50 protein-coding genes (1 of these 50 running past the window's edge) are annotated in these 57,671 nt (G+C 36.3%); 24 read left to right on the top strand and 26 right to left on the bottom strand.

The annotated features are described in order from the left end of the window. Positions 1-185: 185 nt before the first annotated feature. The 7 genes from MR062_RS11630 to MR062_RS11660 form a co-directional block, all read right to left on the bottom strand. A complete protein-coding gene (locus tag MR062_RS11630; RefSeq protein WP_242204424.1) occupies positions 186-1,484 on the bottom strand; it encodes an NRAMP family divalent metal transporter in 1,299 nt (432 codons plus the stop codon). 199 nt (positions 1,485-1,683) lie between these two features. Next, positions 1,684-3,234, bottom strand: a complete 1,551-nt coding sequence (locus tag MR062_RS11635) for an acyl-CoA carboxylase subunit beta (protein WP_242204426.1) — start codon at positions 3,232-3,234, stop codon at positions 1,684-1,686. 2 nt (positions 3,235-3,236) lie between these two features. Beyond that, the gene (gene accC / locus MR062_RS11640; RefSeq protein ID WP_242204428.1) at positions 3,237-4,679 is read right to left on the bottom strand and encodes an acetyl-CoA carboxylase biotin carboxylase subunit; all 1,443 of its coding nucleotides are present in this window, start codon (positions 4,677-4,679) and stop codon (positions 3,237-3,239) included. A 24-nt stretch (positions 4,680-4,703) separates the two neighbouring features. After that, positions 4,704-5,183 carry a biotin/lipoyl-containing protein gene (locus MR062_RS11645; RefSeq protein WP_242204430.1) on the bottom strand — a complete coding sequence of 160 codons (480 nt, stop codon included), beginning with the start codon at positions 5,181-5,183 and terminating at the stop codon, positions 4,704-4,706. A 75-nt stretch (positions 5,184-5,258) separates the two neighbouring features. Then, positions 5,259-5,936 (bottom strand): PrsW family intramembrane metalloprotease, encoded by a 678-nt coding sequence (locus MR062_RS11650; protein ID WP_242204432.1) that lies wholly within the window; start codon positions 5,934-5,936, stop codon positions 5,259-5,261. Further along, a complete protein-coding gene (locus tag MR062_RS11655) occupies positions 5,937-6,488 on the bottom strand; it encodes an NUDIX hydrolase (RefSeq protein WP_242204434.1) in 552 nt (183 codons plus the stop codon). 139 nt (positions 6,489-6,627) lie between these two features. Then, positions 6,628-7,716, bottom strand: coding sequence for a M42 family metallopeptidase (locus MR062_RS11660; RefSeq protein ID WP_242204436.1), 1,089 nt, complete (start codon positions 7,714-7,716; stop codon positions 6,628-6,630). Positions 7,717-8,087: 371 nt separating this feature from the next. Here MR062_RS11660 and MR062_RS11665 point away from each other — a divergent pair, with 371 nt between their 5' ends. Then, positions 8,088-8,774, top strand: coding sequence for a DUF4294 domain-containing protein (locus MR062_RS11665; RefSeq protein ID WP_242204438.1), 687 nt, complete (start codon positions 8,088-8,090; stop codon positions 8,772-8,774). A gap of 6 nt (positions 8,775-8,780) precedes the next feature. After that, positions 8,781-9,272: a GNAT family N-acetyltransferase gene (locus MR062_RS11670; RefSeq protein WP_242204439.1), complete on the top strand. Its 492-nt coding sequence runs from the start codon at positions 8,781-8,783 to the stop codon at positions 9,270-9,272. Between the two features lie 5 nt (positions 9,273-9,277). Here MR062_RS11670 and MR062_RS11675 read toward each other — a convergent pair whose 3' ends face one another. The 6 genes from MR062_RS11675 to tsaD all read right to left on the bottom strand — a co-directional run bounded on the left by MR062_RS11675 (position 9,278) and on the right by tsaD (position 13,151). Continuing rightward, positions 9,278-9,649: a type II toxin-antitoxin system VapC family toxin gene (locus tag MR062_RS11675; RefSeq protein ID WP_242204441.1), complete on the bottom strand. Its 372-nt coding sequence runs from the start codon at positions 9,647-9,649 to the stop codon at positions 9,278-9,280. After that, on the bottom strand, positions 9,636-9,803 hold the full coding sequence (locus MR062_RS11680) for a hypothetical protein (protein ID WP_242204443.1): 168 nt from the start codon (positions 9,801-9,803) through the stop codon (positions 9,636-9,638). Before MR062_RS11680 ends, MR062_RS11675 begins: the two co-directional genes overlap by 14 nt. Positions 9,804-9,915: 112 nt before the next feature. Then, positions 9,916-10,422: a TrmH family RNA methyltransferase gene (locus MR062_RS11685; protein ID WP_242204445.1), complete on the bottom strand. Its 507-nt coding sequence runs from the start codon at positions 10,420-10,422 to the stop codon at positions 9,916-9,918. A gap of 262 nt (positions 10,423-10,684) precedes the next feature. Continuing rightward, positions 10,685-11,329: a DUF4159 domain-containing protein gene (locus tag MR062_RS11690; protein WP_242204446.1), complete on the bottom strand. Its 645-nt coding sequence runs from the start codon at positions 11,327-11,329 to the stop codon at positions 10,685-10,687. Positions 11,330-11,338: 9 nt separating this feature from the next. Further along, on the bottom strand, positions 11,339-12,043 hold the full coding sequence (locus tag MR062_RS11695) for a 16S rRNA (uracil(1498)-N(3))-methyltransferase (protein ID WP_242204448.1): 705 nt from the start codon (positions 12,041-12,043) through the stop codon (positions 11,339-11,341). A gap of 85 nt (positions 12,044-12,128) precedes the next feature. Then, the gene (tsaD, locus tag MR062_RS11700; protein WP_242204450.1) at positions 12,129-13,151 is read right to left on the bottom strand and encodes a tRNA (adenosine(37)-N6)-threonylcarbamoyltransferase complex transferase subunit TsaD; all 1,023 of its coding nucleotides are present in this window, start codon (positions 13,149-13,151) and stop codon (positions 12,129-12,131) included. A 229-nt stretch (positions 13,152-13,380) separates the two neighbouring features. On the opposite strand from tsaD, the gene MR062_RS11705 reads away from it, so the two are divergent. From MR062_RS11705 to MR062_RS11730, 6 genes are all read left to right on the top strand, one after another. Continuing rightward, positions 13,381-17,790, top strand: coding sequence for a translocation/assembly module TamB domain-containing protein (locus tag MR062_RS11705; protein WP_242204452.1), 4,410 nt, complete (start codon positions 13,381-13,383; stop codon positions 17,788-17,790). Positions 17,791-17,936: 146 nt separating this feature from the next. Next, a complete protein-coding gene (gene pfkA / locus MR062_RS11710) occupies positions 17,937-18,923 on the top strand; it encodes a 6-phosphofructokinase (protein ID WP_242204454.1) in 987 nt (328 codons plus the stop codon). An 18-nt stretch (positions 18,924-18,941) separates the two neighbouring features. Continuing rightward, positions 18,942-19,943: a type I glyceraldehyde-3-phosphate dehydrogenase gene (gap, locus tag MR062_RS11715; protein ID WP_242204456.1), complete on the top strand. Its 1,002-nt coding sequence runs from the start codon at positions 18,942-18,944 to the stop codon at positions 19,941-19,943. 154 nt (positions 19,944-20,097) lie between these two features. Beyond that, entirely contained in the window at positions 20,098-20,967 is an 870-nt protein-coding gene (locus MR062_RS11720) for an N-acetylglucosamine kinase (protein WP_242204458.1), read from the top strand. A gap of 8 nt (positions 20,968-20,975) precedes the next feature. After that, positions 20,976-22,199, top strand: coding sequence for an ATP-binding cassette domain-containing protein (locus tag MR062_RS11725; protein WP_242204460.1), 1,224 nt, complete (start codon positions 20,976-20,978; stop codon positions 22,197-22,199). 252 nt (positions 22,200-22,451) lie between these two features. Beyond that, positions 22,452-23,543, top strand: coding sequence for a DUF2911 domain-containing protein (locus MR062_RS11730; protein WP_242204462.1), 1,092 nt, complete (start codon positions 22,452-22,454; stop codon positions 23,541-23,543). Between the two features lie 71 nt (positions 23,544-23,614). Here the strand turns inward: MR062_RS11730 and MR062_RS11735 are convergent, their stop codons facing one another. Continuing rightward, on the bottom strand, positions 23,615-26,161 hold the full coding sequence (locus MR062_RS11735; protein ID WP_242204464.1) for a DUF559 domain-containing protein: 2,547 nt from the start codon (positions 26,159-26,161) through the stop codon (positions 23,615-23,617). A 70-nt stretch (positions 26,162-26,231) separates the two neighbouring features. On the opposite strand from MR062_RS11735, the gene MR062_RS11740 reads away from it, so the two are divergent. Further along, positions 26,232-28,271 (top strand): M1 family metallopeptidase, encoded by a 2,040-nt coding sequence (locus tag MR062_RS11740; protein WP_242204467.1) that lies wholly within the window; start codon positions 26,232-26,234, stop codon positions 28,269-28,271. Positions 28,272-28,274: 3 nt separating this feature from the next. Beyond that, positions 28,275-29,186 (top strand): patatin-like phospholipase family protein, encoded by a 912-nt coding sequence (locus MR062_RS11745; RefSeq protein ID WP_242204469.1) that lies wholly within the window; start codon positions 28,275-28,277, stop codon positions 29,184-29,186. On the opposite strand, the gene MR062_RS11750 is transcribed toward MR062_RS11745, so the two are convergent. The 3 genes from MR062_RS11750 to MR062_RS11760 form a co-directional block, all read right to left on the bottom strand. After that, entirely contained in the window at positions 29,183-29,704 is a 522-nt protein-coding gene (locus MR062_RS11750; RefSeq protein WP_242204471.1) for a DUF7935 family protein, read from the bottom strand. The genes MR062_RS11745 and MR062_RS11750 overlap by 4 nt on opposite strands. 129 nt (positions 29,705-29,833) lie before the next feature. After that, positions 29,834-31,381, bottom strand: a complete 1,548-nt coding sequence (locus MR062_RS11755; protein WP_242204473.1) for an FMN-binding glutamate synthase family protein — start codon at positions 31,379-31,381, stop codon at positions 29,834-29,836. 10 nt (positions 31,382-31,391) lie between these two features. Continuing rightward, a complete protein-coding gene (locus tag MR062_RS11760; protein ID WP_242204475.1) occupies positions 31,392-32,663 on the bottom strand; it encodes an amidohydrolase in 1,272 nt (423 codons plus the stop codon). A gap of 139 nt (positions 32,664-32,802) precedes the next feature. Between MR062_RS11760 and MR062_RS17795 the strand changes: the two genes are divergently transcribed. Continuing rightward, positions 32,803-35,172: an ATP-dependent helicase gene (locus MR062_RS17795; RefSeq protein ID WP_242204477.1), complete on the top strand. Its 2,370-nt coding sequence runs from the start codon at positions 32,803-32,805 to the stop codon at positions 35,170-35,172. Between the two features lie 45 nt (positions 35,173-35,217). Here the strand turns inward: MR062_RS17795 and MR062_RS11770 are convergent, their stop codons facing one another. From MR062_RS11770 to MR062_RS11780, 3 genes are all read right to left on the bottom strand, one after another. Next, a complete protein-coding gene (locus MR062_RS11770) occupies positions 35,218-36,258 on the bottom strand; it encodes a Fic family protein (protein WP_242204479.1) in 1,041 nt (346 codons plus the stop codon). A 113-nt stretch (positions 36,259-36,371) separates the two neighbouring features. Then, complete coding sequence (locus tag MR062_RS17690; RefSeq protein WP_242204481.1) at positions 36,372-37,283, bottom strand: hypothetical protein; 912 nt, start codon at positions 37,281-37,283, stop codon at positions 36,372-36,374. Positions 37,284-37,336: 53 nt separating this feature from the next. Continuing rightward, positions 37,337-38,302, bottom strand: coding sequence for a retropepsin-like aspartic protease (locus MR062_RS11780; protein ID WP_242204484.1), 966 nt, complete (start codon positions 38,300-38,302; stop codon positions 37,337-37,339). Between the two features lie 109 nt (positions 38,303-38,411). On the opposite strand from MR062_RS11780, the gene MR062_RS11785 reads away from it, so the two are divergent. Further along, entirely contained in the window at positions 38,412-39,032 is a 621-nt protein-coding gene (locus MR062_RS11785; RefSeq protein WP_242204486.1) for an L-threonylcarbamoyladenylate synthase, read from the top strand. Between the two features lie 56 nt (positions 39,033-39,088). Here the strand turns inward: MR062_RS11785 and MR062_RS11790 are convergent, their stop codons facing one another. The 3 genes from MR062_RS11790 to MR062_RS11800 form a co-directional block, all read right to left on the bottom strand. Further along, the gene (locus tag MR062_RS11790; protein WP_242204488.1) at positions 39,089-39,928 is read right to left on the bottom strand and encodes an OmpA/MotB family protein; all 840 of its coding nucleotides are present in this window, start codon (positions 39,926-39,928) and stop codon (positions 39,089-39,091) included. A 96-nt stretch (positions 39,929-40,024) separates the two neighbouring features. Then, entirely contained in the window at positions 40,025-41,014 is a 990-nt protein-coding gene (locus tag MR062_RS11795; protein ID WP_242204489.1) for a glycosyltransferase family 2 protein, read from the bottom strand. Then, entirely contained in the window at positions 41,011-41,457 is a 447-nt protein-coding gene (locus tag MR062_RS11800) for a type I restriction enzyme HsdR N-terminal domain-containing protein (RefSeq protein WP_242204743.1), read from the bottom strand. The genes MR062_RS11795 and MR062_RS11800 overlap by 4 nt, the downstream gene beginning before the upstream one ends. 127 nt (positions 41,458-41,584) lie before the next feature. Here MR062_RS11800 and holA point away from each other — a divergent pair, with 127 nt between their 5' ends. Continuing rightward, complete coding sequence (holA, locus tag MR062_RS11805) at positions 41,585-42,586, top strand: DNA polymerase III subunit delta (protein ID WP_242204745.1); 1,002 nt, start codon at positions 41,585-41,587, stop codon at positions 42,584-42,586. 216 nt (positions 42,587-42,802) lie between these two features. Further along, positions 42,803-43,471: a uracil-DNA glycosylase gene (ung, locus tag MR062_RS11810; protein ID WP_242204491.1), complete on the top strand. Its 669-nt coding sequence runs from the start codon at positions 42,803-42,805 to the stop codon at positions 43,469-43,471. 289 nt (positions 43,472-43,760) lie between these two features. On the opposite strand, the gene MR062_RS11815 is transcribed toward ung, so the two are convergent. After that, positions 43,761-44,885: a C1 family peptidase gene (locus MR062_RS11815; RefSeq protein ID WP_242204493.1), complete on the bottom strand. Its 1,125-nt coding sequence runs from the start codon at positions 44,883-44,885 to the stop codon at positions 43,761-43,763. A gap of 55 nt (positions 44,886-44,940) precedes the next feature. Here MR062_RS11815 and MR062_RS11820 point away from each other — a divergent pair, with 55 nt between their 5' ends. The 3 genes from MR062_RS11820 to MR062_RS11830 all read left to right on the top strand — a co-directional run bounded on the left by MR062_RS11820 (position 44,941) and on the right by MR062_RS11830 (position 47,445). Then, positions 44,941-45,780, top strand: a complete 840-nt coding sequence (locus tag MR062_RS11820) for a 1,4-dihydroxy-2-naphthoyl-CoA synthase (protein ID WP_242204494.1) — start codon at positions 44,941-44,943, stop codon at positions 45,778-45,780. A gap of 1 nt (position 45,781) precedes the next feature. Continuing rightward, positions 45,782-46,684, top strand: a complete 903-nt coding sequence (menA, locus tag MR062_RS11825) for a 1,4-dihydroxy-2-naphthoate octaprenyltransferase (RefSeq protein ID WP_242204496.1) — start codon at positions 45,782-45,784, stop codon at positions 46,682-46,684. A gap of 83 nt (positions 46,685-46,767) precedes the next feature. Further along, positions 46,768-47,445: a metal-dependent hydrolase gene (locus MR062_RS11830; protein WP_242204498.1), complete on the top strand. Its 678-nt coding sequence runs from the start codon at positions 46,768-46,770 to the stop codon at positions 47,443-47,445. 1 nt (position 47,446) lies between these two features. Here the strand turns inward: MR062_RS11830 and MR062_RS11835 are convergent, their stop codons facing one another. After that, complete coding sequence (locus tag MR062_RS11835) at positions 47,447-48,343, bottom strand: sterol desaturase family protein (protein WP_242204500.1); 897 nt, start codon at positions 48,341-48,343, stop codon at positions 47,447-47,449. Positions 48,344-48,454: 111 nt separating this feature from the next. Here MR062_RS11835 and MR062_RS11840 point away from each other — a divergent pair, with 111 nt between their 5' ends. From MR062_RS11840 to MR062_RS11850, 3 genes are all read left to right on the top strand, one after another. After that, positions 48,455-49,495 (top strand): o-succinylbenzoate synthase, encoded by a 1,041-nt coding sequence (locus tag MR062_RS11840; protein ID WP_242204748.1) that lies wholly within the window; start codon positions 48,455-48,457, stop codon positions 49,493-49,495. Between the two features lie 67 nt (positions 49,496-49,562). After that, positions 49,563-50,519 (top strand): CPBP family intramembrane glutamic endopeptidase, encoded by a 957-nt coding sequence (locus tag MR062_RS11845; RefSeq protein ID WP_242204502.1) that lies wholly within the window; start codon positions 49,563-49,565, stop codon positions 50,517-50,519. A 12-nt stretch (positions 50,520-50,531) separates the two neighbouring features. Beyond that, positions 50,532-50,777, top strand: coding sequence for a CBU_0592 family membrane protein (locus MR062_RS11850; protein ID WP_242204504.1), 246 nt, complete (start codon positions 50,532-50,534; stop codon positions 50,775-50,777). Here MR062_RS11850 and MR062_RS11855 read toward each other — a convergent pair. Then, positions 50,751-51,374, bottom strand: coding sequence for a TetR family transcriptional regulator (locus tag MR062_RS11855; RefSeq protein ID WP_242204507.1), 624 nt, complete (start codon positions 51,372-51,374; stop codon positions 50,751-50,753). The two genes, MR062_RS11850 and MR062_RS11855, sit on opposite strands and share 27 nt — an antisense overlap. Positions 51,375-51,501: 127 nt before the next feature. Here MR062_RS11855 and MR062_RS11860 point away from each other — a divergent pair, with 127 nt between their 5' ends. The 4 genes from MR062_RS11860 to MR062_RS11875 form a co-directional block, all read left to right on the top strand. Continuing rightward, positions 51,502-54,756: a SusC/RagA family TonB-linked outer membrane protein gene (locus tag MR062_RS11860; RefSeq protein WP_242204510.1), complete on the top strand. Its 3,255-nt coding sequence runs from the start codon at positions 51,502-51,504 to the stop codon at positions 54,754-54,756. A gap of 20 nt (positions 54,757-54,776) precedes the next feature. Then, positions 54,777-56,549, top strand: a complete 1,773-nt coding sequence (locus MR062_RS11865; protein ID WP_242204511.1) for a RagB/SusD family nutrient uptake outer membrane protein — start codon at positions 54,777-54,779, stop codon at positions 56,547-56,549. A gap of 33 nt (positions 56,550-56,582) precedes the next feature. Beyond that, the gene (locus tag MR062_RS11870) at positions 56,583-57,413 is read left to right on the top strand and encodes a Calx-beta domain-containing protein (protein ID WP_242204513.1); all 831 of its coding nucleotides are present in this window, start codon (positions 56,583-56,585) and stop codon (positions 57,411-57,413) included. Between the two features lie 82 nt (positions 57,414-57,495). Next, on the top strand, positions 57,496-57,671 hold the start of the coding sequence (locus MR062_RS11875) for an endonuclease/exonuclease/phosphatase family protein (protein ID WP_242204515.1). Its footprint extends 922 nt past the window's final position; the window shows 176 of its 1,098 coding nt (coding positions 1-176); it begins with the start codon at positions 57,496-57,498; its stop codon lies beyond the right edge, outside the window.

A 57,671-nucleotide genomic window follows, 5' to 3' on the forward strand; every position in this document is an offset into this window, starting at 1 on the left:
CTCAACTCCACTGCCTTTTGTTTAAATTCTAAAGTGTAATGTTTGGGTTTACTTCTCATAATTGCTAAGTTAATAACTAGCAAGCATATTCTCTCATCTTTATGTCCAGTCTAATATAGGAAGTCCATGTAATAAAATTCTATAGTTTTATAACGAAATAATGGTGGTAAATTAAGCGTTAATACTTACTTTATAAACTTCACATAAACATAAAAAAGCGCAAAACCCGTTAAGAAAACAATACCGAGATAGCTTATAAGTTTCATGAGTTTGCCCGGTAAGAAGGCTTTATCTATATACTTACTGCTTACCAATCTAAAATTGGCGATGGCTACCAGAGGCGCTATTAAAAAGGAAATGGTCGTGGCCAAATCGATAAGGATTTTAAATTGCCCTGAAAAGAAGGCATTGATAGCAAATGAGCCTACAGCTAAGATAACTAGCGACCAAATATAAACTTTACGGGAATCGATTGTTTTATCCTCTCTTTTGGCAAACAATAGGGTAGTGGTGCGTTGCAAGGTTCTGGCATATCCATCAAAAAGTCCGATACAGGTACCAAACATGATGGAAAATGCCGCTGTACCAATAATTATATAGCTCCAGTTGCCCATGGTTGTGGTGTACAGCTTTATTACGCCATCGGCAAAACCGACACTTCCAGCGGGTAGGGATTGCCCTGTACCGTAAATTAAATAGGCCCCAATAGTAACAAAACAAATGGACAAAAACGCAGATACCCAATATCCGAAATTAAAATCGAAAAGGGTTTCTTTTAATGTTGGGTGGTAACTCGTGGATTTTATCTTTTCAACAATCCAAAGGCTTGTCCATGTCGATAAATCCATTGCCGTTGGCATCCAACCCATTACGGCAATAATGAATAAAATACTGGTGTCATCAAAAATATTGGGTGGGATAAAGTTTGGGACATGCTCGGCAGGGCCTTTTAATAAGGTAAGCACAAACACAATAAGGGTAGAAATTAAAAGGGTAATGCCAACCACTTTTATAAAATGGTCTAAAAAAGTAAACCTTCCAGACATAAGGAGCCCTACGGTAACCAAAAAAACCAAAGCCACAGGAAATAGCTTAAACGTGCTCCAAAGTCCAGATAAGCCAAAGAGATTGTCCATAAAGCCTGCGGTAACCAAAACCACGGCGGCACTAACAAAAAACATGGAGCAAATGGTAACGATAAAATAAGTCCAAATGGCAAACTTGCCTAGCCTTTTATAGCCATCAATCAGGGATTTTCCAGTGGCACTGGCATAGCGTGCAGCAAATTCAAAAAACGGAAACTTAAGCACATTGGCCGCTACAATAAATAGTAAAAGCGCAAAACCATAATTGGCACCAGCACGGGTGCTTTGTACCAGATGTGATACACCTATAGCCGTACTGGCAAACAAGATTCCCGGTCCCAGTGTTTTTTTTAGTTTTTTCCAGTTCATAAAAGTATAATTGGTTGGTTTATGGTACATAAAGGTACCCTTTGTGTATTTTGACAAAATTCTGTCAACCAGCCTATCGGCAGGCGGGTTAGAATTTTAGTCTTTAAAATAGTTCTCGATACGTCCCGACGTTTACTGTCGGGACACTCGAACAGACATATTATTACTCTTTTTATTCAAAATGCAAAACGGTTAATGATGTAAAAATAAACCGTAAACTTAAATCAATTTATAAAGGAATGTTACCATGTTTACGATTTGGTCTGATTTCTTTTTTTGTTTCAAGAACAGAAAAGGCTTTCAATAATTTGCGTCTTGTATTTTTTGGGAGTATCACTTCATCGATAAAACCACGTTTGGCAGCTTCATAAGGGTTAGCAAATTTTTCGGCATATTCTTTTTCTTTCTCCTTTATTTTTTCTTCCGGATTTTTTGCTTGGGCTATTTCATTTTTAAAAATGATTTCACTGGCTCCTTTGGCACCCATAACGGCAATTTCGGCCCCTGGCCATGCAAAATTAAAATCGGCTCCTATGTGTTTGGAGTTCATTACATCGTAAGCACCGCCATAAGCTTTTCTAGTAATGACCGTTACCCTTGGTACGGTGGCTTCGCTTAGGGCATATAGCAGTTTGGCACCATGAACAATAATGCCGTTCCATTCTTGGTCTGTGCCTGGTAGGAATCCCGGTACATCCACTAACACTAAAAGCGGCATATTAAAACAGTCGCAAAACCGCGTAAAGCGTGCCGCTTTTTTGGAACTCTTAACACCTAAAACACCTGCAAATGCCATGGGCTGATTGGCAATAATGCCAATACTTCTGCCTCCTAAACGTGCAAACCCCACAATAATGCTTTCGCCGTAACTTTTGTGGATTTCATAAAAAGAATCCTTATCAATAATACCCGCTATAACTTCATGCATATCGTAAGGTTTGTTGGGGCTGTCTGGAACAATGGTTGATAATTCATCTCTTATCTCATCCTGTAATTCAAAATCAATTGTTTTAGCAGTCTCGGTATTGTTTTGAGGGATATAGCTCAATAGTTTTTTGATGTCTTCGAGGCATTCCACATCATTTGCTGAAGTCACATGGGCCACACCAGATTTTGTAGCATGGGTTTCTGCTCCTCCTAGGGCTTCGCTTGTAACTTCTTCATTGGTAACTGTTTTTACCACATTGGGCCCCGTAACAAACATGTAACTGGTATTTTCAACCATAATAATAAAGTCGGTTATAGCTGGAGAGTAAACGGCACCACCGGCACAGGGGCCCATAATGGCCGAAATTTGAGGAACAACACCCGAAGCCTGTACGTTTCTGTAAAATATATCGGCATAGCCACCAAGCGACCGTACACCTTCTTGAATGCGAGCACCTCCAGAATCGTTTAAGCCAATGATGGGAGCTCCAACTTTAACAGCCATATCCATTATTTTGCAAATCTTTTCGGCATGGGTTTCTGATAACGATCCTCCAAAAACCGTAAAATCCTGTGCATAAACATAGACTAAGCGACCATTAATTGTGCCGTAGCCAGTAATGACCCCATCCCCATAATAAACTTGGTTTTCCATTCCAAAATCCGTTGTTCTATGGGTCACCAATAGGCCAATTTCTTCAAAGGAATTTTCGTCCAGCAAATAGGCTATGCGTTCCCTTGCGGTAAGCTTTTTATTGGCATGTTGTTTATCAATGCGCTTTTGTCCACCACCAAGTTTGGCTTGGGTTTCAAGCGATTTGAGTTTTGATATTTTGTCGTCTTTCGAATCCATAATTAGGTATTAGGTAAACGTAACATATTTTGGTCTTCCAGATATAGTTTAACTGCTATTAAAGCTGCAATTTTCGCTTCGTTTTCAATGCCTTGCTGTATGGCCTCTGGTGTGTAGTGCTGCTTTACAAAGTGGGTGTCGAAATTCCCTGATTTAAAAGCCTCATGTTCGCATACAAACTTGCCAAAAGGCAGGGTGGTTGCTACACCTTCAATATGGTAATTTTCTATGGCCTTGATCATGGTATGAATGGCTTCTTCGCGGGTCTTTCCGTAGGTGATTAATTTTGAAAGCATGGGGTCGTAATAGATGGGAACATCCATACCTTGCTCAAAACCATTATCTACTCTAATATTTTTGCCTATAGGAAGTTTATAGGTTTTTAAATGGCCTACACTGGGAAGGAAATCATGTAGCGGGTCTTCGGCATAAACACGAAGTTCCAGGGCATGGCCCTTAATTTTTAAATCATCTTGTGTTATGGGGAGTTTTTCTCCTCTGGCGATCCTTATTTGTAGTTCCACCAAGTCCACCCCAGTGATAAGCTCTGTAACGGGGTGCTCTACTTGCAGGCGCGTGTTCATTTCCAGAAAATAAAAGTTATGATCGGCATCCAGAAGGAACTCAACCGTTCCAGCTCCCAAATAATCACAGGATTTGGCCACCTTAATGGCGGCGTCTCCCATCTTTTGTCTTAGTTCAGGACTCAAAACAGATGAAGGGGCTTCCTCGACTACCTTTTGATGGCGGCGTTGAATGCTACATTCCCGTTCGAAGAAATGTAAAATGGTGCCGTGGCTGTCGGCCATAATTTGAATTTCTATATGGCGCGGTGAACCCACATATTTTTCAATAAATACAGAACCATCACCAAAAGCCGATGTAGCTTCACTTATGGCTCGATTCATTTGGAATTCCAAATCTCTTTCCTTGTCTACAATACGCATGCCTTTGCCACCACCACCGGCCGATGCTTTAATAAGTATGGGAAAGCCAATGGGTTTGGCTATGTCTTTCGCCTTAGAGACCTCTGTGATAGCTTCATCTATACCCGGAACCATTGGGATGTTATACTGTTTAACAGCTTCTTTAGCGGCAAGTTTACTTCCCATAATCTTTATGGCCTTGGATTTAGGGCCTATAAAAATGATATTATTGGTTTCGCAAAGCTCAGCAAAAGTGGCATTTTCACTTAAAAAACCATAACCCGGGTGTATGGCATCTACATTAAGGTTTTTGGCCACTTCAATAATCTTATCAGCTTTAAGGTAGGATTGGTTGGAAGGAGGGGCGCCTATACACACAGCTTGGTCGGCAAATTTTACGTGGGGCGCATTTCTATCTGCAGTTGAGTAAACAGCCACCGTTTTAATCCCCATTTTTTGCGCGGTTTTCATCACCCTTATGGCTATCTCACCTCTATTTGCTACTAATATTTTATTCATTTTGTTGCTTTGCACTAGCGATTATTATTCGAACTCAATTAACAATTGATTCTTTTCAACAGAATCACCATTAGTGGCATTTATGGATTTTATAACACCCTCTATGGGAGAAGTAATACTATTTTCCATTTTCATGGCTTCCAGTATCAGCAATAGGTCGCCTTCTTTTACCCGTTGTCCAACTTGAACGGCCATATCTAAAATCAATCCGGGCATGGGTGCTTTGATTTCACTTACCAGCTTTTTTGAGCCAATAGCAAAGCCCATTTCATCTATTAAGGCATCTAACTGATTTTTTATCTCAACGGTATACCTTGTATTGTTAATGGCAACGGTATAGGTTTTTGAATTGAAATCCCGTTTTATGATATCTGCAAAATAAGATTTGTTATTATGGATAATATGGTATTTGTTCGGAGAGCTATTTACGGCGTCAAGACCCATGACAGCATTTTTGGTTAATTCAAATGTAATACTGTGGTTCACTTTAACTTTATAATCCATAAGTTGTTGCTTTTATAGAGCTATAAATATAAGATTAAAAACCTAACCCTTTTAGGCTTTATGTCTTGCAAAAATTTATAAGGGTTTGAAATGGCTATTGTTTTGATGGTGCCTAATAGCCTTTCTAGATAGTACTATACCAATAACTAAAGAGGCCAAAGCACCAGACCAAATACCGGGCACAAAATCTATAAACAAGAAAAAGTCATAGGCCCCATGAAATAGCATGGCGGCTAGTAGGCCCAAAAGATTTAAAATGGTTTTGTGCTTTGAAAATTTCGCCTTACCCATAAAGTAGCCCATTAAAATACCAAAAGTAGCATGGGCCGGTACAGCCGTAAAAGCCCTAATCAATGCAATTTGGTAGCCCCCTTCAAACACATAAAGAATATTTTCGGTCGCTGCAAATCCCATCGATACAGTAAGTGCATACACAATGCCATCAAAAGGCTCGTTAAAGGATTTGTTATTTTGGGCGACATAACGAACGATGACATATTTACTGAATTCTTCCGTGAGTGCTACAACAAAGAACGCTTTTACAAATTGCTGAAAAACACTCATTCTATTGGCTAAAGGCAATACAATATTAAAGGCATAGTACAATATGGTAGTAATGATAATACTGACTATGGCCCCTAAAAAGAAATTCAGTAAAATTAAGCGTTTAGGTTCCCTTTCATATCTATCCTTTCTATAGATATAAAAGATAATAATTAATGAAGGAACAATAGCCGCTAAAAGTAAGTACATTTATGTGATGTGTTGCTTAATGGCATGCAATATAATATTATAATAAGCTTTATTTGAAGGCACAAAATGATTGTTGGTGCCACTGTTAGCAAGGAGGCCTTCAAATTCTGAAAAACTGACTAATTTAAGAGCTTCCACTTCATTGGGTTGGGGAACGAGTTGAGATAAGGATGTTTTTAATTCACAAATGAAAGTATTGTGCAACTCGTAATCCTTGATGCCGTTGGGGTAATCCTGAAAGCATTCAAAAACACCGATCTTTGATAGTTCTTTTTCTGAAATATCCAGGCTTAACTCTTCTTTCGTTTCACGAATGGCTGCTTGTTCTATGGTTTCGCCAGCATCGACATGTCCGGCGACAGACACATCCCATAGTAATGGGCAAATGGTCTTTTTAGCCGATCGTTGTGCTAATAAAATGGCCCCATCTAATGTATATAACCATACATGTGCCGTATTATGATACAAGCCCTTTTGGTGTATAACAGACTTTAATTCCGATTCTCCAGTAGGCTTTCCCGCTTTGGTTACTATGTCTATGTATTCGTCCATGAAACTAAGATCATATTAAAATGCCATCCCGAGCAGACGTTGTGTTGTCACACTGAGCGCAGTCGAAGTGCTCTCAAAGCCTGATTCGGGATATTAGCAAGTTTATAATGAGAAGCTGAAACAAGATCAGCAAAATAATCTATTTAAAGTAGCTAAACGTTTCTCCGTCTTCAATACTTAGTAATGTTTGATAAATTAAACGGATAACGTTTTCAACATCATCGCGATGTACCATTTCTACTGTGGTATGCATATAGCGTAGAGGCAATGAAATCAATGCCGATGCCACCCCACCGTTGCTATAGGCAAAGGCATCGGTATCTGTTCCGGTAGCACGCGATAGTGCCGAACGCTGGAATGGAATCTTGTTTGTTTCTGCGGTATCGGTAATTAAATCCCGTAATTTTTGTTGTACGGCAGGTGCATAGGCGACTACAGGCCCTTTACCCAGCTCTAAGTGTCCTTCTTTTTTCTTCTCTATCATAGGAGTTGTGGTGTCGTGGGTAACATCGGTCACGATAGCAACATTAGGTTTAATGGTTTGGGTGATCATTTCGGCACCACGCAAACCTATTTCCTCCTGTACGGCATTGGTTATATAAAGTCCAAAAGGCAGTTCTTTGTTGTTTTCTTTTAATAAGCGCGCTACTTCGGCAATCATAAATCCGCCCATACGATTGTCCAATGCACGACATACAAACTTGTCTTTGTTCAATATATGGAACTCGTCTGGATAGGTGATGACACAGCCTACATGAACGCCTAGTTTTTCAACCTCTTCCTTGGTGGCACAACCACAATCGATAAAAATATTATCTGGTTTAGGCGTTTCTTCTTTGGCTCTGTCCCTTGTATGTATTGCGGGCCAGCCAAACACACCTTTTACAATCCCTTTTTTGGTATGGATGTTAACCACCTTACTCGGGGCAATCTGGTGGTCGCTACCGCCATTTCTAATCACATAAATAAGGCCATTGTCTGAAATATAATTCACATACCAGGAAATCTCATCGGCATGTCCTTCAATAACCACTTTATATTTTGCTTTGGGGTTTATGACGCCAACAGCTGTGCCGTAGGTATCTGTAATGAATTCATCGACATAAGGTTTAAGGTAATCCATCCAAATTTTTTGTCCGGTCCACTCGTAGCCCGTAGGTGCAGCATTGTTTAAATAGTTTTCTAAAAATGCTAACGATTTTTTATTGAGAATGCTCTTCTTTGCCATGTTTAAAAGTTTTGCACTAAAATAATAATATTAACGATAAACATATTGGATTTTATAAGCGAAAAAGGTTGTGTCTGAAAAAAAAATTAAAGCGTATTAATTCATCTGTAGTAATCAGTTTGTATTTCTAAGTACATGACGAAAATTACTTTTCATGCCGTAATCACTTGAGAGCCGAGACCTGCCAGGTTTTTAAAACCTGGCAGGTCTAAAAATAACCTGTTGTTGGTCAGTGCTTTAAATCTACTAAGCATTTTTATTTGTATTTAGAAAAAATAAAGGGTTACAGGACACCCAATAATCCGTTAAAAATCATGTTTGCATATTGTAAATTGTTAATTTTGCCAAGACAATTGCTCCAGATCATATTTATGAAGGACCTCTTAAAATATATAATCTTACTTTCTCCTTTTGTAGTGTTTTCACAAATAAGTGAAAAAGAGCAGGATACTACAGCATATGAGTATTTAATTATAAAAGGCGATTCGGTGCCTAGAACAGCTATTGATTTAGAAGAGGTGATGCTATTGCATAAACTTAAATTTGATAGCAGAAAAGACCGTATCAGGTATTTAATTTTAAGACGAAAAACGGTAAAAGTATACCCTTATGCGAAATTAGCAGCCGATAGGTTGGATTCCTTAAACAGGCGCTTGGAAACATTAACTAAAAAACGGGATAAAAAAAGGTATACTAAAATGATCCAGAAATATATTGAAGGTGAGTTTTCAGATGAATTGAAAAAATTAACACGTACAGAGGGACAGATTTTGGTGAAATTGATCCATAGGCAAACCGGTCGTACAACCTTCGATTTGGTTAAGGAGCTACGAAGTGGGTGGCGAGCTTTTTGGTATAATACAACAGCAAGTATGTTTGATATTTCGCTTAAAAAAGAGTTCGATCCTTATAATGATAAAGAGGACTACCTAATAGAGGATATTTTACAGCGTAATTTTCAAAGCGGCGTTTTGGAGCGACAAAAATCGACCATAAAATACGATTTTTATGAATTGACCGATAAATGGTTGCATTCTGAAGTGTCTAATAACAATTAAGTTCCGATGATTAAAATTAGTAAAGCTGAAACAGAATCAGATTATCAGGCTATTGAACAACTAGCTTATGTGATTTGGAGAGCACATTATATTTCTATTGTAGGGAAGCCTCAAATAGATTATATGCTGGATAAATTTCAATCGGCTAAGGCTATAAAAGAACAAATAGCTGATGGCTTTGAATATTTTATGTTGGCTTATAATGATAAACCTGTGGGCTATATCGCTATTATAAACGATGGTGACACATTGTTTTTAAGTAAGATATATGTGTTGAGTGCATATCGAGGTAAAAAAATAGGTAAGGCTGCGTTACAGTTTGTTGAAGAAAAAGCTAAAGCGGCTAACTTAAAAAGCATTACGCTAACGGTAAACAAAAACAATCAGAATTCTATAAAAGCTTATGAAAAACTAGGCTTTGAAAATGTAGGGCCAACAGTAAAGGATATTGGTAATGGCTTTATTATGGATGATTATAAAATGGTTAAAGTGCTTTAAGTAACCTAAGTTTCATAGTATAACAAGGTAAGCTCTTCTACTTTTTTAAAGTCTATATCTGCTGTAATTAGTGGTAAATCTAAATATAATGCTGTAGCGATAATAATACTGTCCGGAAGTTTTGTCTTATATGTTTTTCTAACACGTATGGTTTCCTGTTTTATAGCATTGTTAATTGTTATTGTTTTACATTGAGATACAAACTCTTTAATGATTTTTTCTTCTTTTGCAGTAATACCTCCGTATGCCAATAATTCCAGTTCAGTAATCACAGAAATATAGAGTTGTTTCTCGTTTAATAATTCAGCTAATGTTTCATCTCCATTTAAGAGGTAAAGTATGATGTTAGTATCAATAAAAAGCTTATTCCCAATCATTTCGAAGTTCTTTCTGAATGTTAACAGCGTCCTTTTTTAGGTTGATTTTCCCAACATACTTATAAACATCAACCCCTTTAGGTTTTAGTTCCTTACCTAAATTTTTTAGTATGTCTTTAATGCTTTTTTTTGTAGCTCCCTGTTTTATTGTCATTACCATAACCTGTTTGTTTATTTAATACAAAGATAATTTAATGTTTTAAAGATAAACAAAAACGAGCAGCTATGCTTTTCGTAAAGCAATAGTTGTGGGTATCTAAAAAAAATTAAAGAGATCTAAGCTGTTTTGTAATTTCGTATAGTGCTATATTGGTAGCCTGTACTACATTCATACTACTATTATTGCCAAACATATCGATATGGATAATAGCATCGGATAATTTTAAAACGTCTTCTGAAACACCAAAATTTTCATCACCCACAACCAAAGTTATTGGGGATTCATCTGAAAACGTAATATTGTGAATGGGGGTACTGTTTTCAGTAATTTCCAAAGCAATAATTTGGTGTCCTTTGCTTTTTAATTGTTCAATGACTTCTACTGTCGAGGTTTCAATTTTATAATGGACCACCTTTTCTGTTGCCCTAGACGTTTTGGTCATTTTTCTGCCAAAAGGAATGACTTCACCACAAAGGATCAAGGTTTCAATGCCAAAGGCATCGGCGGTTCTGAACAAGCTTCCTATGTTTGGGGCGTTGGTAACGTTATCACAAACTAATGAAATAGGGAAGGTATGTCGCTTAAATTTTGTGTTGTAATGGGTTAGTTGCATCTTTTTTTAGTCGGTAGTCGGTTGTTTGTAGTTGGTGGCTGTTTGTTGAGTTGTATTAAGTTATTAAGTTATTGAGTTATTGAGTTAATGAGTTATTGTGTTATTAAGTTATTGGGTTAATGAGTTATTGTGTTATTGTGTTAATGAGTTATTAAGTTATTAAGTTATTGGGTTAATGTGTTATTGAGTTATTGTGTTAATGAGTTATTGTGTTAATGAGTTATTCTGTTATTAAGTTTGGTTTAAGTTCATAACAAATAACTCAATTCTCAAACGCATATTTTACAATATTAGCTCCCATTTTAAGGGCTTTCTCCCTAACATCCTCGGGGTCGTTATGAACTTCGGGGTCTTCCCATCCATCTCCTAAATCGCTTTCATAAGTAAACAGAAGCACCAACCTGCCTTCATAAAAAATACCAAGCGCTTGTGGTCGTTTTCCATCATGTTCATGGATTTTAGGTAGGCCATCTTTGAATAAAAAAGCATTGTTGAAAATAGGGTGGTTGGCAGGAAGTTCAATTAAATCTGTATTTGGAAATACCTTTTTTAATTCTTTGGTAATAAAAGGTTCCATGCCATAGTTGTCATCAATATGTAAAAAGCCTCCCGATACCAAATAGTTGCGTAGGTTCTCGGCATCACCATCGCTGAAAAATACATTGCCGTGCCCTGTCATGTGTATAAAAGGGTATTGAAAAATATCAGTGCTGCCAACTTCTACCGTTTGTGGTTTTCCATCTATTTTAGTATTTATCCTTTCGTTACAGAAGGTAATTAAATTGGATAGTGCTGTTGGGTTACTGTACCAATCGCCACCGCCTTTATACTTTAAAACTGCAATTTCTTGAGCGTTTATAGTACTAAGTACAAAGTATAAAGTACAAAGAAGGAGCGTTTTCTTCATTGGTTTTATCTATTCATTTATAAAAGCAACAGCATGACAGGCTACTATCGCAGCCGTTTCTGTGCGCAATCTGGTTGCTCCCAAAGTTACAGGAATAAAATTATTTTTTAGGGCCATTTCAATTTCCTTAACACTAAAGTCGCCTTCGGGACCAATTAAAATTGTGGTAGGGGTGTTGGGGTGAAGTTCCTGTTTCAAACTTTTTCGATCGGTTTCTTCGCAATGGGCTACAAAACGATCACCTTTAAGCTCTTGTTTTATAAATTCCTTGAAGGTAATGGCAGCATTTAGTTTAGGCAAGTAACAATGAAGCGATTGCTTCATGGCCGATTGCAATATCTTTTCATAACGTTCTGGTTTAATCACTTTGCGTTCGCTACGGTCACAAATAATAGGGGTTATGGTGTCGATACCAATTTCGGTGGCCTTTTCTAAAAACCATTCGTAGCGATCGTTCATTTTTGTAGGCGCCACGGCTAAGTGTATGTTGTATGAACGTTTTTCTTGTAATGTTTTATGCGTAACTTTAGCGACACATTTCTTGATGTCGGCTATTAAAATTTCCGCTGTAAATAGCCAACCATTACCATTGGTAATATGCAATGTGTCTCCAGTGTTTTTGCGTAAGACCTTGGTGATATGCCTGCTTTCTTCTTTAGAGAAGGCAAACTCAATGGTTTGTTCGTTAATGTCTGGATTATAGAATAGTTGCATAAAGGTTTAGGTTGTTTTTAGCCACGAATTCACGAATGTTTTTTCTTGTGTTTCATTTATAAAATGATTCGTGAATTTGTGCCAATCAAATTTTCAATCGTGCCGAAGCTGTAACGTCTTGTGCTGTAAAATTGCCTTCAAGATATTTTAAATAACCCACAATGGCTATCATGGCGGCATTATCTGTTGTAAATTCAAATTTAGGCACGTAAGTGGTCCATCCAAACTTTTGTTCGCCATCCTTTAGGGCCTGTCGTATTCCTGAATTTGCAGATACGCCTCCACCAATTGCAATATGCTTTATACCGGTTTGTTTTGAAGCCAGTTTTAACTTGTCGATTAAAATACCAATAATGGTATATTGTATGGAAGCACAAATATCGTTAATGTGTTCTTCAATAAAATTGGGGTTGTTCTTGGTTTCCTTTTGAATAAAATAGAGAATGGCCGTTTTCAAACCAGAAAAACTAAAATTTAACCCATCTACCTTAGGTTTTGTAAACTTAAAGGCTTTTGGGTTGCCTTGTTTGGCACGTTTATCAATTTCGGGACCGGCAGGATAGCCTAAACCTAAAATCTTACCACTTTTATCAAAGGCTTCACCTACGGCATCATCGATGGTTTCTCCTATCACCGTCATATTAAAATAGCTGTCAACCCGTACAATTTGCGTATGGCCGCCAGAAATGGTCATGGCTAAAAATGGGAAGGGAGGCTTACTGTAGCCTTCTTCATCGATATAATGAGCTAAAATATGGGCCTGCATGTGGTTAACGTCAATTAGCGGGATATTTAAACCATAGGCTAAAGATTTTGCGAATGATGTTCCAACCAAAAGTGATCCCATTAAGCCTGGGCCGCGGGTAAATGCAATTGCGTTAAGTTGTTCTTTAGAAACATTGGCTTGGTTTAAGGCTTGGTCTACTACAGGAACAATGTTTTGCTGATGTGCTCTTGAAGCCAATTCTGGTACAACACCGCCATAGGCTTCGTGTATTTTTTGGTTGGCAATAACATTGCTTAAGATTTTTCCGTTATGTATAACGGAGGCAGCTGTATCGTCGCAAGAAGACTCAATTCCTAGGATGTAAATATTTTGTTCAGCCATTACTAAATTTTAGGCACAATAATTGTTAATTTTGAAATCAAATAAAGCGAGTGCTTTTATTTATAAGTCAGTACAAAACTAGTCTTTTTTATTTTTTAATAATAGATTTAGTGAGTAATATGTCCAATATAGGTTGCTATGCATCATACGGGCTTTGTTAATTAAAATTTTAACTTTGTAACATATCAAGAAAGTACTTAAAATAGCATCAAAAATAGCGGTAATACTATTGCTGCTCTTCATCATTTTGGTGCTCATTTTGTCTATTCCTTCCGTTCAAACCAATCTAGGGAATTATGTAACCAATAAATTAAACGAGGACTTCAAAACCAATATCAATATTGAGCGTGTGAGTTTACAGTTTAATGGCGATATTGAGCTTAAGGATATTTATATTGAAGACTACAAGAAAGATACTTTAATAAGTATTTCAGAATTAAACACCTCCATTATAAGTATACCGAACTTAATTAAAGGTAATTTGGTTTTTGGAGACATAGACATAGAAGGCTTAATATTCAATATAAAAACCTATAAGGATGCCAAAGATACTAATCTGGATGTTTTTGTTAAGAAGTTGGAAAGCGATAATCCACGAAAAGAAAAAGGTAACTTTTTATTGTCTTCCAGTGATGTCTCTATCTACGATGGTGTTTTTAAACTAACCAATGAGAACAATGCCAATGAAAGAGGGCTTGATTTTAGCCACTTAAACATTAACGCCACTAATTTTTTAATAAGTGGTAGCGACGTAAGTGCTAGAATAAATACCTTAAGCCTTAAGGATAGTAGGGGAGTTACCATAAAAAACCTAATGACTAATTTTAAGTACACTCTTACCGATATGACCTTTGAGGCGTTGGAGGTAAAAACAGAAAATTCTGTTTTAAAGGGTGATCTAAAATTTTTGTATAACCGGGAAGATTTACAGTTTTTTACCGATAAGGTAACTATTAACGCATCTTTTAGGAACTCTAATGTGCTATTGGATGAGCTTAATACCTTTTATAATGAATTCGGCACGAAACAACGGGCAAGGTTTGATGTTGATCTATCTGGAACTTTAAATGATTTGAAGGCCAATAAGTTAAGACTGAACTCCAGTCGAAATACAAAAGTTTATGGCGACATAAATTTTAAAAACCTATTTAACAAAGAGTCCAATAACTTTTATATGTTAGGTAGGTTTAGCAATTTATCTTCAACTTATGCCGATTTAAAAAGCATGTTGCCCAATGTGTTGGGGGCTTCTATACCTTCATCGTTTGAACGGCTCGGGTATTTTACAATTATTGGTACTTCGGAAGTTACAGCTTCAAAAGTTAAGGCCGATATTGAAATTGATACCGATTTAGGTATCATTAAATCAAATTTAGATATATCTAAAATAAAGAGTATCGACGACGCAACTTACAAAGGAAAAATTAGTCTTGAAGCATTTGATGTAGGGACTTTTATTGAATCACCTACAATAGGGGTAGTGTCTTTAGATTTTGATGTAGATGGTAAGGGGTTTTTAAGTGAAACGGTTAATACCCAAGTGAAAGGGGATATTTTTAATGCGGTTTATAATGGATACGATTATAAAAACACTAAAGTTGCCGGTACCATAAGGAACAAAATTTTTGATGGAAACCTCGTTACAAATGATAGAAACTTTATTTTCAATTTTAGCGGTATTGTAGATTTTTCTGAAAATGTACGCAAATACGATTTTCAAGCCCAAGTAGATTATGCTAATTTAAAAGCATTGAATTTTGTTAAAAAAGATAGTATTTCGCTATTTGAAAGTACGGTTAAAATGAATGTTAATGGCAGTAGTTTTGATGATGCTTATGGAAACATCGTGTTTACCAACACCACCTATAAAAATGAATATAACACGTATTATTTTAAGCGATTTGAGACCAGTTCAAGATTCGATAATGGTGTAAGGTATATTCGTGTGAATTCTCCAGATATTATAAGTGGTAGTATGGACGGGGAGTTTCAGTTTAATGACCTAAAAAGGCTTTTTGAGAACTCATTAGGGAATATCTACACCAATTATATACCTCATGAAGTAAAAGACAATCAGTACATCGATTTTAATTTCACCATTTACAATAAAATACTGGAAGTCTTTTTACCAGACATCCAGGTGGGAAAAAACACCTTTATAAAAGGTACTGTTGAAAGTGATGCTAAAGCGTTCAGATTATTGTTTAAATCGCCCGAAATAAAACTTGCCGAAAATCTGGTCCGGAATATAGAACTTCAGGTAGATAACAAAAACCCATTGTTTAATACCTATGTAGAGTTAGATAGCCTAAGTACAAAATATTATAGTGTATCCGATTTTCGTTTGATTAATGCGACTGTTAACGATACGCTGTTTATGCGTTCTGAGTTTAATGGTGGTAAGCGTAATAATGATGTTTACAACTTAAGTTTTTATCATACTATAAATGAAGAAAACGAATCGGTTATAGGGTTTAAAAAGTCTGATGTTACTATAAAAAACAATAAATGGTTTATTAACGAAGCCAAAGACCGCTTTAATAAAGTATCCTTTAATAAAGCGTTGACAAAATTCAATATCGATCAGTTTAAAATAAATCACAATTCTGAAGAAATAAAACTGTCCGGTTTTATAAAGGATTCTACCCAAAAAGATATCAAACTTAATTTTAAAGATGTAGACTTAGCTAAAATTACACCAGATATTGATAGTTTATCCTTAGCGGGAAACGTTAATGGTAAACTGGATATTTTGCAACAAAATGGGAGCTACCTGCCAAACTCCACAATTATTATAGACAACTTTAAACTCAATAATTTTTTATTGGGCTCTTTCGATGCTAATATCAAAGGAAATGAAACGTTAACCAATTACACTATAAATGCCGCTATTAAAGACGATATAACCAAATCGTTTAGTGCTAAAGGGCATATTAATGTTGTTGGAAAGCGTTCGGACATTGATTTGAACCTTAATTTTGATGCACTTAATTTACAGCCATTAAACCCATTACTGCATGGAGTATTGTCCAATATACGTGGCCAAGTTTCTGGAACAGCTAGGATTAATGGAGATCTTAAAAAACCAGGCATTAATGGTAAGCTATTGCTTAATAGAGGGGGCCTAGGTGTTCCTTACCTTAATGTAGATTATGCGTTTAACGATAACGCCCAAGTTATATTAATAGATCAAAGTTTTAATTTTAAAGACTTACAGCTTACCGATACCAAATACAATTCAAAAGGAGAATTAAGAGGTTCATTAAGCCATACAAACCTATCAGATTGGCGATTGAATTTAGATATTTCTACACCACGATTATTAGTTCTGGATACCAAAGAATCTGAAGAGTCTTTGTATTACGGGACAGGATTTATTGGTGGGTCTGCGAGTATTTATGGGCCAGCCGATCAGTTAACTATTAGCGTTACGGGAGAAACCAAAACGGGCACCGAGTTTAAAATACCTATCCGTGATACCGAATCATTTGGAGATAATACTTATATACGATTTGTAACCAGAGAAGAAAAAGCAGCAAGAAAAAAAGGAGAAGAAATAACCTTTAAGGATATAAAAGGCTTGGAGTTGGATTTTGATTTGGATGTCACAGAAGATGCCGAAGTAGAAATTATAATAGATAAAAATACAGGGCATTCGTTAAAAGGAAGCGGAGCCGGTGGCCTATTGGTAGAGATTAATACCAATGGAAAATTTAAAATGTGGGGAGATATATCGGTCTTTAAAGGGGTTTATAATTTTGCTTATGGCGGGCTCGTGCAAAAACAATTTATTGTACAGCCAGGTGGAACAATAGCATGGGAAGGCGAACCCTTAGGAGCAGTTATAGATATGGAAGCCATATATAAAACGCAAGCGAACCCATCACCATTACTGGACAATCCCATAAACAGAAGTATTCCTGTTGAATTAAAAATCCACTTGGAAGACGATTTAATGCAACCCAACCCCGACTTTACCTTCGATTTTCCAAATGTTAACTCAACTGTAAAGTCTGAGTTACAGTACCGATTGGAGTCCCAAGACGATAGGCAGAACCAAGCATTGTATCTGTTATCGACAGGGTCGTTTTCCAGGGGGCTTAATGAATTGGATTTTTCGGGTACTATTGCAGAACGTCTTAATGGTATTATTAATGGCATATTTTCTAGTGGTGACGGAAAGTTTAATCTAGGTATTAATTATGAAGCAGGGCAAAATAGACCAGACTACCAAACCAATGATAGAGTTGGCGTTACCTTGCAAACACAAATAAGTGATCGGGTTTTAATTAATGGAAAAGTTGGTGTACCCATAGGGGGAGCAAGTGCAACAGAAACCGTTGTAGCAGGTGATGTGGAGATCGATTTCTTGTTAAATGAAGAAGGTACGTTAACAGCAAAAGTATTCAACAGGGAAAATAGCATTCAAAACTTTGGAGAGGCCATAGGTTATACTCAAGGGATCGGTGTTTCATATAATGTAGATTTCAATACCTTTAAAGAATTGATACAAAGTTTGTTTAAAAGGAAGAAAAAGACAGAGAAAAAAGAGACTTTGGAAAAAGTACCCAATAAAGGCAATAATTCCCCACTACCAGAATTTGTAAAACTAAAACCTGCCGAAAAGACTGAAAATTAGTTTCTTTTAGGTGTGTTTAATTTCCCTGTAGAAGTACAGATTTAACTAAAACGTTATAGTTCTAAATAGTATTAAAATACTGTAAATGCTATATATATATGATATTTGTTTATTAATTTTACCTTCCAAAAATCAAGAAAAGTTTAATGCCAAAGAAAATAAAAAAATTAGCTGTTTTAACTTCAGGAGGTGATTCACCAGGAATGAATGCTGCTATTCGTTCAGTAGTTAGAACTTGTGCTTACCATGACGTTGAATGCGTTGGCGTGTATAGGGGTTATGAAGGCTTGATAGAAGGAGACTTCAAATCAATGGGAGCAAGAAGCGTTAGAGGAATAATAAATAAAGGCGGAACCATATTAAAATCGGCGCGTTCTCAAACCTTTAGGACTCCAGAAGGACGAAAAATTGCATACCAAAATTTGGTTGACAATAATATTGAAGGATTGGTTGTAATTGGAGGTGATGGTTCATTTACCGGAGCGCTTGTTTTTAATCAGGAGTTCGGCTTTCCAGTGATGGGAATTCCAGGTACAATTGATAACGATATTTTTGGAACATCCCACACCTTAGGTTTTGATACAGCACTCAATACAGTGGTAGATGCCATTGATAAGATACGAGATACTGCAAGTTCACATAATCGCTTATTTTTTATAGAGGTTATGGGGCGCGATGTAGGGCACATAGCATTAAATACAGGTATAGCCGGAGGCGCAGAAGAGATATTGATTCCAGAAGAAGACTTAGGGTTAGATAGACTAGTAGAGTCCTTAAACAGAAGTAGAAAATCAGGTAAGACTTCAAGTATTGTAATTGTTGCAGAAGGTGATAAAATAGGTAAAAATATTTTTGAGCTTAAAGAATATGTAGACGACAATATGGAAGGCTATGATGTTCGTGTATCTGTATTAGGACATATGCAACGTGGTGGTGCGCCATCCTGTTTCGATCGTGTTTTAGCCAGTAGAATGGGGGTTAAGGCTGTAGAGACCTTATTAGAAGGGAAAACAAACTATATGGTAGGGCTTATAGCCAATAAAATGGAATTAACACCGTTGGATAATGCCATTAAAGGGAAAACAAAAATAAATTTAGAATTACTGCGTGTCTCAGATATAATGAGCATATAAAAATTAATAATTAAGAACATGTCAAAATTAAAAATTGGAATTAACGGATTTGGTAGAATAGGTAGAATTGCTTTTAGAGTAGCAGCTTCTAGACCAGATATTGAAGTAGTAGGAATTAACGATTTGTTGGACGTAGAACATCTTGCATACCTACTTAAGTACGATTCTGTACACGGTAGATTTAATGGTACAGTAGATATCAATAACGGTAACTTAGTAGTTAACGGTAACGAAATTAGAATCACTGCAGAGCGTAACCCAGAAGATTTAAAGTGGGATGCTGTAGGAGCAGAAGTTGTATTGGACTGTACAGGTATTTTCACAACATTAGACAAAGCACAAGCTCATATCAAAGCAGGAGCAAGAAAGGTTGCTATTTCGGCACCATCAGCAGATGCCCCTATGTTTGTAATGGGAGTAAACCATGATAAGATTACTGCAGAAGATACTATAGTGTCTAACGCATCATGTACAACTAACTGTTTAGCGCCTTTAGCTAAAGTTATTAATGATAACTTTGGTATTGTAGAAGGTTTAATGACTACGGTTCACGCAACAACAGCTACACAAATGACTGTTGATGGCCCTTCAAGAAAAGATTGGAGAGGTGGTAGAAGTGCATTAGCAAATATTATCCCATCATCTACTGGAGCAGCAAAAGCTGTTGGAAAAGTGATTCCAGAACTAAACGGAAAATTAACAGGTATGGCTTTTAGAGTACCAACTCCAGATGTTTCTGTTGTAGATTTAACAGTAAGAACTGAAAAGTCTGCATCTTGGGATGAAGTTAAGGCGGTATTGAAAGAAGCTTCAGAAAATGAGTTAAATGGCGTTTTAGGTTATACTGAAGAAGCTGTGGTTTCTCAAGATTTTGTTGCAGAAACCCAAACCAGCGTATTTGATGCAGGAGCAAGTATTGCTTTAAATGATAATTTCTTTAAATTAGTATCTTGGTATGACAATGAGTTTGGTTATTCAACAAAATTGGTTGATTTAGCACAACACATTGCCTCTATTTAATTAAAAGAATTTCCTATCGCAGTTAATTAATATTAGAAGCTAATTTATTAGCTTGCAGCGAAAAGGAAACTAAATATTTTAATATAATAATAACTCCACAGAGTTATTGTGTAAACCACACAGTATTCTGTGGAGTTTTTTTAACTCTTGACTTATGATTTTAATTGTTGATAGCGGTTCTACAAAATCAGATTGGATTGCTGTAGATAAAGATGGTAACCAATTACTGGAAAAGGTGCGTACAAAAGGTTTAAATCCGGCAATCTTACCAGAAAAAAAGCTAAAAAAAATAATTAAAAAAAATGAAGATCTTAAGAATAATCGCGACAAAGTAACACATGTGTTCTTTTATGGAGCTGGTTGCGGTACTCAAAAGCCAGTAGAAACACTGCGTGGGGTATTGCAAGACTTTTTTAAGAATGCCCATGTAGAAGTTAACGAAGATACTATGGCGGCAGTATACGCATGTATCAACACGCCAGATGAAGCAGCGGTTGTATGTATTTTAGGTACAGGATCTAATTGTAGTTACTACGATGGAGAAAACCTTCATCAAGATGTTGTTTCGTTAGGGTATACCCTTATGGATGATGCTTCCGGAAACTATTATGGCAAACAACTTATTAGAGACTACTACTTTAATAATATGCCAGAAAATGTTAAGGTAGCTTTTGGTAGTAAATATAATATGGATGCAGATTATATAAAGTATAATTTATATAAGCAACCTAACCCTAATGCTTATTTAGCGAATTTTGCAGAGTTTATGTTTTTGCATAAAGATTCAGATTATACCATTAATTTGATAAAAGAAGGCATAAGACTTTTTGCTAAGAACATGATCTTTCAATATAAAGACCATTTAGATAAAGTCCCAGTACATTTCGCTGGATCCATTGCTTTTTTTGCACAAAATGAAATTAAAGAAGTGGCAGAAGAAATGGGCTTTACTGTTGGGAATTTTGAACGTAGACCTATTGAAGGTTTAGTTGGTTATCATACAAAAAACTTAAAAGTAGATTAAATAGCTTTTTGAACAACCACGTAGCCGTTTATATCTCCAATAAAGATAGTAAGCAAAAGCTTATTGAACGTCTTCAGTATGAAGCTGAGTTTGTAGGTGAGCTTTCAAACTTAAAAGGCGCCCTTTTTTCAGAGATAACCATAAATAAGATTATTAAAGAAGAACGGATTCATGGTCGTTTTGATGTTGAGACCAAAACAAAGAAAGGTTTAGAATACGCTTCACAGGGCGAACGCAAAAAAGCCTTACTTCATCATATCATAGCTAAAAATCCCGAATATATTATTGTAGATAATGTATTCGGGAATTTAGATATTAAAGCTCAAAAAGACATAAAATCTACTTTAGCTGCTTTAAGCCGTAAAACACAAATTATACAAATATCAAAAAGGAGGGAAGATATCCTTCCTTTTATAGATAAAGTCTTCCGTTTAGAGGATAACCGCTTGGTTGAATTTAAGCCAGAACCCAATAAAAATCCCATTTCGAAGGAAATATTTCTTGGGGATTTACCAAAAGCATACTGGTCAATTTCAGAAAAAGTAAACCCTATCGTAAAGTTTACCGATGTTTCGGTAGCATATCGGGAACGTCCAATTTTAAATGCTATTAATTGGGAAATAAAAAAGGGAGAGTTTTGGCAGCTTACTGGGCCTAATGGTTCGGGTAAAAGCACCATTTTAAGTATGATTTTTGGTGATAACCCAAAAGCCTTTGGTCAGGAAATTGTCTTGTTTGGTGTTAAAAAAGGAAGTGGGGAAAGTGTTTGGGAGATCAAGCAAAAGATAGGTTATTTTTCATCAGATATGCTTCGTGGTTTTACACGGCTCGATTCTATTGGAAATATGATTGTTTCCGGTTTTTTTGATACTATTGGCTTATACAAAACACCAACCAATGCACAGATTAAGATAGCACAACATTGGTTGCAGGTTTTAGGGCTATTTGATATTAGAAAATCCGATTTTTTATCCCTGTCCAGGGGGTATCAAAGTTTAGTGATGATTGCCCGGGCCATGATAAAACACCCGCCATTACTTATTTTGGACGAGCCCACTAATGGTCTGGACGATACTGACGTAAAACTTTTTACAGCCTTGATTAACAAAATAGCTTTAGAAACCGAAACGGCTATTTTGTATGTGTCGCATCGAAAAGAAAAAGGACTCGATCCGAGTTTTGTGTATCGCTTAATACCTCACGATACTGGTTCTACAGGAGTAATAGTCTAATAAGTTGTGTGGTAGTGTTATTGTAAGGCACGAAGCAATCTCTTGAACGCACAGGACTGTAACTAAACAGATTGTCTTTTACTAGTATAGAACAAACCTAGTGCTATAGAGCTCATTTCTACATGTTCTATATGATTTGCCTTTTCTTAAAGGAAAGTTAATTAACAATGTAAGCGCTAGCTTTAACATAACCATAACATCCGTTAGTGTCTTTTCTACATACTTTTAGATAAATCAAAAAACTACAGCCAAATGAAAACTAACTCCATTACCAAATTACTTTTTTGTTTTGCCCTGATTTTCAATTTCAATGCTTTTGCTCAATTAAACCTTCCTCGTGGCAGTCAACTAGCTAAAGTATCACAGCGTGTAGGTATAACCGATATTACTATTGCGTACTCCAGACCCAGTGTTAAGGGCCGCGAAGTTTGGGGAAAACTTGTGCCTTATGGTATGAATAACCTCGGGTTTGGTACAGCTAAAGAATCGCCTTGGCGTGCCGGTGCCAATGAAAATACGATTATTAAATTTTCAGACGATGTAAAAATTGAAGGGCAACCTTTAAAGGCGGGTAAATATGGTTTTCATATTATTGTAAATCCAGACGATACAGCCACTCTTATTTTTTCCAAAAACCATATTGCTTGGGGTAGTTACTTTTATAAACCAGAGGAAGACGCCCTGCGTGTATCAATCAATACTGAAACAATACCACATACCGAATTGTTAACCTATACTTTTGACAGTGTGGAGCCAAATGCAGTGGTTGCTTCCTTGAAGTGGGAGAAAAAAGCGTTCCCTTTTAAAATAGAGGTCGATGTTCCAACGGTAGTGTTAAACGATATTAGGTCTAAATTCGATGGGCAAGATGGATTTTTACGTCAAAATTGGGAGCAAGCAGCAAACTATGCTTTAAATAATGGCGGTGATTTAAAAGAAGCCCTAGGTTGGATAAACAATGCTATTTCTGGTCAATTTTATAGTCAAAAAACGTTTAACAATTTAGCCATAAAAGGACAAATCCTAAATAAAATGGGGAATACAGACGAGTATACTGCTCTAATGGATGAGGCTTCCGCAATAGCCAATAAAAGTCAGTTAAATGCGTTAGGATATCAAATGCTTGCAGTAAAAGATTATACTAGAGCATTAAAATATTTTAAACAGAACGTAGCTAACCACCCAGATGATGCTAATGGTTATGATAGTCTAGGGGAGTGTTACAAGACTATGGGAGATAAAAAGAATGCTATTAAATATTTAAAAAAATCATTATCAATGAATCCTCCAGCTAATGTGAAAGCCAACTCTGAAAAGTTATTGGCTGAGCTGGATGCTATATAAGAACTGTCATCAATCAAACTACAACAGTTTTCTTTTAGCAGACCTGCTAGGTTTTAAAAACCTGGCAGGTCTTAGCTTATATAATTCCAAATATTTTTGTATTTCCCCATAGATCTATAGGTGTTCAAGATCATTGCGTGGTCTGGCTTAGAGAGTGAAGGATCGTCATTAAGAATTTTTTTGGCAAAGAAACGTGCCGCATTCAAAATATCCTTGTCTTTAACAATATCGGCTATCCTAAGGTTTAGCACACCACTTTGTTGCGTCCCCATAATATCCCCTGGCCCACGAAGTTTTAAGTCTACTTCGGCAATTTCAAATCCGTCATTGGTCTTGACCATCGTTTCTAAACGAACCTTGCTGTCGTTACTTAATTTATGGCCTGTCATGAGGATGCAGTAGCTCTGTTCTGCGCCCCGGCCTACACGGCCACGTAACTGATGTAATTGCGATAAACCAAAACGCTCGGCACTTTCAATAATCATTACCGAAGCATTGGGAACATTAACCCCGACTTCAATAACGGTTGTAGAAACCATTATTTGGGTTTCCCCTTTAATAAACCGCTGCATTTCGTAATCCTTGTCGGCAGGCTTCATTTTACCATGAACAATGGATATTTGATAATCGGGGAGCGGAAAATCCCTGGCAATACTTTCGTAACCGTCCATCAAATCCTTATAATCCAATGCTTCGCTTTCCTGTATTAAAGGGTATACAATGTACACTTGCCTGCCTTTGGCAATTTCATCTTTAATGAACCGAAACACATTTAGTCTATTTTTATCGTAACGATGTACCGTTTTAACAGGCTTTCTTCCAGGGGGTAATTCGTCAATAACCGAAATGTCCAAATCCCCATAAACCGACATGGCTAATGTACGTGGAATAGGAGTGGCAGACATCACTAAGATGTGGGGAGGGGTAGCCCCTCCAACCTCCCCAGAGGGGAGGCTTTCCAATTGCTTCAAAATAAAATTTATAACATTGTCAATATCACCAATAACCTGTTGGTTAGTAAAACGAATAACTTTAAATCCTATTTCGGATAGTATTTTAGTGCGTAATTCATCCGCTTCCTTTTGCTCAATAGTATTATGATAGCCTCCATCAATCTCAATGATTAAACTCTTTTCCAGGCAAACAAAGTCGGCGATAAATTCATCAATTATATGCTGTCTTCTAAATTTATGGTCTAGCTTTTTATTTCTTAGGCATTCCCATAAAACCCGTTCAGCTTCAGTAGAATTTTTTTTGTTTTCTTTCTGTAGTTCTTTGATCAAATTATAAGTTGATGGACGAGCAGTCATATACTTTGTACGTACAGCTTGAGCTTCCTCCCTTTGGGAGGATTGAGGAGGGCTTGCTGGCCCTTTTTTCCAAAGTTTACTTCGTTGTGCCACACCAAAACGATGTTGCTCATCGATAACGGCAAGTCCTAAATTTTTAAATTTTACTTTGTCTTCAAGCAAGGCATGAGTGCCAATTAAGATGTGCAAACCGCCATTTTCAAGTGATTCAAAAATTTCTTTTCTTTCTGAAGTATTAGTTGAACCCGTTAATAGTTTTGTATTGATATTCAGTAAATTGCAGTATTCAATCAATCCGTTATAGTGTTGAACTGACAAAATTTCAGTTGGAGCCATTAAACAGGCTTGATAACCGTTGTCAAGTGCCATGAGCATTGACATGAAGGCCACTACGGTCTTTCCAGAACCTACATCGCCTTGCAAAAGACGGTTCATTTGTGCATTGCTTCCTAAATCGGAACGGATTTCCTTTAATACACGCTTTTGTGCTTGGGTTAAATCAAAAGCCAAATGCGACTCATAAAACGTTTTAAAATAATATCCAACATGCTCAAACGGTAAGCCTTTGATTTTGGTTTTATGGATTAAGTTCTTTAAAATAAGCTGTAGCTGGATATAGAAGAACTCTTCAAATTTTAATCGGTATTGTGCCTTTGCTAATAGCTCCTGACTTTTGGGAAAATGAATATTAAAAAGCGCTTCACTTTTGCTTATTAATTTTAGTTCGGATAACAGGTTGTTTGGTAAGGTTTCAACAAAACGTCCTTTGGTTTCAAGAAATAATTCTTGCATAATTCTATTGATCGCCTTATTTGTAATGCTCTTTGCGGCTAATTTTTCGGTAGAAGGGTAAATAGGTTGCATGGCAGAGCGCAGGTTTTTTTCGTGCTCTTCCAACGGCTCCATTTCAGGGTGAACCATATTAAATCGGCTATTAAACCAATTTGTTTTACCAAAAGCAACATAAGGTTTATTGAGCTTTAAGCTGTCTCGAATCCATTTGTGTCCTCGAAACCAGACCAGTTCCATTACACCTGTGTCATCTCGAAAGGTGGCCACTAAACGTTTGCCTCGCTTTTGCGCTACTTCTTTAAATTCTATGATCTTACCAATAACCTGTACCTCTGCCGTATTGCGCTGCAACTGGGAGATTTTGTAATACTTAGTGCGATCTAAATAACGATTAGGAAATAAGTTGATTAAATCCTGATAGGTATGAATACCCAGTTCCTTGCGAAGTAAATCGGCGCGATTAGGGCCAACGCCTTTAAGGTAATCGATAGGGGTCTGAAGATTGGTGGTATTCATAAAACTAAAATAATTCTTTTGAATATATTAACAAGTGGTATTTTGGACTAAAGTTTGTTATATTCGAATTATGAAGTTATTGCTCCAATACTTTTTCTTTTTTATTTCCTTGGTTTGCTTGTCGCAACAAACCGATTATGTTGACTTTAAGACCGCTAAAGCAGATTTGGTGGTAAAGCCTAATGAAGGACAGATAGGAGGGCATATAGTTTACACTTTTGAAGTTTTAAAAGATGTGGACTCTATATTCTTGGACGCACAAAATTTCACACATATCGAAGCTTTGTACGATGAAAAGGTATATCATGATTATAATGGCAAATATATTGTGGTAAAACACCCTTTTAAAAAAGGAGAAAAGAACCAAATAGATATTGGATTTACAACCAATCCTAAAAAAGCCCTGTATTTTATTGGCTGGGATAGTAATGGAGGTTTCGAGAGTGCTTCAGCAAGCTCAGTACATAGCCTCAATCATCAAAATGGGCAAGTCTGGACCCAAGGTCAAGGTAAATACACCAGTAATTGGTTACCTTCCATAGACGACATGAACGATAAGATTGAATTTGATATATCCGTAGTTTTCGATAAAGGATATGAAGTTATTGCCAATGGGAAGTTAACCAAAACGGAAGATTATTATGGCAAAACTAAGTGGCATTACGATATGCAACAGCCTATGTCGAGCTATCTGGTGGCTTTAGCGATAGGTAAGTATGATAAAAAAGTTGAATATTCCAAAAGTGGAATTCCATTGGAAATGTACTATTATCCTGAAGATTCCTTGAAATTTGAGCCAACCTATCGATATACCAAACGTATGTTTGATTTTCTGGAAGAAGAAATTGGCGTACCTTATCCTTGGCAGAACTACAAGCAGGTGCCAGTTAAGGATTTTTTATATGCTGGAATGGAAAATACCGGTACCACCATTTTTTCTGATAGTTTTGTGATAGACTCTATTGCCTTTGTCGATAAAAACTATGTAAACGTAAATGCCCACGAATTGGCGCATCAGTGGTTTGGAGATTTGGTTACTGAGACCTCCGGTACACACCATTGGCTGCAGGAGGGGTTTGCGACCTATTATGCACTTTTGGCTGAAAAAGATATTTTTGGTGACGATTACTATTACTGGCGTTTATATGAATACGCCCAGGAACTCTTTGAGCAGGATAAAGCAGGGCAAAGTACGTCGCTTTTAGATCCTAAATCGAGTAGTGTTACCTTTTATAAAAAAGGAGCTTGGGTGTTGCATTTGTTGCGGGAACAAGTAGGCTATAAAGCTTTTAGAAAAGGCGTTAAGAAGTATCTGTTGAAGTATCAGTTTAAAAATGTAAAAACCGATGATTTTATTAAAGAAATTGAAAAATCAAGTGGGCAGGATTTGCGGAATTTTGTTGAAAAGTGGTTGAAATCTTCGGAATTGCATTATGAAGAACTAGAAAAAAGGTTTTTTCCTAATAAAGTTTTTATTCAAGATATGCATGGTCAGTTGAATCCATTAGGGTTAACTAGATACTTTCCCTTGGACTGTGATAATCAACCAGAAGCTTGTAAAATAATTTTCCTTCAATCGGATGATTCATTTTTAAACGAAAAAATTGTCGAGCAGTTAGGTAATAATATTTCTAAAGCAACTTTTTCAAAAGGCGATGTTAAAGTTCGACGGGCTATTGCTAAGGCAATGACTGAAATCCCAAAAGAATTAAAAGAAGATTACGAATCGCTTTTAACCGACAAATCGTATCTCACTATAGAAGCTGCTTTGTATAATTTGTGGACTAATTTCCCTGAAGACAGAATAAGGTATCTAAACCAAATCAAGGGCATTGTAGGCTTTAATGATAAAAATATAAGAACGCTTTGGTTGGCCTTAGCGTTGGTTACTTCGGATTTTGAACCCGAAAATAAACAGCGCTATTTTGAAGAATTAAGGGGGTATACCAATCCAAAATATCATTTTGAGGTGCGGCAAAATGCATTTCAGTATCTTAATAGCATCAAGGCTTGTGATAGGGTTTGCAAAGAAAATTTAGAACAAGCGGCAAAACATCATGTATGGCAGTTTTCAAAGTTTGCCAAACAATTATTAAAGGAAATCGATTAAAAAATGAAAGCATTAGTAATATCCGGAGGTGGTAGTAAAGGAGCCTATGCTGGTGGGGTAGCGCAGTACCTTATTCAGGAAATGGGATATGATTACGATATTTTTATAGGTACGTCTACAGGTAGTTTGTTGGTACCACATTTAGCCGCGGGAAAAATTGATAAGCTATACGATATCTATACGAATGTGCAGCAACACAATATTTTTAGCGTGAACCCCTTTATTCTACGCAAGAAGGGGAATCGCGAATTTGTATCCATAGATTTTATTAATACGCTTTGGCAATTCATTAAAATGAAACGGACCTTTGGTGAAAGTAAATCGCTGAGACGTCATATAAAAAAACATTTCACAATTGAAGAATACAATTTTATCAAGACCACTAAAGATGATGTTGTGGTTACCGTTTCTAATTTATCTAAAAACAGGGTAGAGTATAAGTCTATTAAGGATTGTAGCTATGAAGAGTTTTGTGATTGGATTTGGATTTCGTGCAACTACATTCCGTTTATGTCCTTGGTAAAGAAAAATGGATTTGAGTACGCCGATGGAGGCTTAGGTTGTGTGGTACCTATTCGTGAAGCGATTTTAAGAGGTGCTACCGAAGTGGATGCCATTGTGTTGGAGTCGGAGTCTATGGAGTATAATAAGGTGTTGGGTAAAAACCCATTTTCGCTTTTAATAAACTTGTTTGGGCATTTATCCGATCAAATAGAGCGCAACGACATTACCATAGGGAAGTTGGCGGCTAAAAACAGGGATGTTCAACTTAATTTATATTATACACCTTCAAAACTAACTGAAAACGCATTGATTTTTAATAAAAAACTAATGACATCTTGGTGGCAGCAAGGCTTTGATTATGCAAAAGAAAAATTATCGCAAGCCAAGTATAACGAATTACGGATCGATTAGAACAGTTCGCTAAGCTCTTCTTTAATAAATGATAATGCGGCATCACTAGGTGCTCTGCGATCCATCATTTCGGTTAAAATCACCTCGCGTAGCTTTTCGGCGGTCTCAGACTTTTTTAATAAACTGGCCTTTCTAATAAGCTGTATGGTTGCGTTTTTTGCAGCAGAAATGATGTTCCAACATTTATCGCTAATATAGATTTGCTGGGATAAATTGTGCTCTAATTCCTGTTCAATGGTTTGTATAAGTAACGATTCATAATCTTCTTTGTTTGAAGAGATTGGAGGTACTCTTATAAGTAGTTTGTTAGGAGAAATGCGTTCTAAATACAAGGCCATTCTTTCATAGGCCTGCAGGCGTAGGGGAAGCGCTGTAACTTCTAAGTCTTTTTTTAGTAAAAAGCGTCTGCGCCCATCTTCGTTTTTAGTATGTTCCTTAAAGAAATAATAAGCTAAAATCCCAACCACAAGAGAAGGAATCATATACATGAATAGGTCAACAATACGAGTAGCGTCCATAAGCTTTTAATATAAGTTAATAGGTTAATAGATTATTGGTTTATAGGTTTTTTGACCATTATCTGATTTTAGAAACCCGACTTAGCAAGTGTTAATTACTAAATCTACGGATTATTAATCCGTGAAGGTTTAGTTTTTTCCTCCCAAATATACACAATCTTTTAAGCTTTGCATTCCTAAAAAAGGAACAGGAGCTTTTTCGTAAGCATAGGTTCTGTTTAATTCTTTGGAGAGATTATGGTCGTCTACATTCATTTCAATATCCGACATTTTAAATTGGCAAGGGTGTTCGTAGCCGGCGGCATGGGTTATTTCAACAAGTTCTTTTCTAAAGGTCTTAAAATATTGTGCTAATCGTACCGACTTTAAGGTAGGGTCTATGCCATTTTGCAGCCACTTACTTTGGGTAGCTACGCCGCTAGGGCAACGATTGGTATGGCATACCTGGGCCTGTATGCAACCTATGCTCATCATAGCTTCACGGGCTACATTTATGCAATCTACTCCCATTGCAAAAGCCATAGCGGCTTTTGCAGGAAAGCCTAATTTACCACTTCCAATAAAAACAATACGCTCTGTTAGGCCTTTGCTTAAAAACAACTTGTATAGATCGCTAAATCCATATACCCATGGTAAGGATACATGGTCTGCGAAACTTGGTGGTGCGGCACCTGTTCCGCCTTCACCACCATCAACGGTAATAAAATCGGGGCCTTTACCCGTTTCTTTCATTATATCTGCCAGCTCTTCCCATTGATCCAATTTGCCTATGGCTGCTTTAATACCCACTGGTAACCCAGTTTTTTTAGCAATGTCTTCTATAAAATTGACCATCTCCGGTATGTTAGAAAAAGCCTTATGGTTTGGAGGGGACAGCACGTCTTTACCAATTTCAACACCTCGTATTCTTGCTATTTCCCTAGAGATTTTTGCTCCAGGCAATACACCGCCCTTACCAGGCTTAGCGCCCTGTGATAACTTGATTTCTATAGCGCGTATGAACGGATTGTCGTCAACGAGTTGCACAAGCTTTTCCATGGAAAATCCACCATCTTTTGAGCGACACCCGAAGTAGCCTGTCCCAAAGTGAAAAATAACATCTCCGCCATTACTGTGATAGGGCGACAAACCGCCTTCCCCTGTATTATGGTATGCCCCAGCTATTTTTGCGCCCTTGTTAAGAGATTCAATGGCTTTAGCCGATAAAGACCCAAAACTCATGGCCGAGATATTGATAACTGAAGCTGGCCGATAAGGTCTTTTTCGCTTGTTGAACTCACCCATGACTTTGGCACTAGGCAAAAACGTTTTGTCAATACTATTTGGGTGCGAAGCATCTATAGTAAATGGAATCATTGCGTTGTTAATGAATATATGCTGGTGTGCATAAATATCCCTATCGGTGCCAAAACCTTCGTAATTGTTTTCTTTTTTTGCAGAGGCATAAATCCAACTCCGTTCAATACGGTTAAAAGGCAATTCCTCTCTATTGTTGGCAACAAGATACTGCCTTAGTTCTGGGCCAATTTTTTCCAGTAGATATCTTAAATGACCAATAACGGGGTAGTTATGGGTAATGGTGTGGTTTCTTTGTAAAAACACATCCCTAATAGCAATGACAACCAAAATAAAAAGGGCCCATTGCCACCAAGAAATATGGGATAGAAAATCTAACATGGTAAGAGGTTTACTGGTTTAAATAATCAAAAGTAATTTGGGTTAAGGCTTTAACTCCTAGGAGCAATCCGCTTTCATCAATAAAAAAATCTGGTGTGTGGTGCGGAAAGGCTTCGGTTGTGCCTTTGGTCATGCCGCCCAAAAAGAAATAAAATCCGGGAACCTGTTCTTGAAAATAGGAAAAGTCCTCGCCGCCAGTAATTGCTTTGCTCAAAATAACATGTTCCGTACCGGCAACTTTTTGTAATGAAGGCAACATTTGTTTTACCAATTCGGGATCGTTATAGGTAATGGTTGTATTTTCTTGAAACTCTATTGTAGCGCTGCCACCATAAGCTTTTGCGATGGTCTCGGTCATTTCGGTCATGCGCGTGATAATGTGTGTTCTCATTTTTGGGTCTAAAGTCCTAACGGTTCCTATCATCTCGGCACTTTCTGGTATAATATTAAATCGTACGCCACTGGTTATTTTTCCAACGGTGATAACGGCTGGCTCAACAAGTAGATTCGATTCCCTACTAATGATACTTTGAAACCCATCAATTATTTTAGCTGAAATATAAATGGGATCGACACCATTCCATGGAGCAGAACCATGGGTTTGCTTCCCTTTTACGTTAACTACAAAGCGCTCAACGGAAGCCATAAAACCTTCAGGTTTGTACTTAATTTGACCAACTGGAATGTTAGACCGAATATGTAACCCAAAGATGGCATCCACTTTAGGGTTTTCCAATACTCCTTCTTTAATCATAAGGGGAGCTCCGCCTTCTTCACCTGGTGGCGGGCCTTCTTCTGCTGGTTGAAAAATAAATTTAACCGTACCTTTAATTTTATCTTTGTTTTGGGACAGTATCTCAGCTACACCCATTAAAATAGCCGTATGGGTATCGTGCCCACAAGCATGCATCACACCGGTTTCAGTGTTTAAAAATGTGGTTTTCACTTCAGATTTAAATGGTAAATCATTGCGTTCGGTTACTGGTAGGGCATCAATATCGGCACGTAAGGCTATAACTTTTCCGGACTGTTCTCCTTGTAGTATGCCCACAACCCCGGTATGGGCTACCCCTGTTTGCACTTCCAATCCCAGAGCTTTTAAGTGCTCGGCAATGGTCTCGGCAGTATTAAATTCCCTATTGGACAGCTCTGGGTTTTGGTGAAAATGCCGCCGCCATTCAACAACCTTAGGTTCAATATCTTTAAATTGTTGGTCCAGGCTCGTTTGCCCAAAAGCAAGAACGGTTCCGAAGAAGGTAAAAAAGAGAAAAGTATATTTCATAACGCACTGTGTTTTCAAGTCTAAAGATATTCAAAATTTTATAATGCACAGGGAGGGGACAATTGTTTATAATTATTAATAAAATGGCTTATTTAAAAGCATAACATTGGTTATTTTCACGGTTTAAAATGAATTTGATTTGGAGAAGTATTTAAGTCAGTTAAATGAAGCACAGTTAGCTCCTACATTACAGATAGATGGCCCTATGATTGTTATAGCTGGAGCGGGGTCTGGGAAAACCCGGGTGTTAACTTATCGCATAGCCTATATGATGAGTAAGGGTATTGATGCCTTTAATATTTTGGCATTGACCTTTACCAATAAGGCGGCGCGTGAAATGAAAGAACGTATTGCTACTATTGTAGGCGATAGCGAAGCCAAAAATTTATGGATGGGAACCTTCCACTCGGTATTTTCCAAAATATTGCGTATTGAAGCCGATAAATTGGGTTACCCGAGTAATTTTACAATTTATGATACCCAGGATTCAGATAGATTGATAGCATCTATCATCAAGGAAATGAATCTGGATAAGGATATTTATAAGTACAAACAAATACGATCCCGTATTTCATCATATAAAAACAGTTTGATTACGGTTCGTGCGTATTTTCAAAATCAAGAACTTATTGAAGCCGATACCATGGCACGCCGCCCTAGAATGGGGGATGTTTATAAGGAATATGTGGATCGCTGTTTTAAAGCAGGGGCGATGGATTTTGATGATTTGCTTTTAAAAACCAATGAGTTGTTAACGCGTTTTCCGGAGGTTTTGGCTAAATATCAAAATCGTTTTAAATACATTTTGGTGGATGAGTATCAAGATACCAACCATTCCCAGTATTTGATTGTTAGGGCGCTTTCCGATAAGTTTCAAAACATTTGTGTTGTAGGTGATGATGCGCAGAGTATTTATGCGTTTCGTGGTGCGAATATTAATAACATCCTTAATTTCCAAAAGGACTATGACGATGTTAATCTTTACCGATTGGAACAGAACTATCGTTCCACTAAAAATATTGTCAATGCAGCGAATTCCATTATAGATAAAAACCAAACCAAGTTGGATAAAGTGGTTTGGACTGCGAATGAAGAAGGACCAAAAATAAAGGTAAACCGTTCGTTGACCGATAGTGATGAAGGGCGTTATGTCGCCAGTACTATTTTTGAAAACAAAATGGAGCATCAACTAAAAAACAGTGATTTTGCTGTATTGTACAGAACCAATGCACAATCCCGTTCTATAGAAGATGCTTTGCGAAAGCGTGATATTAAGTATCGAATTTATGGAGGTTTGTCGTTTTATCAACGTAAAGAGATTAAGGATGTCCTGTCGTATTTGCGATTAATTATTAACCCTGCCGATGAAGAAGCCTTAAAGCGCGTGATTAACTTTCCGCCACGTGGTATTGGCCAAACAACGGTTGATAGGTTAATCGTTGCAGCAAATGGCTATAATAAGTCCATTTTCGATGTCATGAAAAACATTGATGCTGTTGATATTAAGATCAATAGTGGAACTAAAGCCAAGTTACAAGATTTTGTAACGCTTCTTGAAAGCTATCAGGTGATGAACCAAACGGCCGATGTGTTTGAATTGGCAGAGCATGTTACCCGAACCAGTGGATTGATTAGGGAGTTCAATAAAGATGGAACGCCAGAAGGGGTAACCCGAATGGAAAACATTGAAGAGCTTTTAAACGGTATGAAAGATTTTGTGGAAGGACAAAAAGAATTGGTAGACTCCACAGGATCGTTGGCCGAATTTTTAGAAGACGTAGCTCTGGCAACCGATTTGGATAATGATAAAGACGATCAAGACAGTGTTGCTTTAATGACCATTCACTTGGCTAAAGGTTTGGAATTTCCGTATGTTTACATTGTTGGCTTAGAAGAAGACTTGTTTCCTAGTGCTATGAGTATGAACACGCGTAGCGAACTGGAGGAAGAACGGCGTTTGTTTTATGTAGCATTAACGCGGGCCGAAAAGCAGGCTTATCTAACTTATGCCTTGTCGAGATACCGTTGGGGGAAATTGGTCGATTCAGACCCTAGTCGTTTTATTGAAGAAATTGACGAAGCGTACTTAGATGTTGTTACACCTATTGAAGAACGTCGTTTTAACCCAATGCTGGATGCCGATATTTTTGGTGATGCCATCCCAGAGCAAAGTCGGAGGGTAGAGCCTAATAAATTAAGATTTAAACCAGCAAAACAACCAGCCTTTAATAAAGGGGCTAAAAAAACACAACCCGAGAAGTTTCAGGTTAGCACCCCTAAAAACCTGAAGCCGGTTTCAAAAACTTCTAACAGCTCCCAAGATGAAAGTGCCAATTTATTTGATAATAATTTGGCTGTAGGAAATATGGTAGAGCATATTCGTTTTGGAACAGGAGAAGTTTTAAAAATAGAAGGCAAAGGAGCCGATACAAAAGCCGAGATTAAGTTTAGCCATGGCGGCGTTAAAAAATTATTGCTACGATTTGCTAAATTGAAGGTTATTGGATAAGCTTAAACTTGAAGCGTTAAATTTAAGTTTGTAGTTGGTTTTTCTTTAAAAGTATGTTTTAACTGCAAATTCAAATTGGTTAATAAAAATGTCCTTGAAATTAGATATGTTGTTTTGCTCATAAAACAACAACATTGCCTTTTTGTAATCAATTGAGTTAACAGTTCTGAATGATAATGGACAATAGTTATAATTTATTAAAATAGCATTACTTACTATTCTTGCCGTTCTTTTGTTTCCGTCCGTGAATGGCTGAATATAGGAAATCAATACCAGAGCTAGTAATGCTTTTTCAAAAACACTTTTCTTTCCATTTATTACCTTGCAAGCTTCCCTTAGAGCTTCCATTATTTGGAACTCATTATCGAGTGGTTTATAATTTGTTCCTGAAATACCAACACGTCGTTTTCTTAAGTTTCTTTCAATACCAAGCTCTTTGATCAAGATGTTATGAATATCCTCTATTTTTGATACTCTCAATGGATTTAAATAGTTTTTGTTTTCAATTATGAAATCAAGGGCGTCTTTATGGTTTAAAAGCATAATAGCTTCTTCCTTTGTTTTGCCTGAAGCGGTTTGTTTTTCTTTTAACAATCGTTCGGTCTCCAATAGTGAATAGGTGTTGCCTTCAATTTGAGAAGATTTCCAGCTCAAGTCAATGGCAAGTCTATCGAGTTCTTTTTGGTAGTCGGAAGGGGTGAGCTCTATAATGTTTTTTTCGTATTCTTTTTGCAGTAAATTGAGTTTGCTTAATTCACTTTCTGTAAACACATTATTTTTATTCAGAATATCTTTGATCAACTCAAAATTGAAGGTTTCCTTTATTTGTCTTTCATCAATTTCGTTTTCATAATATTTGTCGATGTCTATTGGCTGGATAAGTTCAAAAGATGGAGATAGAAAGTATTTTGTCCCTTTACCTTGACCTTCTGAAACTACATAACCTTTAGAAATTAACTTTGTTAAGGATCGTTTAAGTGTAGCGTAACTCACAGGAATGGTTATGCCTTCAAAAATCTCTTTGGAAGAATTTCCTTTTTTCTCTCTTATAAAATTTATGATTTGTTCGTCTCGTTCACTAATCATTTCAATATTTTAAGCTCATAAATATAACCATTAAAGCTCATATAAGTGTAATTTTGACCAATGTTTTTATTTTATATGAGCTACAACTGTATACCAGTTAAATTCATTATACACTAACGAACCATATAAACAGAATTAATGTGCCCATCGCCATCATATTCCATAACGGGGTTTTCGGGGTCGACGAGCCATTCGCCATCCACAATAAATTTATAATGATGCTTCCCGCCAGAAAGGCGAATGGTGTAATACCAGCCTTCGTCGGTTTTGATCATTTTTAAATCATTTTCAGACCAATTATTAAAAGAGCCTGCTAGTATAACCCTATGGGCATTGGCGTGATTGGGCAGGAAGAAGGTAATGGGCTTTTTAATATCTATTACCGAATTGTACTCGCCATATTCATTTTCAATTTTATTGGGGTTGTGGGGGTCTTCCATCCATTGCCCATCTACTATAAATCTATAGGCATATTCACCGGGGTTTATATTTAAGGTCAGTTCCCATCCGCCATTTACCTTATGCATTCTAAATAAAGATTCGTTCCATTTATTAAAACTGCCGGCAACAATGACTTTTTTGGCATGTTCATAGCCCTTGAGTTTAAAGCGGGCATTGCCATTTTTATCGGGGTAGGCCATGTACATTTTTAAGTTGTAAACACCTCTTAACCTTAAACCATATTTTGTGGCTTTGGCAATATTAGGATCATCACGAGAGGGCTCTACCCAATAGGCATTATTAATAACGTATTTGAATTCCCATGAAAAAGCATCGGAAAAATCGGTTATATTTTTTCTAAGCTCATAGATATTGTCATTAATTTTGGCCATGCGCCATTGTTTCATGGACCAATTATTGAACTCACCAGAAACGACTACGCTTTCAATATCAAAATCCCTAAAATCGAGTTTTACGCTCGAGTTGTCTTTTGTTACTTTGTCGTAATCACGCCTATCGAACGTAAAAACCACTTCGTCACCTTCAATTCTATAACCTTTCAAAGGCAATTCTTGCGAGCTCACAATTAAAGGCACTAGAAATAGAATGAATAGGATGCTATGTAAACCTGTAATTTTCAAAATCGTTGTATAGGGTAATTTATAAAATATAATTTTTCTTTCTGATAGTTTATAATGGTTCTTTTTTGCTTAAAAAATTCGTAGCCTAAAATACCGTCCAATTGCGTACCGAAGGCCTCATTCATTTGATTCAAATTGGTTAACACGGTATCCATTGGTCCAAAGTAAATAGTGTTACTCAATTTAACACGGTGCAATTTTCCTGCCAATACTTCAATCTCTTTGTTTGATGCTCCTGTAAGGACCAAGCGTTTCGTTGGAATAAAATATTTTAAGGCTTTACGTTTAACACTCTTGTTAATTTGGTTAAACTCTGCTGCTGTATCCAAGCCAAATCGCACTTTTTGGTCATTAATGCTTCCGTTTAATACAATAGTATGCTTTTTTAAAGAAAAATCAATACTATCGATTATTTTTTCCAAATATACTTTTTGTGCTAGCTTGTTTCCCAATCGGTCAACTCGTGTTAATGTCATTTGATTTAAATACAAGTCAATAAACACCTCATAATCTTTAAGAATGCTATAACCTATAATGCCCAATAATTTTATTTTTTTTGAATTTTCGATATGGGATAGATCAATAACATCAGAGGTCTTGTCCTGAAGTTTAAAATTATTCAAAAAGAATTCCTTAATCTGCTTTTCATATGGATTGTCTATAGTGTTTATTACACCTGAAGTTGTGACGCCTTTATTTTGATGGTTATAAAGTTTTGGGAAATGTACTTTATTAAGAATCATATGCTCAGATCCGGTATCGATAATAAAATTACCATTTTCACCTAAGAGCTGTCCTTCTATAACCATTAAGTGGTCTATTACTTTAAAGGGAATTCGGGTTGTATGCTCATTTACTATTTCGGCTTTGGTAAGCAATATTGGTAAATTAACACCGTCTAGGGCAAAAGCAAAGTTACAGCCAATAAAAAATAGGAATATGCGAATTAGCCATCTAAACATATAATTAAGACTAAATTAAACTTGAAATGTTACAGTTTTTTTTATGATTTATGTTAATTGTGAAAACTTTAAGTTGTCTTACATTTGTATATGAAAGCGTTTTACTTATATGGCAGCATTTTATAGAATTTACGAAGAGAACCCAAATCCAAGGGAGATAGCTAAAGTGGTTAGCATTCTTAAATCGGGGGGCTTGATTATTTATCCAACCGATACGGTTTACGGACTGGGCTGTGATATTACAAACTTAAGGGCCTTGGAGCGTATTGCTCGGATTAAGGGTGTGAAATTGGATAAAGCCAATTTCTCTTTTGTTTGCCACGATTTGAGTAATTTAAGCGATTATGTAAAGCAAATAAACTCTACGACATTTAAAATATTGAAGCGAGCCCTGCCAGGTCCCTATACCTTTATTCTTCCAGGAGCCAGAACATTACCAAATCCGTTTAAAAAGAAAAAGACCGTAGGTATTCGTGTGCCCAATAATGCCATAGCTTTAGATATTGTTAAACAATTGGGCAACCCTATTGTGTCGACCTCTATTCGTGATGAAGATGAAGTTTTGGAATATACCACAGACCCAGAACTTATATTGGAAAAATGGGGCAGTATTGTTGATTGTGTAATTGATGGTGGTTATGGTGACAACGAGCCTTCTACCATAATTGACCTTTCGGAGAGTGAGCCCTTGATAGTGAGGGAGGGTAAAGGAGATTTGGATATTTTATAAATTAAAAAAGCTCAACTTTTAAGGTTGAGCTTTTTTAAATGTATTTGTGATCTTTATTAGTTGCCTGCAGCAGCTAAGTTTTTCATTTCTTTTTCGATCATGTCATAGAACTGATCGATTTTTGGAAGGATTACAATACGTGTACGTCTGTTTTTTGATCTGTTTTCAGCAGTATCGTTATCAACTAAAGGCACATAAAAACTACGACCAGCAGCAATTAACTGACTAGATTTTACACCTAGTTCTTCTAAAACCCTAATAATAGAAGTAGAACGCTTAACACTTAAATCCCAGTTGTCCAATAATGGCTCTTTTCTGTAAGGTACATTATCTGTATGTCCTTCAACCATGCATTCGAAATCCGGTTTACTATTTACAACTTTAGCAACTTTAGCAAGTACATTTTTTGCTTGCGAGGTTACATTGTAGCTACCGCTTTTAAATAATAATTTATCAGCGATAGAAATAAATACAACACCTTTTTCAACATTTACTTCAATGTCTGGATCATTAATACCTACTTCACGTTTTAAGCTAGTAACCAATGCCAATGTAACACTATCCTTTTTAGTGATAGCGTCTTGTAAACGGGAAATTTTTAAGTCTTTTTCTTTAATGCTTTCTAAGGTTTTTTCAACGTTACTAGCACCTTTGGCAGATAGAACTTGTAAATTATCGTTACTTTTTCTTAAATCGGCTACCTGTTCTTCTAAAGCAGTTGCTCTAGCAGTGGCAGATGCTCTATCTTCTAAACAAGCATTTAATTTTACGGTTGCAGAATTAAGTAAATCCTGTGTTTCATTTTGTTTTTCTTGAAGTGCCATGAATTCTTTTTTAGAAACACATGAACTCAAAAAAATTACTGTTAATAAGCTAAGTAATACAATTTTTTTCATAATTATCGTATCGGATTAATTTTAAAATTAAGTTTGCACAAAAATATATAAAAATCAGCCGTTTTTGGCATTTTAACATAACTTTTACGAACTATTTTATAGATTTTTGTAGCGTTTCTTTCTATTTACGAAATAGTCCATAACTATGGATGTTCTTTTGTAGTACTTTATTTTAGTTTTTACTGATCTTCGTTGTTTCAATAATTTGAAAATCTTTCCATAAAAAACAAAATGGGCTTTTATTATGGCAAATGTATGATTGGGTTTTAATTCCAATAAGAATTTTATTCCAGCTATACCATCTAGCACCAGTCTAGGAAAAAGTAATAAGGCAATATGCCCTTTTGCGTTTTTGGTTAGCGTAAACAGACTGTTTCTAAAATTAAGATATGTTTTTTTTGGGCTAAGGGTATTAAGGGTCGCCCCTCCAACATGGTAAACAAAAGATTCACTACAATATTTAATATTGTGACCACCGTTTTGTGTCCGCCAACATAAATCTATTTCCTCCATATGAGCAAAAAACGATTCATCAAAACCCTCTAACGATTTAAACACAGCGCTTCTAATAAAAAAGCAGGCTCCAGAAGCCCAAAAAATGTTCGAATTATCATTGTATTGGCCTTCATCCTTTTCAATAGTATCAAAAATGCGTCCGCGACAGTAGGGGTACCCATATTTATCAATAAAGCCACCTGCTGCTCCTGCATATTCAAAAAAATCCCTGTTATTGAAATCCAAAAGTTTAGGCTGTACAATGGCTGTGTTGGGTTCGGTATTAAAGATGTCAATAATTGGAGATAGCCAGTTTTTGGTAACTTCTACATCACTATTGAGAAGGCAAAAGACATCGGCATCAATTCGCTTTAACGCATCATTATAACCTTTGGCATAGCCACCGTTTATTTCGTTTTTAATGATCTTTACTGAAGGAAAATGAGTTGCAGTAAAGGCAACCGAATCATCTGTGGAAGCATTATCGGCCATATAAATATCGGCTTGCTTTGAATGTGTGATGACCGATGGTAAAAACTGTTCCAATAAGTTTTTCCCGTTCCAATTCAGTATAACAACAGCTAATTTCATCCTTGATAATTTGGAATTTCTTTTAGGAAATGATAACGTTCTTGCTCGAAATCCATAGCACAATAATAATGATTTATTCCGTTGGTAACCATTAAATAGGTTGCATTTAAAACCAAATTATACTGAGCTATTTGATCGAATGTGTTTTGATTAATAGTAACACTGGGCGCTTTACATTCTACAATTAAATGAATGCTCCCATCGGGATTAAAAACCACCACATCGTAACGTTTCTTTAAATCGTTAATTATCAATTCTTTCTCTACATTAATTAAAGATTTAGGATATCCCTTTTCGTGAATTAAAAATTGAATGCAATGTTGCCGTACCCATTCTTCTGGTTGTAAAACCACAAACTTTTTGCGAATGGCATCAAATATAGAAACTTTATTTTCGCTATTTTTGAATCGGAATGGATACTTTGGAAAGTTAAGTGCTTGCAATACTTGGATTTTATGATTTTTCAAAGTTACTCTACTATAACATAAATAACAATAAGCAATACATAAATTCCTAGAGGTTACTTTTTGTAATTAGGATTTGGTGTTAAAATTTGAACATTTACAAGATTTGGACGAAGTAAAACAGCTGGTAACAGATATAAAAAATCGCAAGATAAAACCCATTTATTTTTTAATGGGCGAGGAGCCGTATTATATTGATAAGATTTCAGATTTTATTGAAGACACTGTATTATCCGAAGAGGAGCGGGGCTTTAACCAAGTGGTACTATATGGAAGAGATATCTCTATTGAAGAGATTGTTAGTAATGCCAAGCGGTATCCTATGATGGCAGAGTACCAGGTGGTTATTATAAAGGAAGCACAGGACTTAGCGCGCACTATTGAAAAATTGGCTTCATATGCCGAAAATCCGCAACCCACAACCATTTTAGTTGTTAATTACAAGTATAAAAAAATTGATAAGCGTAAAGCGCTTTATAAGACTATAAAAAAGGTTGGTGTTGTTTATGAAAGTAAAAAGCTTTACGAAAATCAAGTAGCCGATTGGATTCGCAGGGTATTATCCTCTAAAGATTATACTATTACGCCTAAAGCCGCCCAAATGTTGGTTGAGTTTTTGGGAACCGATTTGAGTAAGATTAATAATGAGTTGGAAAAGCTTCAAATTATTTTACCAAAAGGCAGTCAAATTACACCCGAGTTGATTGAAGAAAACATAGGTATTAGTAAAGACTTTAATAATTTTGAATTACGCAAAGCCATTGGGGAATGCAATGCTGTTAAGGCATATCAAATTGTGAATTACTTTTCTGAAAACCCTAAGGATAATCCAATGGTAGTTACCGTATCCCTGCTGTTTAATTTTTTCTCCCAGTTATTGCATTTCCATGGTTTAACCGATAAGTCACCGCGTACTGTGGCATCGGCATTAAAAATCAACCCATATTTTGTAAATGAATATATTACTGCCGCTAGAAATTATCCCATGAAAAAAGTGAGTGCTGTAGTAGCTACGCTTAGGGAGTTTGATGTTAAAAGCAAGGGCGTAGGGGCTAATGCAGTACCCCAAGGCGATTTATTAAAGGAATTACTGGCTAAAATTTTATAGTTTGGAGCTAGAAGCTAGAAGCTAGAAGCCAGAAGCTGGAAACTAGAGACTAGAGACTAGAGACTAAAATCACACATAAACCAAAAAAGTAAGCATTAACATGGTGAAAAGTATTTTGATAGGCAAGCAAGAAAAATAAATTTGTTTATGCTCTTTTCAAAGGTATATATTATTGCAAAATCCCATTTTTATTATGTTCTTAATTTAATTTAGATAATGAATGTAGATATACACCCCAGTTGGAAACCATATTTGGAAACGGAATTTAACAAGCCTTATTTCAATCAGTTAGCTAATTATGTAAAGCGGGAGTATAAAAGCCATGCCTGTTTCCCTCCAGGCAATCAAATCTTTAATGCGTTTAACGCATGTAGTTTTGATGATGTAAAAGTGGTTATTATTGGTCAGGATCCATACCATGGGATGGGGCAAGCCAATGGGCTGTGCTTTTCGGTTAACGATGGCATAGCACATCCACCATCTTTGATGAATATTTTTAAGGAAATAGAAGCCGATATGGGAATTCCTTACCCTAAAAGTGGTAATCTGTTACGTTGGGCCAATCAAGGCGTGTTGCTGTTAAATGCAACATTAACAGTTAGGGCAAACCAAGCGGGGAGCCATCAAAATAAAGGCTGGGAAACTTTTACCGATGCTGTTATAAAATTAATAAGCGATAAAAAAGAAAGTAATATTGTGTTTTTACTATGGGGTGGTTATGCTAAGAAAAAATCCAAGCTCATAAATAATACAAATCACCATGTGCTAACATCTGGGCATCCATCGCCATTGAGTGCTAATAGAGGGTATTGGTTTGGTAACAAACATTTTAGTAAGACTAACTCCCTGTTGGAGCAAGCGGCTCTTCCTCCAATACTTTGGTAAGCGTAGGTCTCATAACAACTGGTCTCTCGGCAGGAGACTTTTGCTTTTTGAGGGTTTTTGAACAGCTAAAAAATAATAGTAGAAAATTAATTGCAACTAAAGCTAGAATACAAAGCGTAATTGTTAATAGCATAGACTAGGGGTTTTTAAGATTAAGACAAAATACATATATATCCGATTATATACAAGTAATTGACTGTTTATCTATAAATTTTTTACAAAAGTAATAAATAATTATTACTTAATGTTATGTAATTGAAAGAAAAATATTAAAATTATATTAAGATAACTAATCGGTTATAGTAAGGGCCTTATTCTGTAGTTCTGAAGGCAAAATATCTTTATGTACCATAATAGATATTGTTTTTAACATAAAATAGGCTTCACTCATATAAATATACCCCCCGTTTGATACACGACTCGAATTAGATCCCCATGAATTTTTCACCTTATAATATGTATTTCCTTTTTGGTCTTTAACAATTCCTGTTATGTGCATTAAATGATCGTCTGTGGTATTAAAATTTTCAAACTCTTCTTGCCTGTAACTTGCATTAATTTCTTTTTCAGGTAGAATTTCTGTTAGTATTTTAGTATTATCATCTTTATTTTGCGGAATTACAGCAATACCATGCTTAGCAGAGAAGGTTTTCTCACTAACATCACAATCCAATTCAATGGTATATCCTTTTTTTAGAGCATTATTGGTAATGCTCACCAAGTCGTCTAGTGGTACATTCAAAAAGGTTCCATTGGAGAAATTATCAGGGATATTCAATACAAAATTAGCGTAGTAGGGTACATGTGTAAAAGAAGTTATGGTAATATAGTCGTTCGGGTTGATTTTGGTATACTCCAAAAAACTCAAAGGCGTATAGGTTTTACCTTCAAACTCAAAATTCGAGATGGTAGCTCCTAAATACGAATCTAATACATTATTCAGGTTTAGTTTCCAATCTCCTTTATAATCTTTAGGGCTTTTAAGGTATTGATCCAGTATGGTTTTCAAACTATCTGCCAATTTAGAGTGATCATGACGCTGTTTGCCATTGGGTAAGCCAGAATAGATGCTATTGGGAACTAGACCAAATTCAGAAATACTATTAATGACGTCATGAGCCAAGCCGCCTTCACTAAATTGAGCTTTACCCTGTCTCATTACATAACTCCAGGCCTTTTTTGGATAGGTGTGTCTAACATTATATATTTCTGAAATATCTATGCTTTGTCCTGTAAGTCTAATAATTTCACTTTCTAGAAAGGATGACGTTGAAAAACTCCAACAGGTTCCTGTTTTGCCCTGACTAATCACAGCTGTTGCTTCGATGTCTGTTACGGTTTCAAATTGATAGGATTGAGAAAAAGATAATAGTGAACAAAGTCCAAAAACAAGTCTTAAAAAATTATTTTTCATGGCAGAATCAAAGGTATTTATGAAATAAAATCTATTTTTGGCTAAAATAATGAATATGGAGCAAGCGAATTGGGTAATAGCCAAAGAATATGAAGATATTACCTATAAAAAAAGTGGAGGTGTTGCTAGAATAGCATTTAACCGACCCAATGTACGCAATGCCTTTAGGCCTAAAACCACAAGCGAATTATATGATGCCTTTTATGATGCTAACGAAGATGTAAATATTGGTGTAGTATTACTATCTGCCGAAGGCCCATCAACTAAAGATGGTGTGTATTCATTTTGTAGTGGTGGCGATCAAAAGGCTAGGGGACACCAGGGTTATGTGGGTGAAGATGGTTATCACCGTCTAAACATATTGGAAGTTCAGCGTTTAATTCGTTTTATGCCAAAAGCGGTCATTGCTGTTGTGCCTGGTTGGGCTGTTGGTGGCGGCCATAGTTTACATGTAGTATGCGATTTAACCCTAGCTAGTAAGGAGCACGCTATTTTTAAACAAACCGATGCAGATGTTACTAGCTTTGATGGTGGATATGGTTCGGCTTATTTGGCTAAAATGGTTGGACAAAAAAAGGCACGTGAAATTTTTTTTCTAGGGCGTAATTATTCTGCCCAAGAGGCTTTTGAAATGGGCATGGTAAATGCAGTAATTCCCCATGATGAATTAGAGAATACTGCATATCAATGGGCTCAAGAGATATTAGCTAAGTCCCCTACATCTATTAAAATGCTGAAATTTGCCATGAATTTAACAGACGATGGCATGGTAGGACAACAAGTATTTGCCGGTGAGGCAACACGTTTAGCTTACATGACCGATGAAGCTGTTGAGGGTAGAAATGCCTTTTTGGAAAAGCGAAAGCCTAATTTTGAAAAAAAATGGATTCCCTAATATGAGTAGATTAGTATTATGGGTATCCACCATGCGGTTAAGAACCCTGCCGCTTTCTGTTTCTGGTATCATTTTAGCATCGGCCATGGCATCTTATAATGGTTATTTTAAGTGGAATATTTTTATTCTAGCCATTTTAACCACGTTAAGCTTTCAAATTTTATCCAATTTGGCTAACGATTATGGCGATGGTGTAAAAGGAACAGATAATGATGAACGGGTAGGGCCACAACGCGCTATACAAAGTGGCAAGATTTCTCCAGACGAAATGTTCAATGCCATTAGAATTAACATACTAATATGTATTGGGCTTTCCTTTTTTCTCATTTTTTCATCCTTTGGGGTTAAACACTTCTTGCTAACACTCTTGTTCTTTATATTAGGAATAGCATCTATTGTTGCTGCCTTAAAATATACTATTGGCGAGAGAGCCTATGGATACAGAGCTTTGGGCGATCTTTTTGTGTTTGTTTTTTTTGGATTGTTAAGTGTTATAGGTTGTTATGTCTTATATGCCAAAACCTTAGATCATGTGGTGTTTTTACCGGCTTGTGCTATAGGTCTTCTAAGTGTATCCGTTTTAAATTTGAACAATATGCGGGATTTGGTATCCGATAAACAGTCTGGTAAAATAACCATGGCTGTCAAGCTTGGCGCAAATCGAGTAAAGAAATACCATTATTTTTTAGTTGGCTCAGCAATTGTATTGTCGGCATTATTCGGAATTTTATACTACACAAGTATTTTAAATTTAATATTTGTTGTGGCTTATATTCCGTTGATAATACATCTTATTAAAGTTAAAAAAACAAACGACTTAAAATTATTGGACCCAGAACTTAAAAAGCTGGCACTCACTACATTTTTTCTAGCTGTATTAATGGCATTGGGGCATTTGTTATAAATGCTTACATAAAATATTCTTGGGGAAACAATTTTTAATTCTTGAGTAAAATCAGTATTTTTCTTGTATAAAACCGTATCATCATGAAGATTACATATTATGGTCATGCCAGTTTAGGAATTGAAGTGAATAACGTTACTATTTTGGTAGATCCATTCATAACGGGAAACCCCAAAGCATCACATATCGATATAGACGCACTGGAGGCAGATTATATTTTAATTACCCATGCACATCAAGATCATATTCTAGATGTTGAAGCCATTGCCAAACGTACCGATGCTGTACTTGTTTCAAACTTTGAAATCATTTCACATTTCGAAAAATTAGGATTGGAAGGGCATCCTATGAATCATGGAGGACAATGGGATTTTGAGTTTGGTACTGTAAAATACGTAAATGCCATTCATACCTCCTCCTTTCCAGATGGTAGTTATGGTGGGCAACCAGGAGGTTTTGTGATTGAAGGGGAGCATAAGAATATTTATATCGCTGGTGATACAGCACTTACTTTTGATATGAAGCTTATTCCCTTGCGAACCAAATTAGATTTAGCCATATTACCCATTGGTGATAATTTTACTATGGGAATAGACGATGCTATCATTGCAAGTGATTTTGTTGATTGTGATAAAGTTTTAGGTTATCATTTTGATACCTTTGGATATATTGAAATAGACCATGAAGAGGCCAAGCGAAAGTTTTTTGATAAAGACAAGGATTTGATGTTATTGGATATTGGAGCAAGTATAGAGTTATAGCTTATTTTTTTTTAAGCCATTCTTTACGTAAATCGTCACTAATTTGTCCGGAGCCATCATGCTTCCATCCAGGTGGCTTCATGAGGTATAGCCATCTATCCTTTAGTGTTTTGCGTCCAAAAAAAGCGTCTTTAAATAGATGTAGCCACTCTATAAAAGCAATCTTGACTGGGTTATAGGTGTTTATATTTTTCACTAAACCATAAACTACTTTTTCGTTCTTTAGTTCAGGTTGAAATGTACCAAATAGCTTATCCCAAATAATCAAAATACCAGCATGGTTTCTATCTAAATATAATGGATTGCTCCCATGATGAACTCTATGGTGTGATGGGGTATTCATAACAGCTTCAAACCATTTAGGCATTTTATCTATAGTTTCGGTGTGTATCCAAAATTGATATAATAAGCTTACCGACATTTGAAAAACAATCATACCGGGGTGAAAGCCTAACAGTGGTAGCCATAGCCAAAACACAAAAGAATAAAACCCACCCGACCAGGTTTGGCGCAAGGCTGTGCTTAAATTATAATGCTGGGAGGAATGGTGCACCACATGAGAAGCCCAAAATAAACGACATTCGTGCGAAATTCTATGAAACCAATAGTAACTAAAGTCATCAGCAAAAAATATAAGTATAAAACTCCACCAAGCAACAGGAATGGTAAAAACCCTAAAATTATCATATACAAGGAAGAAACATAAAAACACAAGGGCTTTACTAAAGTAACCTAAAAACACATTGCCCAATCCCATTGCAATAGATGCTAAGGCATCTTTAGTTTCATAACCTTTTACTGCTTTTAGGCCCTCTTTTAAGGTCAGGGACAGTTCCAAAAGCATGGCAACAATAAAAAAGGGAATAGCGTATATTATAATATCTGGAAACGTTGGCATGTGATTCTATAGTGAAATGATTCTCCGTATTTTACTTTTTATGTTTCTTTACGGATATTCAAAATTAATGATTCTAAAATACAAAAATAAATGAGTATTTTTGGCTGCGTTATGACGGCCAGATATGAGAAATATACTCTAGAATTTAAGCAGCCCAGCGGAACCTCGCGAGGTATATTAAGGACTAAGGACACCTATTTTCTTATGCTTAATGAAGGAAATAAGTTTGGAGTAGGCGAGTGTGGACTCTTTAGAGGGCTTTCTGCCGATGATAGACCAGATTATGAAGAAAAATTACGCTGGGCGTGTAATAATATTGGCTTAGGTTTAGAAAATTTGCTCACAGAACTTGTCGGACTGCCAAGTATTCAATTCGGATTGGAAACAGCCTTTAAATCACTTGAAGCCAACAGTCCCTTTAATCTATTTCCTTCTGGTTTTACAAGAGGAACCGATGCCATTCCAATTAATGGATTGATATGGATGGGGAGTGAAGCCTTTATGAAACAGCAGATTAAGGAAAAAATAGAAGCAGGTTTTACTTGTATAAAAATGAAGATTGGCGCCATCGATTTTCAAACGGAAATCAACCTTATAAAATCCATACGAAAAACATTTACTTCAAAAAATATTGAATTACGTGTAGATGCCAACGGCGCATTTTCACCAGGAGAGGCTTTAGAGAAATTAAAACGCTTATCCGATTACGATTTACATTCCATAGAGCAGCCCATAAAACAAGGACAATGGCAGGAGATGGTCAAACTATGTGAAGAAACACCCTTACCAATTGCTTTAGATGAAGAATTAATAGGCATATTTGCTGTAACAAAGCGAAAAGCATTGCTACAAACCATAAATCCACAATACATTATACTAAAACCCAGTTTGGTTGGTGGTTTTGGCGGAAGTGATTTGTGGATTGAACTGGCAGAACAACAAGACATAGGCTGGTGGATAACTAGTGCCTTAGAAAGTAATGTAGGCCTAAACGCTATTGCACAGTACACCTATACAAAAAATAGTAAACTGCCACAAGGATTAGGAACAGGAGGGTTGTTTACCAATAATTTTAAGAGCCCTTTAGAGGTTGAAAAAGGAACATTGAAATATAATAAAGACTTGAATTGGAACTTTAAATTTAATAATTGATGGGATTGAAGGTTAGCGGGGAGAAACTCTAATTCTAACTTAAAATTTTGAACTTAAAACTTAATATATGTATATAGCACAAGCATTTAATGTATTACACGATTGGTGGCGCTATTTGGTTGGGGTAGCAATCATAATTTTTGCAGTTATTATAGGTCAATTGCCTTTTACTTTTGCCGTTTTATATAAATCATTTACAAATGGTGATGGTTTAAGTGGGCTGGATGAGACCAAAATGATGCAATTGTTAGAACCCAACCTTAATCTTTTTTTAATGCTTTTGTCGTTTGCAGTGGGTTTGGTTGCGGTGATTCTGGTTAGTAAATATTTGCACAAACAATCCTTGACCCATTTAACGACTAGCCGACCTAAAATCGATTGGAGTCGGTTTTGGTTCGTATTTATTTTGTGGGGAGTGATTTCCAGTGGTATGGTACTTATAGATTACATTATTGCCCCAGAAAATTATCTGCTTAATTTTAAATTGGTACCCTTTATCATACTATGTGTCATTGCCATTGTGCTTGTACCTTTACAAACAAGTTTTGAAGAGTATTTGTTTAGGGGCTATTTAATGCAGGGGATAGGTGTTATTGTAAAGAACAAATGGGTGCCTTTAATTATAACGTCTGCCGTTTTTGGCTTACTGCATATTGCCAATCCAGAAGTAGACAAATTGGGATATATTATAATGGTGTATTATATAGGAACAGGATTGTTTTTGGGCATTATGACACTAATGGACGAAGGTATGGAGTTGGCTTTGGGCTTTCATGCTGCCAATAATTTGTTTACGGCGTTATTGGTTACTGCCGATTGGACCGCTTTTCAAACGCATTCCATTTTAAAAGATATGAGTGACCCGGAAACCATGGGACTAGGAGAAATTTTTGTACCGGTTTTTGTGATATTTCCTGTGCTGTTATTCATTCTATCCAAAAAATATAAATGGACCAATTGGAAGGACAGGCTTTTGGGAGAAGTAATTGAACCCCAAAGTGAAGATGATAAGGTTTTGGAATAACACTAGTGAACTATGAATTATTATGAACTTATTGGTTGGGTTGGGGCTGCATCTTATTTACTTTCCTATTTTTTGTTGAGTGCTAATAAACTAAAACACAATAGTGTAACATATCAGTTAATGAATGTACTAGGGGGGCTCTTTTTAGTGATCTGTGCCTATGATTCTAAAGACAAACCTAATTTGTTTACCAATTTTGTTTGGATGTGTATTGGAGTAGTAGCGTTGATATCAATTATTAAAAGACGTAGACGATAGCTTATGTTTAAAGTTCAACATGTTTAAAGCCGCTTGTTTGTAACGTTCAGTGTTTTCTAAATAAGCTTTATCATCCGTATCAAATAAAGATAAATAGTAATAAGCACCTTCCACCAACACGAAAATAAGTTCAGCGGTTTCCTTGGGATCTTTAACCTCTATAATACCATCTTTTTTAGCATCTTCAATAACTTCTGCTAAAAACTCCCTTAAAGAGTCATGCAAATCCTTAAACGCAGATTTTATATTGTCGTTTCTAAAAATAAGGGTGTAACAGCTGTAAAAAACACCGTCGTCTATTAGATTATTCCAATCTCGGGAAAATAAATTATCTACTGTTTTTATTAATCTAACATCACTGCTCTCCTCATTATTTATGGTATAAAGAGACTTATAATTTTCCAATATATAATTTATTAACCCAAATAATAAGGCCTCTTTTGTTTTGAAATAATGTAATATTAAACTGGTGTTTATTCCCATCACTTTAGCAACTTTGGCTATTGAGGTATTCTCTAATCCCTCTTGTTTAGCGACATTATAGAAGGCTTCTATAATTTCCCTTTGTCTTACTTTTTTTAAACTTTTTCTACCCATACTGCAAACATAGTTAATAATTATTTAACAAAAATAATATAATAATTTTAAATTGACTGACTGTTCAATCAAAAAATAATTTTATATATTAGCACCCAACAATAATTTAATCAAAATAAACAACCGAATGAAAACAGTAAACTTTTTGATTCTTGTAAGCAACAGAACAAAAGGTATTATCTTAAACAAATCTGGCTTTAATAAAAGCTTGTTGGCTTTGCTGATGATGTTTATGATAAACCAAAGCGTATTTGCTCAAGAAAAGATTGTAACAGGGACTATTATTGATGGTGAAACACAGCAGCCACTTCCCGGAGCAACAGTATTAATTAAAGGAACATCAAATGGGACGTCTACCGATTTTGATGGTAATTTTTCCTTAAAAGTAACTTCTAAAGATGCTATTATAACGGTGTCGTATGTGGGGTATGAAACCAAAGAAGTTTTAGTAGGTTCCCAAACCGAAATCACAATTACTCTGGCAGTAGATTCCAATGCCTTGGATGAAGTGGTGGTGGTAGGTTTTGGAACACAGAAGCGTGAAAACATATCGGGAGCTGTAGTGCCTGTAGATATGAAGAAGCTTGAAGACAGACCAACAGCTAATGTTTCACAAAGTTTACAGGGAACGGTTGCGAACTTAAATGTGACCTTTGCCAATGGAGCACCGGGAGGCTCGGCTTCCATTAATATTAGAGGGGCAGGTTCCATAGGGGGATATGGAAGTAGTGCACCTTTGATTGTTATAGATGGAGTTCCTTCTAGTTCAGGAGATTTAACGCGGTTAAACCCTGACGATGTGGAGTCCATGTCGGTTCTTAAGGATGCGTCTTCTGCAGCTATATATGGTGCTAGGGCGGCTTATGGTGTATTATTGGTGACTACTAAAAAAGGAAAGAAAAATAAAGTGACTTACTCAAACTCTTTTATTTGGGGAAAGCCAACCGTAACGCCTAAACCTATTACAGATCCCTATATTTACTCACGGCTGTTGGATATTTCAACCAGTAACACGCCTTGGAATTATGTAAGTTTTGATGAAGATACTTATGCCTGGGCAAGAGCGCGGTCTGATGATCCAACAGTGCCCAATGTAAGACTGGATCCTAATAGCCCAACACAATGGCAATATATGGGAGACAATAATTGGAATGACTATTTCTTTGATAAAGTAGCCTATTCCGAAAATCACAATGTGTCTATAAGTGGTACAAAGGATATCATTAGCTATTATGTCTCTGCCAATCATACCAAAGAGAATGGCTTGAACCGTTTAACAACAGATGATTGGACACGAGATGCATTGCGATCTAAAATTAACGTAGAACCTTATTCCTGGATGGATTTTGAGAACAATACATTCTTATCTTTAACAGAGCGAAGAACTCCAACCTATGGTTTAACCAATGTATATAATTTAAGGCCAACTGATGTGGCAAAAAATCCTGATGGTACCTGGGCTAACACGGCAGCGGGACATGCTGCAGCCAGAATGATTGATGGAGGAAAAACAATTGTTGATTATACGACGGTACAAACAACAAATAAGTTAAACTTATATTTTTTCAACAAGGATCTAAAACTAACCGGGGAATACACTTTTAAAAAGGAGTATAATAAAGACCATTGGGATGGAACCAAATACCAAATTGGTTATGGTCCCGACGATATAAGGGAAAATGAAAACTCTGATTATGCTTACGAACGTATGCGAGTTAATAAATACTCGGTACTTAACGTTTATGCCACATACGATAAAACCTTTAACAAGCATAAATTCAATGCAGTTGTTGGGTATAACAAAGAAGTTAACGAATATGAAAGTTTTTGGGCGCAACGCACGGGGTTATTAACTTCTATTCCAAACATTGCTTTGGCTTCGGGCGAGGATACAGTAGGGTATGATTTTTCGGACTGGGCGGTACAGGGCATATTTGGACGCCTTAATTATATTTATGATGAGCAATTGGTATTCGAATTCAATGGACGTTATGATGGGTCTTCAAGATTTCCAAAAGAGGGACGTTATGGATTCTTTCCTTCGGTGTCTGCCGCTTGGATTGCCAGCAAGAACTTTAGTGAATCACTAAAGAATACTATAAACCATTTTAAGATTAAAGGTTCTTGGGGAGCTCTAGGAAATCAAAATGCTTTTTTATATGCTTACTATAACCCATTACCTAAACCCAGAGAGTCTTCCTATTTAATTGGTGGTGATTATCCAACAAGAGTAAGTGCTCCAGGTTTGGCAATTGATCCCACTAATTATTCTTGGGAACGTGTAGTGACAACTAATTTAGGTGTTGAATTGGGGTTTTTCGATAACATGTTGAGTATGGACTTATCTACCTATTATAGAAATGTATATGATATGTTACAGCCTGGAGTAGAGTTGCCGGCTGTATTAGGGACAAATCCTCCTTTTCAAAATTCAGCAGATCAGCAAACCATAGGTTGGGAAGCGACTATTAATTATACAGATAGTTTTACAGTTGGTGGAAGCCCATTAGATATTAGTGCCTCTATAGTACTTTCAGATAATCAAACAACTATCACACGATTTAAAAATGATAGTAAATTATTTTCTGGATGGAGAGAAGGTCAAAAAAGAGGAGAGATTTGGGGATTGGAAAGTGATGGTTTCTTTCAAAGCCAAGAAGAAATAGACAATTTAGATGAGACGGCTATTATCCCTTGGGGGGCTCTTACTATTGTGCCTGGTTGGCCTAAATTTGTTGATCAGGATGGTGATGGTAAGATTTTACGAGGAAGCTCAGAATTAGACCCTAAAGATTTAAAAGTTATAGGAAATAGATCACCTCGTTACAACTATGGATTTAATTTTAATGTATCATGGAAAGGATTTGATGTTAGTGGCTTTTTACAAGGCGTAGGGAAAAGAGATTATTATCCAACACATTATTTGTTCTGGGGACCATATCAACAACCTTATGCCAATGTATATCCACATTTGCTGAATTTTTACAGAGCAGCAGATGATAGTCCAGCTTTAATGGCACAACATTCACAGTCGTATATAGACGCAGGCTTGGCCAATGCCAATACAACTAATGTAGAATATCCGGTATTACAAAGTTGGTTGGCCGATAGAAATTATGGTTCTGGTTTGGCAATTCCTAATACGAAGTACTTATTAAGTGCAGCTTATTTAAGGTTAAAGAACGTAACCGTAGGATATTCTGTTCCAGATAAATTGTTAGATAAACTACACATTTCAAAATTAAGATTCTTTGTTACAGGAGAGAATATTTTTGAGTGGTCAGATATTAAAGGGTTTGTTGATCCTGAGGCTACGGGAGCAGAAGGTTATGCTTATCCGTTTCAACGTAAACTTTCCATGGGCTTGAATGTTACATTTTAAATGAGAAAATAATGAAGATTATGAAAAATATACATTTATTAATATTAATTGTTACGGTAGCTTTTATAAGCTGTAATGATGACTTTTTAGACACACCGCCTCAGACGCAAATTGTAAAAGAGAATTATTTTACTTCTGAAGAACATTTACAACTGTACTTAAACGGGTTGCATTCGCTACCTGGTTATGGCATGTTTTTGAGTGATCAAGGAACCGATGATATAGCTACTACGGGAGCTGTTGAAATCAAAAACATAATGATAGGCACACCAACTGCAGAAAACATAGGAGGGGGATGGAGTTGGAGTTATTTAAGGGATATTAATTTCTTTTTAGAGAACTTTGATAAGGCCGAGGTTAATGAAGACGCTAAAAAGCATTACGAAGGTGTCGCCAGATATTATAGAGCCCAATTTTACTTTAGCAAGGTAAAGCGCTTTTCGGATGTACCTTGGTATGGTAAGACTTTATCAACTAGTGATGAAGATCTCTATAAACCAAGAGACCCTCGTGCTCTTGTGGTAGATAGTATTATAAGTGATATTCAGTTCGCCTCTAATCATATTAAAGAAGATGTTGCTCTAGGAAATATACACAAATGGGCAGCGGTTATGTTACAGGCCAGAATAGCATTGTATGAAGGAACTTTCAGGAAATACCATCCAGAATTAAGTTTAGAAGGTACAGCTAACCGTTTCTTACAGATAGCTAGAGATGCCGCTAAAGAGTTAATGGATTCAGGGGAATTTTCTTTACATAATACGGGTAATCCTGAAACAGATTATATGGACATGTTCCAATCGGAGGTTTTAGCCGATAATCCTGAAGCAATTTTAGTGAATGTTTATGATACGGAAAAAGATAAGTTTAGTGGGAGTTATACTGTATTTGGTGACTATGAACAAAGTCCTTCCAAATCTTTGATGAACAGCTATCTAATGGCTGATGGTACACGTTTTACAGATCAGTCTGGAGCAGACACAATGACTTTTGTAGAAGAATTTCAGGATAGAGATCCTAGAATGTCTCAAACCTTTGTGTATCCAGGGTGGGTTTGGGCAGGAGACACAAATCCTTATGTTACCGAGTTTAACAGAAATTTTACTGGATATCACCAGCTTAAAGGGTATAATAATTCAACTGAAGGAGCAGGTGTTGACGTCGCGGTTTATCGCTATGCCGAAGCATTGTTAGTTTATGCTGAAGCAAAAGCTGAGTTAGGAGAACTGTCTCAGGGCGATTTGGACTCATCGATCAATCTTTTAAGAGCGAGGGCTGGCCTTCCTGATTTAAATATAGTAGCGGCAAATGGTGATGTGGATCCGGTTATGGCTGCAAGATTTCCAAATGTATCAGGAACCAATCAAGGTGTTATATATGAAATAAGACGAGAAAGACGTGTTGAGTATGCAGCCGAAGGTTTTAGGTTTGATGATATGATGCGTTGGGCAGCTGGAAAAGAGTTTGAGATTTTACCAATTGGCATGTATATTCCTGGGTTAGGTAAATACGACATGACGGGGGATGGTATTGAGGATATCGCTATTATTGCCAGTGGAGAGGACATTCCTTCTCCTAAAGAACAAAATTCTCTTGGAGAGGATTTAATATATTATAAGGCAGGGCCTTTTGGTGATTCGGGAGCTTCTATTTATCTATCCAATGGGACATCTGGAAATATGGTAACAGAAAATGCTGTTAGAACATTTGTAGAGCCTAAATATTATTACAGACCTATTCCTCAACAACAAGTTGATTTAAATCCAAATCTAACACAGATTATGGGGTGGTAACCTTATTGACATACTAATTTTAAAAAGTATATAATGAAAAAATTAAAATATTTATTTATCCTAGTATTGGCCCTGTCCTTTTTAGGGTGTGAAGAAACGCCAGAGCTTTATGATTTTGAACGGTATAAGTTTGTTTCCTTTATTAGTGAAGAGGAATCGGTAATGGAAAATGCAGGAGATCATGACATCTTTTTAAGATATGATGGCAGTACATTAGAGGAGGATTTTACAGTAACTCTAAGTGTTGGGGGAACCGCTCAAGAGGGGACAGATTATAATGTAGAATCTAAAACGGTAGTGTTTAAGGCTGGAGAAATTAAATCGGAGCCATTTACAATTGATGTCATCGATAATTTACTAGACGGAACAGAAGACTTAACTATGGAAATAACTATAGAAAGTGTTAGTAACCCGAATATCGATATTGGGTTAGGTATCGTAAATCAGTCTAATAAAATAGAAGTTGTAACTATATTAGACAATGAGTGTAGTGAAGATATCGATATTTTTGCCACAGATTTAAATTGTGCAACGCCTTGGACGCCGCATACCGTAACAGGAACTATTGACGGAAGTGTTTTAACCCTAAGTGGAAATCTGGTTGATTATTCTCCCCTTTCAGTTGCAAACCTAGAAGTGAATCTAACCCCTGTGGAAGCAGGTGCTAAAATTGGATCAGCATCGTTTAACGACTATTATGTAGGATTGGTAAGCGATGGATATGTTTATCAATTTAGACAGGCAGGAGAAGGGACTTACGATGTTTGTAACAAAACAATCACTATATCAATTGAAGTGTATTGGGAATCAGGAGGAAGCTGGGCCTATTGGTATACTTCAGACAATATAATTACTATACCATAAACCAGTATTGAAAATTAGTATTTTGAGTTAGTTTAGTTATTAGAAAAGGGAGGTAGCCTCCCTTTTCTTTAAATCCAAAACAATGTTAAATAAAAAGACTGCCCTAAAATTTATCTTTGCTGCATTTGTGTTTGTAACAAGTTGTAAATGCAGTAATGAGGACAATGAAAAAAAACAACCTGATGAAAACACAACCCCCGAAGCTATGGTAGATTTTAACGGGGAATTAAAGGTACTCGCATTAAACATGTGGCATGA

This window comes from Aestuariivivens insulae (assembly GCF_022662195.1).
Taxonomy (GTDB): domain Bacteria; phylum Bacteroidota; class Bacteroidia; order Flavobacteriales; family Flavobacteriaceae; genus Aestuariivivens; species Aestuariivivens insulae.

What these genes read in the sequence shown, in the direction of transcription:
- MR062_RS11755 (WP_242204473.1), bottom strand. Translation starts at nt 31,381, where the DNA reads ATGTTAGATTTTCTATCCCATATTTCTTGGTGGCAATGGGCCCTTTTT.
- MR062_RS11870 (WP_242204513.1), top strand. Translation starts at nt 56,583, where the DNA reads ATGAAAAAATTAAAATATTTATTTATCCTAGTATTGGCCCTGTCCTTT.
- MR062_RS11635 (WP_242204426.1), bottom strand. Translation starts at nt 3,234, where the DNA reads ATGGATTCGAAAGACGACAAAATATCAAAACTCAAATCGCTTGAAACC.
- menA (WP_242204496.1), top strand. Translation starts at nt 45,782, where the DNA reads ATGAGTAGATTAGTATTATGGGTATCCACCATGCGGTTAAGAACCCTG.
- tsaD (WP_242204450.1), bottom strand. Translation starts at nt 13,151, where the DNA reads ATGGCTGAACAAAATATTTACATCCTAGGAATTGAGTCTTCTTGCGAC.
- MR062_RS11735 (WP_242204464.1), bottom strand. Translation starts at nt 26,161, where the DNA reads ATGAATACCACCAATCTTCAGACCCCTATCGATTACCTTAAAGGCGTT.
- MR062_RS11690 (WP_242204446.1), bottom strand. Translation starts at nt 11,329, where the DNA reads ATGAAGAAAACGCTCCTTCTTTGTACTTTATACTTTGTACTTAGTACT.
- pfkA (WP_242204454.1), top strand. Translation starts at nt 17,937, where the DNA reads ATGCCAAAGAAAATAAAAAAATTAGCTGTTTTAACTTCAGGAGGTGAT.
- MR062_RS11670 (WP_242204439.1), top strand. Translation starts at nt 8,781, where the DNA reads ATGATTAAAATTAGTAAAGCTGAAACAGAATCAGATTATCAGGCTATT.
- MR062_RS11720 (WP_242204458.1), top strand. Translation starts at nt 20,098, where the DNA reads ATGATTTTAATTGTTGATAGCGGTTCTACAAAATCAGATTGGATTGCT.
- MR062_RS11740 (WP_242204467.1), top strand. Translation starts at nt 26,232, where the DNA reads ATGAAGTTATTGCTCCAATACTTTTTCTTTTTTATTTCCTTGGTTTGC.
- accC (WP_242204428.1), bottom strand. Translation starts at nt 4,679, where the DNA reads ATGAATAAAATATTAGTAGCAAATAGAGGTGAGATAGCCATAAGGGTG.
- MR062_RS11865 (WP_242204511.1), top strand. Translation starts at nt 54,777, where the DNA reads ATGAAAAATATACATTTATTAATATTAATTGTTACGGTAGCTTTTATA.
- MR062_RS11680 (WP_242204443.1), bottom strand. Translation starts at nt 9,803, where the DNA reads ATGACAATAAAACAGGGAGCTACAAAAAAAAGCATTAAAGACATACTA.
- MR062_RS11685 (WP_242204445.1), bottom strand. Translation starts at nt 10,422, where the DNA reads ATGCAACTAACCCATTACAACACAAAATTTAAGCGACATACCTTCCCT.
- MR062_RS11650 (WP_242204432.1), bottom strand. Translation starts at nt 5,936, where the DNA reads ATGTACTTACTTTTAGCGGCTATTGTTCCTTCATTAATTATTATCTTT.
- MR062_RS11770 (WP_242204479.1), bottom strand. Translation starts at nt 36,258, where the DNA reads ATGATTAGTGAACGAGACGAACAAATCATAAATTTTATAAGAGAGAAA.
- MR062_RS11630 (WP_242204424.1), bottom strand. Translation starts at nt 1,484, where the DNA reads ATGTACCATAAACCAACCAATTATACTTTTATGAACTGGAAAAAACTA.
- MR062_RS11695 (WP_242204448.1), bottom strand. Translation starts at nt 12,043, where the DNA reads ATGCAACTATTCTATAATCCAGACATTAACGAACAAACCATTGAGTTT.
- MR062_RS11780 (WP_242204484.1), bottom strand. Translation starts at nt 38,302, where the DNA reads ATGTTTAGATGGCTAATTCGCATATTCCTATTTTTTATTGGCTGTAAC.
- MR062_RS11785 (WP_242204486.1), top strand. Translation starts at nt 38,412, where the DNA reads ATGGCAGCATTTTATAGAATTTACGAAGAGAACCCAAATCCAAGGGAG.
- MR062_RS11655 (WP_242204434.1), bottom strand. Translation starts at nt 6,488, where the DNA reads ATGGACGAATACATAGACATAGTAACCAAAGCGGGAAAGCCTACTGGA.
- MR062_RS11840 (WP_242204748.1), top strand. Translation starts at nt 48,455, where the DNA reads ATGACGGCCAGATATGAGAAATATACTCTAGAATTTAAGCAGCCCAGC.
- MR062_RS11760 (WP_242204475.1), bottom strand. Translation starts at nt 32,663, where the DNA reads ATGAAATATACTTTTCTCTTTTTTACCTTCTTCGGAACCGTTCTTGCT.
- MR062_RS11835 (WP_242204500.1), bottom strand. Translation starts at nt 48,343, where the DNA reads ATGCCAACGTTTCCAGATATTATAATATACGCTATTCCCTTTTTTATT.
- MR062_RS11820 (WP_242204494.1), top strand. Translation starts at nt 44,941, where the DNA reads ATGGAGCAAGCGAATTGGGTAATAGCCAAAGAATATGAAGATATTACC.
- MR062_RS11790 (WP_242204488.1), bottom strand. Translation starts at nt 39,928, where the DNA reads ATGAAAAAAATTGTATTACTTAGCTTATTAACAGTAATTTTTTTGAGT.
- MR062_RS11795 (WP_242204489.1), bottom strand. Translation starts at nt 41,014, where the DNA reads ATGAAATTAGCTGTTGTTATACTGAATTGGAACGGGAAAAACTTATTG.
- MR062_RS11665 (WP_242204438.1), top strand. Translation starts at nt 8,088, where the DNA reads ATGAAGGACCTCTTAAAATATATAATCTTACTTTCTCCTTTTGTAGTG.
- MR062_RS11745 (WP_242204469.1), top strand. Translation starts at nt 28,275, where the DNA reads ATGAAAGCATTAGTAATATCCGGAGGTGGTAGTAAAGGAGCCTATGCT.
- gap (WP_242204456.1), top strand. Translation starts at nt 18,942, where the DNA reads ATGTCAAAATTAAAAATTGGAATTAACGGATTTGGTAGAATAGGTAGA.
- MR062_RS11750 (WP_242204471.1), bottom strand. Translation starts at nt 29,704, where the DNA reads ATGGACGCTACTCGTATTGTTGACCTATTCATGTATATGATTCCTTCT.
- MR062_RS11675 (WP_242204441.1), bottom strand. Translation starts at nt 9,649, where the DNA reads ATGATTGGGAATAAGCTTTTTATTGATACTAACATCATACTTTACCTC.
- MR062_RS11860 (WP_242204510.1), top strand. Translation starts at nt 51,502, where the DNA reads ATGAAAACAGTAAACTTTTTGATTCTTGTAAGCAACAGAACAAAAGGT.
- MR062_RS11850 (WP_242204504.1), top strand. Translation starts at nt 50,532, where the DNA reads ATGAATTATTATGAACTTATTGGTTGGGTTGGGGCTGCATCTTATTTA.
- MR062_RS11660 (WP_242204436.1), bottom strand. Translation starts at nt 7,716, where the DNA reads ATGGCAAAGAAGAGCATTCTCAATAAAAAATCGTTAGCATTTTTAGAA.
- MR062_RS11830 (WP_242204498.1), top strand. Translation starts at nt 46,768, where the DNA reads ATGAAGATTACATATTATGGTCATGCCAGTTTAGGAATTGAAGTGAAT.
- MR062_RS11645 (WP_242204430.1), bottom strand. Translation starts at nt 5,183, where the DNA reads ATGGATTATAAAGTTAAAGTGAACCACAGTATTACATTTGAATTAACC.
- ung (WP_242204491.1), top strand. Translation starts at nt 42,803, where the DNA reads ATGAATGTAGATATACACCCCAGTTGGAAACCATATTTGGAAACGGAA.
- MR062_RS11845 (WP_242204502.1), top strand. Translation starts at nt 49,563, where the DNA reads ATGTATATAGCACAAGCATTTAATGTATTACACGATTGGTGGCGCTAT.
- MR062_RS11855 (WP_242204507.1), bottom strand. Translation starts at nt 51,374, where the DNA reads ATGGGTAGAAAAAGTTTAAAAAAAGTAAGACAAAGGGAAATTATAGAA.
- MR062_RS11730 (WP_242204462.1), top strand. Translation starts at nt 22,452, where the DNA reads ATGAAAACTAACTCCATTACCAAATTACTTTTTTGTTTTGCCCTGATT.
- MR062_RS11815 (WP_242204493.1), bottom strand. Translation starts at nt 44,885, where the DNA reads ATGAAAAATAATTTTTTAAGACTTGTTTTTGGACTTTGTTCACTATTA.